Source organism: Anaerococcus senegalensis JC48 (assembly GCF_000321005.1).
GTDB lineage: Bacteria > Bacillota > Clostridia > Tissierellales > Peptoniphilaceae > Anaerococcus > Anaerococcus senegalensis.
In genome coordinates, this window is record NZ_HE578907.1 from 1,223,401 (window position 1) to 1,281,071 (window position 57,671).

General features: G+C 28.7%; 57 protein-coding genes and 1 riboswitch (2 of these 58 only partly in view). Of the genes, 14 read left to right on the forward strand and 43 right to left on the reverse strand.

Annotated features, from left to right (window positions below):
• The 11 genes from hemA to ASHG_RS05925 all read right to left on the reverse strand — a co-directional run.
• Window positions 1–271 carry the 5' portion of a glutamyl-tRNA reductase gene (gene hemA, locus ASHG_RS05875; protein WP_040398151.1) on the reverse strand. The gene continues 956 nt to the left of window position 1, outside the view, so 271 of the gene's 1,227 nt are visible here — the first part of the coding sequence; its start codon is at window positions 269–271; its stop codon lies beyond the left edge, outside the window.
• Window positions 272–392: 121 nt separating this feature from the next.
• Entirely contained in the window at window positions 393–1,244 is an 852-nt protein-coding gene (locus ASHG_RS05880) for an ROK family protein (RefSeq protein ID WP_040398152.1), read from the reverse strand.
• A 1-nt stretch (window position 1,245) separates the two neighbouring features.
• Window positions 1,246–2,664: a S41 family peptidase gene (locus ASHG_RS05885; RefSeq protein ID WP_040398154.1), complete on the reverse strand. Its 1,419-nt coding sequence runs from the start codon at window positions 2,662–2,664 to the stop codon at window positions 1,246–1,248.
• Window positions 2,648–2,995: a hypothetical protein gene (locus ASHG_RS05890; RefSeq protein ID WP_040398155.1), complete on the reverse strand. Its 348-nt coding sequence runs from the start codon at window positions 2,993–2,995 to the stop codon at window positions 2,648–2,650. The genes ASHG_RS05885 and ASHG_RS05890 overlap by 17 nt, the downstream gene beginning before the upstream one ends.
• A 27-nt stretch (window positions 2,996–3,022) precedes the next feature.
• A complete protein-coding gene (tsaD, locus tag ASHG_RS05895) occupies window positions 3,023–4,033 on the reverse strand; it encodes a tRNA (adenosine(37)-N6)-threonylcarbamoyltransferase complex transferase subunit TsaD (RefSeq protein WP_040398157.1) in 1,011 nt (336 codons plus the stop codon).
• The gene (rimI, locus tag ASHG_RS05900; protein ID WP_040398158.1) at window positions 4,030–4,467 is read right to left on the reverse strand and encodes a ribosomal protein S18-alanine N-acetyltransferase; all 438 of its coding nucleotides are present in this window, start codon (window positions 4,465–4,467) and stop codon (window positions 4,030–4,032) included. The genes tsaD and rimI overlap by 4 nt, the downstream gene beginning before the upstream one ends.
• Window positions 4,460–5,128, reverse strand: a complete 669-nt coding sequence (tsaB, locus tag ASHG_RS05905) for a tRNA (adenosine(37)-N6)-threonylcarbamoyltransferase complex dimerization subunit type 1 TsaB (protein ID WP_040398160.1) — start codon at window positions 5,126–5,128, stop codon at window positions 4,460–4,462. The genes rimI and tsaB overlap by 8 nt, the downstream gene beginning before the upstream one ends.
• A 14-nt stretch (window positions 5,129–5,142) precedes the next feature.
• Window positions 5,143–5,562 (reverse strand): tRNA (adenosine(37)-N6)-threonylcarbamoyltransferase complex ATPase subunit type 1 TsaE, encoded by a 420-nt coding sequence (tsaE, locus tag ASHG_RS05910; RefSeq protein ID WP_040398162.1) that lies wholly within the window; start codon window positions 5,560–5,562, stop codon window positions 5,143–5,145.
• A 241-nt stretch (window positions 5,563–5,803) separates the two neighbouring features.
• Entirely contained in the window at window positions 5,804–6,400 is a 597-nt protein-coding gene (locus ASHG_RS05915; protein ID WP_040398164.1) for an ECF transporter S component, read from the reverse strand.
• 64 nt (window positions 6,401–6,464) lie between these two features.
• Window positions 6,465–6,578, reverse strand: a riboswitch (FMN riboswitch).
• Window positions 6,579–6,631: 53 nt separating this feature from the next.
• Window positions 6,632–7,297 carry a winged helix-turn-helix domain-containing protein gene (locus tag ASHG_RS05920; protein WP_040398166.1) on the reverse strand — a complete coding sequence of 222 codons (666 nt, stop codon included), beginning with the start codon at window positions 7,295–7,297 and terminating at the stop codon, window positions 6,632–6,634.
• Between the two features lie 296 nt (window positions 7,298–7,593).
• Complete coding sequence (locus tag ASHG_RS05925) at window positions 7,594–9,579, reverse strand: restriction endonuclease subunit S domain-containing protein (protein ID WP_040398167.1); 1,986 nt, start codon at window positions 9,577–9,579, stop codon at window positions 7,594–7,596.
• Window positions 9,580–9,756: 177 nt separating this feature from the next.
• On the opposite strand from ASHG_RS05925, the gene ASHG_RS08755 reads away from it, so the two are divergent.
• A complete protein-coding gene (locus ASHG_RS08755) occupies window positions 9,757–10,878 on the forward strand; it encodes a DUF5633 domain-containing protein (RefSeq protein WP_051145889.1) in 1,122 nt (373 codons plus the stop codon).
• Between the two features lie 179 nt (window positions 10,879–11,057).
• Window positions 11,058–13,061: a hypothetical protein gene (locus tag ASHG_RS05935; protein WP_040398168.1), complete on the forward strand. Its 2,004-nt coding sequence runs from the start codon at window positions 11,058–11,060 to the stop codon at window positions 13,059–13,061.
• A gap of 32 nt (window positions 13,062–13,093) precedes the next feature.
• Here ASHG_RS05935 and ASHG_RS05940 read toward each other — a convergent pair whose 3' ends face one another.
• From ASHG_RS05940 to pepF, 3 genes are all read right to left on the reverse strand, one after another.
• On the reverse strand, window positions 13,094–13,771 hold the full coding sequence (locus tag ASHG_RS05940) for a CPBP family intramembrane glutamic endopeptidase (protein ID WP_040398169.1): 678 nt from the start codon (window positions 13,769–13,771) through the stop codon (window positions 13,094–13,096).
• A gap of 531 nt (window positions 13,772–14,302) precedes the next feature.
• Window positions 14,303–15,370, reverse strand: a complete 1,068-nt coding sequence (locus ASHG_RS05945) for a hypothetical protein (RefSeq protein ID WP_040398171.1) — start codon at window positions 15,368–15,370, stop codon at window positions 14,303–14,305.
• A gap of 110 nt (window positions 15,371–15,480) precedes the next feature.
• Complete coding sequence (gene pepF, locus ASHG_RS05950; RefSeq protein ID WP_040398173.1) at window positions 15,481–17,280, reverse strand: oligoendopeptidase F; 1,800 nt, start codon at window positions 17,278–17,280, stop codon at window positions 15,481–15,483.
• A 69-nt stretch (window positions 17,281–17,349) separates the two neighbouring features.
• On the opposite strand from pepF, the gene ASHG_RS05955 reads away from it, so the two are divergent.
• Window positions 17,350–18,588 carry an aminopeptidase gene (locus tag ASHG_RS05955; protein ID WP_040398175.1) on the forward strand — a complete coding sequence of 413 codons (1,239 nt, stop codon included), beginning with the start codon at window positions 17,350–17,352 and terminating at the stop codon, window positions 18,586–18,588.
• Between the two features lie 419 nt (window positions 18,589–19,007).
• On the opposite strand, the gene ASHG_RS05960 is transcribed toward ASHG_RS05955, so the two are convergent.
• Window positions 19,008–19,355, reverse strand: a complete 348-nt coding sequence (locus ASHG_RS05960) for a DUF3784 domain-containing protein (protein WP_040398177.1) — start codon at window positions 19,353–19,355, stop codon at window positions 19,008–19,010.
• Between the two features lie 1,141 nt (window positions 19,356–20,496).
• On the opposite strand from ASHG_RS05960, the gene ASHG_RS05970 reads away from it, so the two are divergent.
• Window positions 20,497–21,156, forward strand: a complete 660-nt coding sequence (locus ASHG_RS05970; protein ID WP_040398180.1) for a DUF6198 family protein — start codon at window positions 20,497–20,499, stop codon at window positions 21,154–21,156.
• A 274-nt stretch (window positions 21,157–21,430) separates the two neighbouring features.
• Here ASHG_RS05970 and ASHG_RS05975 read toward each other — a convergent pair whose 3' ends face one another.
• Entirely contained in the window at window positions 21,431–22,378 is a 948-nt protein-coding gene (locus ASHG_RS05975; RefSeq protein ID WP_040398181.1) for a 2-keto-3-deoxygluconate permease, read from the reverse strand.
• Between the two features lie 819 nt (window positions 22,379–23,197).
• Between ASHG_RS05975 and ASHG_RS05980 the strand changes: the two genes are divergently transcribed.
• Window positions 23,198–25,159 carry a sodium-translocating pyrophosphatase gene (locus ASHG_RS05980; protein WP_040398182.1) on the forward strand — a complete coding sequence of 654 codons (1,962 nt, stop codon included), beginning with the start codon at window positions 23,198–23,200 and terminating at the stop codon, window positions 25,157–25,159.
• A 1,327-nt stretch (window positions 25,160–26,486) separates the two neighbouring features.
• On the opposite strand, the gene ASHG_RS05985 is transcribed toward ASHG_RS05980, so the two are convergent.
• Window positions 26,487–26,777: a GIY-YIG nuclease family protein gene (locus tag ASHG_RS05985; RefSeq protein WP_040398183.1), complete on the reverse strand. Its 291-nt coding sequence runs from the start codon at window positions 26,775–26,777 to the stop codon at window positions 26,487–26,489.
• Between the two features lie 390 nt (window positions 26,778–27,167).
• Here ASHG_RS05985 and ASHG_RS05990 point away from each other — a divergent pair, with 390 nt between their 5' ends.
• The gene (locus ASHG_RS05990) at window positions 27,168–27,884 is read left to right on the forward strand and encodes a TraX family protein (RefSeq protein ID WP_040398184.1); all 717 of its coding nucleotides are present in this window, start codon (window positions 27,168–27,170) and stop codon (window positions 27,882–27,884) included.
• 796 nt (window positions 27,885–28,680) lie between these two features.
• Here ASHG_RS05990 and ASHG_RS05995 read toward each other — a convergent pair.
• The 8 genes from ASHG_RS05995 to ASHG_RS06020 form a co-directional block, all read right to left on the reverse strand.
• A complete protein-coding gene (locus tag ASHG_RS05995) occupies window positions 28,681–29,943 on the reverse strand; it encodes an MSCRAMM family protein (protein ID WP_040398186.1) in 1,263 nt (420 codons plus the stop codon).
• A gap of 25 nt (window positions 29,944–29,968) precedes the next feature.
• Complete coding sequence (locus ASHG_RS06000) at window positions 29,969–32,020, reverse strand: pilin N-terminal domain-containing protein (protein WP_040398188.1); 2,052 nt, start codon at window positions 32,018–32,020, stop codon at window positions 29,969–29,971.
• Window positions 32,021–32,315: 295 nt separating this feature from the next.
• Window positions 32,316–32,729, reverse strand: a complete 414-nt coding sequence (locus tag ASHG_RS09370; protein ID WP_244264258.1) for a prealbumin-like fold domain-containing protein — start codon at window positions 32,727–32,729, stop codon at window positions 32,316–32,318.
• Window positions 32,695–32,823, reverse strand: a complete 129-nt coding sequence (locus ASHG_RS09480; RefSeq protein WP_262359303.1) for a hypothetical protein — start codon at window positions 32,821–32,823, stop codon at window positions 32,695–32,697. Before ASHG_RS09480 ends, ASHG_RS09370 begins: the two co-directional genes overlap by 35 nt.
• A 359-nt stretch (window positions 32,824–33,182) precedes the next feature.
• A complete protein-coding gene (locus tag ASHG_RS09375) occupies window positions 33,183–33,476 on the reverse strand; it encodes a prealbumin-like fold domain-containing protein (protein WP_316244689.1) in 294 nt (97 codons plus the stop codon).
• A 48-nt stretch (window positions 33,477–33,524) separates the two neighbouring features.
• The gene (locus ASHG_RS06010) at window positions 33,525–34,361 is read right to left on the reverse strand and encodes a class C sortase (protein WP_040398190.1); all 837 of its coding nucleotides are present in this window, start codon (window positions 34,359–34,361) and stop codon (window positions 33,525–33,527) included.
• Window positions 34,330–35,211, reverse strand: a complete 882-nt coding sequence (locus tag ASHG_RS06015) for a class C sortase (protein WP_040398191.1) — start codon at window positions 35,209–35,211, stop codon at window positions 34,330–34,332. Before ASHG_RS06015 ends, ASHG_RS06010 begins: the two co-directional genes overlap by 32 nt.
• Window positions 35,195–36,109: a class C sortase gene (locus ASHG_RS06020; RefSeq protein WP_040398193.1), complete on the reverse strand. Its 915-nt coding sequence runs from the start codon at window positions 36,107–36,109 to the stop codon at window positions 35,195–35,197. Before ASHG_RS06020 ends, ASHG_RS06015 begins: the two co-directional genes overlap by 17 nt.
• A gap of 156 nt (window positions 36,110–36,265) precedes the next feature.
• Here ASHG_RS06020 and ASHG_RS06025 point away from each other — a divergent pair, with 156 nt between their 5' ends.
• Complete coding sequence (locus tag ASHG_RS06025) at window positions 36,266–36,448, forward strand: DUF1659 domain-containing protein (RefSeq protein ID WP_040398194.1); 183 nt, start codon at window positions 36,266–36,268, stop codon at window positions 36,446–36,448.
• A gap of 18 nt (window positions 36,449–36,466) precedes the next feature.
• Window positions 36,467–36,688: a DUF2922 domain-containing protein gene (locus ASHG_RS06030; RefSeq protein WP_040398196.1), complete on the forward strand. Its 222-nt coding sequence runs from the start codon at window positions 36,467–36,469 to the stop codon at window positions 36,686–36,688.
• Between the two features lie 450 nt (window positions 36,689–37,138).
• On the opposite strand, the gene ASHG_RS06035 is transcribed toward ASHG_RS06030, so the two are convergent.
• The 6 genes from ASHG_RS06035 to ASHG_RS06060 form a co-directional block, all read right to left on the reverse strand.
• On the reverse strand, window positions 37,139–37,522 hold the full coding sequence (locus ASHG_RS06035; RefSeq protein ID WP_040398197.1) for a hypothetical protein: 384 nt from the start codon (window positions 37,520–37,522) through the stop codon (window positions 37,139–37,141).
• Between the two features lie 207 nt (window positions 37,523–37,729).
• On the reverse strand, window positions 37,730–39,577 hold the full coding sequence (locus ASHG_RS06040) for a heavy metal translocating P-type ATPase (protein WP_040398198.1): 1,848 nt from the start codon (window positions 39,575–39,577) through the stop codon (window positions 37,730–37,732).
• Window positions 39,578–39,581: 4 nt separating this feature from the next.
• A complete protein-coding gene (locus ASHG_RS06045; RefSeq protein ID WP_040398200.1) occupies window positions 39,582–39,806 on the reverse strand; it encodes a cation transporter in 225 nt (74 codons plus the stop codon).
• 9 nt (window positions 39,807–39,815) lie between these two features.
• A complete protein-coding gene (locus ASHG_RS06050) occupies window positions 39,816–40,109 on the reverse strand; it encodes an ArsR/SmtB family transcription factor (RefSeq protein WP_040398202.1) in 294 nt (97 codons plus the stop codon).
• A 476-nt stretch (window positions 40,110–40,585) separates the two neighbouring features.
• Window positions 40,586–40,873 (reverse strand): hypothetical protein, encoded by a 288-nt coding sequence (locus ASHG_RS06055; protein ID WP_040398204.1) that lies wholly within the window; start codon window positions 40,871–40,873, stop codon window positions 40,586–40,588.
• 56 nt (window positions 40,874–40,929) lie between these two features.
• Window positions 40,930–41,304: a hypothetical protein gene (locus ASHG_RS06060; RefSeq protein ID WP_040398206.1), complete on the reverse strand. Its 375-nt coding sequence runs from the start codon at window positions 41,302–41,304 to the stop codon at window positions 40,930–40,932.
• A gap of 667 nt (window positions 41,305–41,971) precedes the next feature.
• Here ASHG_RS06060 and ASHG_RS06065 point away from each other — a divergent pair.
• Both ASHG_RS06065 and ASHG_RS06070 read left to right on the forward strand, forming a co-directional pair.
• The gene (locus ASHG_RS06065; protein ID WP_040398208.1) at window positions 41,972–42,493 is read left to right on the forward strand and encodes a sigma-70 family RNA polymerase sigma factor; all 522 of its coding nucleotides are present in this window, start codon (window positions 41,972–41,974) and stop codon (window positions 42,491–42,493) included.
• Between the two features lie 79 nt (window positions 42,494–42,572).
• The gene (locus ASHG_RS06070) at window positions 42,573–43,049 is read left to right on the forward strand and encodes a hypothetical protein (RefSeq protein ID WP_040398209.1); all 477 of its coding nucleotides are present in this window, start codon (window positions 42,573–42,575) and stop codon (window positions 43,047–43,049) included.
• Window positions 43,050–43,102: 53 nt separating this feature from the next.
• Here the strand turns inward: ASHG_RS06070 and nagB are convergent, their stop codons facing one another.
• The 4 genes from nagB to rbr all read right to left on the reverse strand — a co-directional run bounded on the left by nagB (window position 43,103) and on the right by rbr (window position 46,306).
• A complete protein-coding gene (nagB, locus tag ASHG_RS06075) occupies window positions 43,103–43,825 on the reverse strand; it encodes a glucosamine-6-phosphate deaminase (protein WP_040398210.1) in 723 nt (240 codons plus the stop codon).
• Window positions 43,826–43,899: 74 nt separating this feature from the next.
• Window positions 43,900–45,255 carry a PFL family protein gene (locus ASHG_RS06080; RefSeq protein WP_040398211.1) on the reverse strand — a complete coding sequence of 452 codons (1,356 nt, stop codon included), beginning with the start codon at window positions 45,253–45,255 and terminating at the stop codon, window positions 43,900–43,902.
• A 2-nt stretch (window positions 45,256–45,257) separates the two neighbouring features.
• Entirely contained in the window at window positions 45,258–45,527 is a 270-nt protein-coding gene (locus tag ASHG_RS06085; protein WP_040398213.1) for an ACT domain-containing protein, read from the reverse strand.
• A gap of 185 nt (window positions 45,528–45,712) precedes the next feature.
• Window positions 45,713–46,306, reverse strand: a complete 594-nt coding sequence (gene rbr / locus ASHG_RS06090) for a rubrerythrin (RefSeq protein WP_040398215.1) — start codon at window positions 46,304–46,306, stop codon at window positions 45,713–45,715.
• Window positions 46,307–46,601: 295 nt separating this feature from the next.
• Between rbr and ASHG_RS06095 the strand changes: the two genes are divergently transcribed.
• Window positions 46,602–47,876 (forward strand): glucose-6-phosphate isomerase, encoded by a 1,275-nt coding sequence (locus ASHG_RS06095; RefSeq protein WP_040398217.1) that lies wholly within the window; start codon window positions 46,602–46,604, stop codon window positions 47,874–47,876.
• Window positions 47,877–47,933: 57 nt separating this feature from the next.
• Here ASHG_RS06095 and ASHG_RS06100 read toward each other — a convergent pair whose 3' ends face one another.
• Window positions 47,934–48,584 (reverse strand): hypothetical protein, encoded by a 651-nt coding sequence (locus tag ASHG_RS06100; protein ID WP_040398218.1) that lies wholly within the window; start codon window positions 48,582–48,584, stop codon window positions 47,934–47,936.
• Window positions 48,585–48,645: 61 nt separating this feature from the next.
• On the opposite strand from ASHG_RS06100, the gene ASHG_RS06105 reads away from it, so the two are divergent.
• From ASHG_RS06105 to ASHG_RS06115, 3 genes are all read left to right on the forward strand, one after another.
• Complete coding sequence (locus tag ASHG_RS06105) at window positions 48,646–49,515, forward strand: hypothetical protein (protein ID WP_040398219.1); 870 nt, start codon at window positions 48,646–48,648, stop codon at window positions 49,513–49,515.
• Between the two features lie 402 nt (window positions 49,516–49,917).
• Window positions 49,918–50,724, forward strand: coding sequence for a substrate-binding domain-containing protein (locus ASHG_RS08910; protein ID WP_244264259.1), 807 nt, complete (start codon window positions 49,918–49,920; stop codon window positions 50,722–50,724).
• Between the two features lie 88 nt (window positions 50,725–50,812).
• Complete coding sequence (locus tag ASHG_RS06115; protein WP_040398221.1) at window positions 50,813–51,616, forward strand: alpha/beta hydrolase; 804 nt, start codon at window positions 50,813–50,815, stop codon at window positions 51,614–51,616.
• Between the two features lie 69 nt (window positions 51,617–51,685).
• On the opposite strand, the gene ASHG_RS09140 is transcribed toward ASHG_RS06115, so the two are convergent.
• The 7 genes from ASHG_RS09140 to thrS all read right to left on the reverse strand — a co-directional run.
• Entirely contained in the window at window positions 51,686–52,255 is a 570-nt protein-coding gene (locus ASHG_RS09140) for an IS3 family transposase (RefSeq protein ID WP_084689287.1), read from the reverse strand.
• The gene (locus ASHG_RS09380) at window positions 52,228–52,428 is read right to left on the reverse strand and encodes a hypothetical protein (protein ID WP_244264260.1); all 201 of its coding nucleotides are present in this window, start codon (window positions 52,426–52,428) and stop codon (window positions 52,228–52,230) included. The genes ASHG_RS09140 and ASHG_RS09380 overlap by 28 nt, the downstream gene beginning before the upstream one ends.
• Before the next feature lie 70 nt (window positions 52,429–52,498).
• Entirely contained in the window at window positions 52,499–52,657 is a 159-nt protein-coding gene (locus tag ASHG_RS09385) for a hypothetical protein (RefSeq protein WP_244264261.1), read from the reverse strand.
• Between the two features lie 88 nt (window positions 52,658–52,745).
• Complete coding sequence (locus ASHG_RS06125; RefSeq protein WP_040398222.1) at window positions 52,746–54,104, reverse strand: MATE family efflux transporter; 1,359 nt, start codon at window positions 54,102–54,104, stop codon at window positions 52,746–52,748.
• A 113-nt stretch (window positions 54,105–54,217) separates the two neighbouring features.
• A complete protein-coding gene (locus ASHG_RS06130; protein ID WP_040398223.1) occupies window positions 54,218–55,408 on the reverse strand; it encodes a peptidoglycan bridge formation glycyltransferase FemA/FemB family protein in 1,191 nt (396 codons plus the stop codon).
• Window positions 55,409–55,444: 36 nt separating this feature from the next.
• The gene (locus ASHG_RS06135; RefSeq protein ID WP_051145890.1) at window positions 55,445–56,665 is read right to left on the reverse strand and encodes a peptidoglycan bridge formation glycyltransferase FemA/FemB family protein; all 1,221 of its coding nucleotides are present in this window, start codon (window positions 56,663–56,665) and stop codon (window positions 55,445–55,447) included.
• 219 nt (window positions 56,666–56,884) lie between these two features.
• Window positions 56,885–57,671, reverse strand: partial view of a threonine--tRNA ligase gene (thrS, locus tag ASHG_RS06140; protein WP_040398224.1) — the end only. Its footprint extends 1,139 nt past the window's final position; only the last 787 of its 1,926 coding nucleotides appear in the window; its start codon lies off the right edge, out of view; its stop codon occupies window positions 56,885–56,887.

A 57,671-nucleotide genomic window follows, 5' to 3' on the forward strand; every position in this document is an offset into this window, starting at 1 on the left:
AATCTTTTTTTACAAAAATAAAAGATGATAGGTCATCAAGAGTAAAAAATTCTTCAAAAAACTTCACAAAAAATTTATCAGAAAATTTATCATCACTTGACAAGGCAAAAATTTCAGACCTATTACAAGTTGAAAGAATAACAACTTCCTCAAAACCATAACTTTCCAAAATTTCACTGGCTTCTATAATATCAGAATCTTTAAAATGAACTTTTTCTCGAACATCAATTCCTGCTCTATGATGATTTAGGCCAAATGAATAAAAAAACAAAATCTTCCCCCCCTTATTAATTACTACTAATATTATACTATTTAAAAAAACAAAATAAAAAAGCCCAGCTAAAGCTGGGATTTCTAAAAAATTATTGTTTTATAAAATTAGTAAACATTTCTTACAATGATTTTGCTAATAAATATCCGCCTATTAAGGCTGAATCATTTTCTAATTTTGGTTTTACTATATAATCTTTGCTATTTTTTATTGGAACATATTCGCCTTTTATTTTGTCAAATTCTTCTCTTATAATTTCTATAAAGCCATTTTTATTTATCAATCCTCCACCTATTATTACAATTTCTGGTCTTAATACCAAGGTGTATGTGTAGATTGCTTGAGCTATATAATTTGCTGCAATTTTAAAGGCTTTTTCATTTATATCAGCTTCTTTTGGATTTTTTCCGAGTCTTTTTTGAACACTTGGACCACAAGCAAGTCCTTCTAGGCAATCTTCGTGATAGGTGCAAATTGATTTGAAGTCATCATCTTTTATTCTTTTTATATTTATATGGCCCATTTCTGGATGGGAAAATCCATTTAATAATTTTCCGTTTTGGATATAAGCTCCACCAATTCCCGTTCCTATAGTTAAATATAAACTAGAATTTAATTTTTCTCCCGCTCCTTTGTTTGCTTCTCCAATTAATGACAAAGCAACATCTGTTACGATTTTTATTTTTTGGCAAACTTGTTTTTTTAAATTTCCTAACAAATCATAGTTTGCCCAAAGTTTTTTTGGTGTATTTTGAATATAGCCATATGTTTTTGAATTTTCATTTAAATCTATTGGTCCAAATGCACCGACTCCTAGGGCTTCTACTGGATTTTTTTTATAAAATTTTCCAATTTCTTCTAAATTTTCGCAAGGATTTTTGGTATCAATCCAACAATCATCTATTAGTTTCCCTTTTTCGTCAAAGCTTGCACATTTTATTTTTGTTCCACCAAACTCTATTGAGCCGTACATTCTATTCTCCTATTTTTTCAAGTTTTTTTATTGTATCTATCGATTCATTCAAACTTTCTGTGACTATATCAACATTTGTTTTTTCTTCTTCATTTATTGAGCCATCTGGAGCATATCCTAGGGTGTTTGTATAGGTAAATACTAAACCTGAATTTGGTAGTACATCATTTATTAATCCAAGAGTTATTCCATCTCCTCCTGTTTTGTGTCCTACTAGTTTTGCAATTTTTGCATTTTTACAAAAACTTGCAAATCCTTCAGCTGCAGAATATACTCCTTCGTCTACCAATAAATATAAATTGCCTTCAAATTTATTTTCTTTTTGTGGAGTAATTTCTATATCATCCTTGCTATAATATGAAAAATCTTTTAAATCTTCTATGTGATTTAAATCTAGTTTTGTTAAATCTACATTTTCTATATTCTCGTAATAAATATTTTCACTTTCCAAAAGCATTTTTGAACGCATTCCATCTCTAAAAAACATATGATTTGCAATCGAAACTTTTTTTTCTATTAATCTTGGAAGAAGATAATCTTGCCAATATTCAACATTTCCACCAGAATTTTGTCTAATATCTATTATTATAGTTTTTAAATCAGGATTGTCTTTTAAAAATTTATCTAATTTTTTCATATCATCAGATAATTCATATTCTGCAAGCATTTCGTTAATTCTTATAAGACCAAGTTCTGGTTCTATTATTTTTGTTTGTAAATTTTCACCATTATCTTCTGTAAGTGTTTCTATAGAAGTTTTTTTGTGTCCTGCTCTTTTTTTTGATTTTTTCTTTTCAATTTCACTAGATTGAACACCCTTTATATCATATCTATCTCTTACACTTTCCTTATTCATAGTCAAAAATTCATAATACATGGAAGGATCTTTCCAAAAATGTGAATAATATTCTAAAGTTTCTTTTACATATTCTTTTCCTGCAATTGTTGCATGATCATTGTGAAGATCTGCCATTATATTTTGCATTATTCTTTGAAATTCTTGGTCACTTTTGCAAAATTTAACTTCATTTAAATATCTTGAATAATTCGCTAGAAAATCGATACCATATTGTCTTTTCAAAATCCCAAAAAATGGATAATTATCTTTTATTTGATTAAAAAGGTAATTGAAATCCTCGATTCTTTCTTCTTGACTTAATTCTTTTTTATCTTTCTTATCTTTAAAAACTAAATCACAAGGCCCATCTAACTTTTTATACCAAGTTAGGTATTCATCTGTTGATTTAAATTCATCAATTTGGTCTGGATTAAATTTTATTATCTTTTTTTCTTTTGGTTTTTTCTCAGATAATATTATATCTTTTCTTTGATTAAGATAATCTATTCTTCTTTGAGCACAAGATGAAAACAAAATGATAAAGACCAAAACTATCAGACTTAATTTACTTTTTTTCTTCATCAAGTCCTCCACTAATTACCCAATCTCTTTTTTTAATTTCATATAAAAATGGAAGAATTCCTATGGGATTTATTAGTGAAAAAACTGCAATCATCAATAAATAAAATGATAATTTTCTTTTTTCATATCTCATTATAGATCCCATACTTTTGTTGTTTATTCTTATTAAGTAAATAGCTCTTAAAAATAAAAAGAATCCTCCAATAAGCTCCAAACTTTCTATATAATATATGCCAAAAGCAAAAACAAATATTGCAGACAAAAAGTAAAGAAAGTAGGCTATTTTGTTTTTTTTGTTGTAATTTTTAATTTTTATATTTTCTCTACTCATAAGTCTATTATATCAAATTATATTAAATTAAAGTCCTAAATTAGGATAAACTTTTAAATAATTATCAGATCTTTTTCCATCTTTGTAATTTAAATATCCTGCCATAGCAATCATTGCAGCATTATCTGTACACAAAATTATATCTGGATTATAAAATTTGACATCTCTTTTGTCACATTCTTCTTTTAATCTTTCTTTTAGTCTAGAATTTGCTGCAACTCCTCCAGAAACTGCCAAAGTTTTTAGACCAGATTCATCTATTAGTCTCATAGATTTTTCTACCAAGACATCCACAACTGCTTCTTGGAAGCTTGCTGCCAAATCAGCCTTGTTTATTTCTATATTTTTTTGATTTTGTTGGTTAATGTAATTTAAAACTGCAGTTTTTAGACCTGAAAATGAAAAATCATAAGAATCTTTTTCAAGCATAATTCTTGGAAAATCTATTGCATCCTTATTTCCTTCTTTTGCAAGTTTATCAATTTTTGGTCCGCCAGGATATCCAAGTCCTATGCTTCTTGCAATTTTATCGTAAGATTCTCCAGCTGCATCATCTCTTGTTGTTCCGATTATCTCATAATCTGTGTAGCCATTTACTTTTACAAGATAAGTATGGCCCCCACTTACAACCAAAGAAATAAATGGTGGTTCAAGGTCCTTATTTGACAAATAATTTGCACAAATATGCCCTTGCATATGATTTGTACCAATCATTGGAATATTTGCTGCCAAAGAAAGAGCCTTAGCTGCAGAAATTCCTACCAAAAGTGAACCAATAAGTCCTGGTCCTTTGGTTACAGATATTAAATCTATATCATCATATTTTAAATTACAATCATCTAAAGCTTTTTCTATTAGAGGATTTATAGCTTCAAGATGTTTTCTTGAAGCTATCTCTGGTACAACTCCTCCAAATATTTTATGTATATCAATTTGAGATGATATTAAATTTACTAAAACTTCTCTATCATTTTTTAAAATAGAAACTGAGCTATCATCGCAAGATGTTTCAATCCCCATAGTATAAAAATCTTTCATATCAATTCCTTTAACATTATAAAAGCATCTTCGTGAGTTAAACTATAATAATTTTTCCTAAGTCTAATCTTTTCAAAACCAAATTTTTCATACAAATTAATTGCTGGGATATTTTTAGTAGAAACTTCTAGCCAAATTTTTGAAATTTTTAAATTTCTAGAAGAATTTATCAAATGCTCAAGCATATAAGAGGCAATTTTTTGACCTCGATTTTTTTCATCTACTGCAATTGTATAAATTTCTACTTCATCCAAAATTTTAGAAATTATGTAAAAACCTACAGTTTCCCCACTTTTTTCATAAACAAAATGTCTTTTGTGTTTATTTTTTTCAATATCATTTATTAGGTCTTTTTTTGGTAAGGGCCTATAAAATGAATTACTTTCAATTCTATAAACTTTGTCTGTATCAGCTACAGTCATTGTTCTAATCATTTTTCTTTTCTCTGTCCCTTTCCGCTTGTGATTTTCTCAAATAATTTGGAACAAGCTTATAAAGATCAAAATCCTCATCCTTTTTTTCAAGTGCAAGTTTGCATAAATTTTTACCAATACAAGATCTGTAAGAAAAATCTAAAATCCTTGCCCTATCAAATTTATCCTCATATTTTTCACTAACTTCTGAAACTAAATCAAAATCTATATTTTTTTCGTTGCAAAGTTTTGAAAAATCATCGATATTATATAAGTCTTCTTTTACAATTTCATTCATATTCTCATCATACATTACCCCATAGACTCTTTTTCCTCTAGCATCAAGCATGGCTACTTTCGCTGAATTTGAAGAAGAATTTAGGGCAAGGGCCTTTAAAGTTGAAATCGGAATTAATTTTTTATTTCCAACTTGGGCAAAAGTCTTTGCAATGGTCATGCCAATTCTTAAACCCGTAAAAGATCCAGGGCCTTGGCTAATGGCAAAAATATCAATATCAGAAAGCTTTAGTCCCAAAAGTTTTAACAAAGTTTCAATCATTGGAACAAGCGATTCAGAATGAGTTTTTTCTTGATTTACATTAAAATCTCCAATGATTTTTTCATCTTCAACAACAGTTACAGTAGAAATCATTGTGGAAGTATCAATTCCTAAAACTCTCATTAAAATCTCCTAACCTAAAATTTAACACTAATATCTCTAGTGTTCTCGTCTATTTTTTCTATATTTACTTCAATCATATCATCTGGAAGATAATCTTTTGCCTTATCCGCCCATTCCAAAAATGTAATGGCGTCTTCAGGATAAAAATAATTTTCATAATCAATATCCAAAATTTCATCAGGATCTTCAAACCTATAAAGATCAAGATGATAAATTGAAAAATCCTCCTCATCTTTTTTGCCATCATAAATATTTACAATGGCAAAAGTTGGTGATGAAGTATTACAAATTCCAAAATATTTACAAATATAAGAAACAAAAGTAGTCTTACCGCTACCCATATCTCCAATAAGATTTATTACTTGTCCTTTTTTCAATTTTTTGGAAAAATCAAAAGCAAAATCTTCCATTTCTTTCAAAGAATTAATTCTCATAAAAACTCCTTGTCACTTATTATACTACAAAAGTTTAATTTTAAGGCATTTTGTAAAATATATTATAATCCAAAATAAAAATATTCCAATATATTTTCAAATAAAATTATCCAATCTAGATTAAAGTAAACAAAATAGAGAAAATGTAGTGATCTATTTATTTAAATTTATAAAATATTTTATTTTAATCTTTAGCTAAAATAAAAAAACAGACAATAAAGTCTGTTTTAATTTAAAATTATTATCTTCTATCGTGTAAAATTGAAGAAACGTGTTTATATAATAATTTTGTCACCAAAATTTCAATAAATCCTTTGATTAAATTAAATGGAACTATAGCAAAAATCATCATGGTAAAATATGATTTTACCAAGGCATTTGTTTTGTTTGCCATTGCTACAAAAGCGCCCATATCAACTCCCATTGCCTTTCCGTAAAGTGGGAAAATTACAAAGGCATTTGATAGGGTTGCTGCAAGCGTCATTATTAACATTCCACAAATCATAGCTATTGTTGCATTCTTTTTGGTTTTATTTTTTTTATAAATACTTGATGAAACAAATACAAAAAGTCCACCAACAACAAAATTTGAAATTTCTCCTACTCCATATGTGCTTGTTTTACTTAAATTCAAAATATTTTTAATAAGTTGAATCAAAACTCCATATATTGGTCCCATTGAAAATCCACCTATAAGAGCTGGTACATCAGCAAGGTCAACTTTCATAAATGGCGGAGCAACTGGAATTGGAAATTGTACAAACATTAAAATAAAACTCATTGCGGCAAGTATTCCAACTTTTACCATATTTCTTAATTTTCTTTGATCATGACTCATAAACTCCTCCTAAATTTTGGCATAAAAAAATGCCCATTCAGGGCTAAAAAATTTCTCATAAAAAGAATATCTTCTTTCATCCAGACTTTAACTGTCGGTATGGGAATTTCACCCATTCAGTAAAAACTCGCGGACTTTACCGCCGGTTAAGGAATCTAACCTCACCCTGAAGATATTAATATGATAGCACAAAATTATTTTTTTAACAAGAAAAATAAGCCTAAACTGACTTTATTTTTCAATATCACAAGATTCCATAATCCATGAATAACCTTGTCCTCTAATTGTTTTTATTGGTTCCAATTTTGCTTTTTTAAATTCTTTACGGATTTTTCTAACATGTTCTCTAACAGATCTATCAGTTGTTTCTATTCCTTGTTTTGACATTTCCTCTACTATAGTTTCTTTTGAAACTGCTTTATTCATATTTTTAATAAGGATTGTGCAAAGGCTAATTTCTGATTTTGTAAGATCTAATATATCGTTTCCTATCCTAAAAATCCCATTGTCAACTTCAATTGAACAAAAGCCAAATGAAATTATTTTGGAATTATTAATTTCTTCAACTTTTTTTAGGGTAAATTTAACAAATTCATCCCTTGAATAAGAATGAATTACAAAATCTTTGTCATCAATTTTAGCTTCGTAGGGACTTTTTTTGTACCTATCTGTAAGATAAATCACTGGAATATCAGTGGTTTGTTTTATGTACTGAATAAGTTCAATGCATCTGGTATGAGTCATATCCACCAAAATCAAATCAAATTCTGATAGATCATCTTCCAAAATTATTTCTTCAAAATTTTCATATTTTTTTACAACAACTTCATTTTCATCAAATTTAGAGTTTAGCAAGTTAGAAATTCCATTTTTATATTCCATAGATGCTATTTTCATAACTTCTCCTAACTTTTAAGTTTTATCACTTTAAATCTGTGATAAACTCATTCACTTTAATTATATAGAAAAATTAGCTCATTAGCAAGATTAATATTTAATTTTTTTTGTATTTTTATCCTATAAAAAGCTCTACAAATATTAGTTTTGATCAAATAATTTCTCATTAATTTTATTAAGATTATCTAATTTTCTATAATATTTTTTAAGATTATTTATATTATTCATGAAGCTTTCTTTTATAATTTCCATTTTATCACTATCGTAGATATTTATTTCCATATTTTTTAATAAACTTATTGATAAATTTTTTTATTTTTATAATTTTTAAAAATAAGATTTTGTGCCTTTTTTGATTGAAGATATGCCCATATATAAAAAGGTTCTATTTTATTTTTATCTATTTTTACTATAAACAAATTATCATTTGCTAAATATTTTTCATCATCTTCAATTAAAATTACTTTATATGGTGGTGATTTTGATATTATTAGGTCATTTTTTTGTGCAAAAATAAGCTTATTTTTAGAACAATCGAGTCTTATCATAGAATCATCTAAAAATCCTTTTGAAATATTTGAATTTGTAATATAAGGGATGCCATCATTTGAATATTTTAATCCCATATTTAAAAGCTCAGCCATAGAGTAGCCTCTTCTTATAAAAGTAATAAATTCTTCAAGCTTGTAAATTTTTTCTGTCTTTAATGATTTTAATTTTAAAAAATTAAAATCACCTGCTAAGTCTATAGATAACTTTTTTTCTACAAATAATTTAAAATCTTTATCATAAAATTTATATGTTATTTCATTAGATTTTTTTCCTAACCTTAAAAAAACTTCTTTATTGTTACAATTTATAATCTCATATATCTTATATTTTTTTGATAATTTTCTAAATGTTCCTTTATTTTTTTCATTTATAAATTCTTGATAAGAAACAAATAAAATTGATGTATTAAACTTGTTGTTTGACAAGATTTTTTCTACTATACTTATATTTTCTTTGCAAATTCTAGAAATAAATTTATCAAATTTTAAATTTTCAATGGTATCTAAACCTATATTTAATATTTTTCCTACTGCCGAAGATTTTAGTGATTTTTTAAATAGTTTTAAAAAAATAAATGAATCTATTCTTTTTCTATCTCCAGCTAAAAAAGATGCTTTCCTAACATTTTCTAACTTTAATAAATCAATTAATGAATCTAAATCATTATCAACATTTATTAGCACACTGCCTTTTGACGAAAAGATTTGTTCGTAAAAATATAAGTTTTTCTCATTTATACTACATTTATCTTTTGTTAATAAATTGGGTAAATTTTTTATAATCTCTCTTATAATCTCTTTTGAAAAAGATGATTTTATTTTATTTATTAAAGTTTTGTATTTTGTTTCTACATTTTTTATATAAGTAAAGCTTTCTTTAGAAAGGTTGTAGGATAAATCCAAACTTGAATATAAAATAGTCATCGCAAATGCTTTATTATCTATTTTAATTAAATTTTCAATTATTTTATAATTTTTTTCTAAATAATTTATAATAAATTTGGGATAAGATTTTTGGTCAATGTTTTTTAAAAATATACTGATCAAATTAAATTGAGCATTATTTAAAGGAGCACCATAGGATGTAGGTTTGTCTACAATTTCTCCCTTAAAAATATGAGGAAATTCTTTTTCATTTACAAGATTATTAAAGGCGTAAGAGAAAATATCGAAAACACTGGACATAAGTATAAATTTAGGTTTTTCAATTCCTAATAAATAAACTTCCCTATCCAATGCTTTTAATTGGATTTTTAAATACTTATCTAGGTCTTCTTTACTTAAAGATTTTAATATTTTTTTAGTTTCATAAACTGATTTTGTTACAAGACCATTTAAATAATCACTTTTTGTAGATGTTTTTAGAAAATCTGTAATATATGTTCCTTCAAGTTTTGTAGATGTAAAAGACCTATTTAATTTTGAAATTGCAGGATCAGAAAAGGCAAATATCCCTTTTTCTAAATTATGAAAAACCCACCAAGGCCTTAAATTTGTTTTATCAAAAATATCCTTATAAACATCTCCAGAAAAATTTTTATAAATATTATAAAAATCTTCATTATCAGTAATAAGGTTTAAGGCTATATAAATAAAATCTGATTTTAAATATTTTTCTCTAAATTTCTCATCTTCTAATGAATCTGGCACTGCATTTTTTATTAAAGAATTATCCCAAACCATAAATGATGATAAATGAGAAAATTCTTTTTTTAATAATTCATACTTCATAAAATCACCTATTAAACTATTTCTATAATATAATTATACATTATATTTTTTATTTTATTAGAGTAAATTGTTACTCTATTGTTTTTATAAAATTTTTGAGGAGTCAAATTACTCAGAAATTTATATTTGTAAATGATATATTCTTTGTAAGAATATGAACAATTTATGGAGGAAAAAATGAAAAATTCTAAAAAAATAATTTTTGCTAGTGCTTTGACACTTGCTCTATCAGTTGGAACAATTTTACCAGAAAATGTAAAAGCAGATGATACTAATCCTACTAGTAGTGAACAAAAGGTTGATGATACTGTAACATTGGACTTATATTTCAAATTAGGTAATAAAGATACTGAGTTAAAAATGGGAAACAATGTTGCTGATATTAATGGAATACCTTATTCAATTGATTATGATTCGATAGGGAATTATCCTGCTAAAAGAGGAACGACTCTAAATATAAAAGTTAAAAATTCTTCTGAAGCTGGTGCAAAATATTATGCTGAAGGAACTTTTGACGTTCCAAAAGAAGGTTACAAATATAAAGATGATATAACTATAATTTTAAAAGAAATTAATAGTGAAGTAAATCCAACAAAACCTGATGATAAAAAAGATGAATCTACTGATAAAAAAGAAAATGATGACAAAGATAATAATGTAAAGCCTGAAGATAATAAAGATAATAAGGATAAAAACACAGAAGTAGAAAATAAAGATAATAAAGAAAATATTTCTGATAACAAAGAAGAAAAAGATAAAAAAGAAAATATTTCTGATAATAAAGAAGAAGACAAGAAAAACGACGATAATAAAACAGAAAATAAAAATGATGACAGCAATATAGATACTGAACAAAAAGAAGATGACAAAAATAAAGATTCTTCCTCTCAAAAAGGTAGTGGAATGGGAGAAGGCTCTTTAAAAGAAGACTTAGAATTCAAAACTTATGATACAAAAGAAGAAGCTATTGAAAAAGCAAAAGAAGCTCTTAAAAATAATGACAAATATAATCATTACGAAATAAAAACTACTGAAGATGGAAAATATTATTATGAATTGAGCAAAAAAGATAAGGAAGATATTAAAACTGTTCCAGTTCAACAAAACAATCCTAAAAAAGTTCAAACTACAAACAGTGAGCCAAAAAGAATTGTAAAAACTTCTCAAAGCCCAGCTAATGTTTCTGGTAGAGTTGCTAAATCAAATAATGTCCAAACTGGAGTTTCTAGTCTTACAAGCATAGTTGCAATAGCTTCTACAAGTCTTGCTGCTTTAATTTTATCTAAGAAAAATAAATAATTTCTATAGATATTCCCTAGCATTTTTGCTTGGGAATATTTTTTATTAAATTTTATTAATTTATTTTAATAAATTATTTTCATAAAAAATACCAGAAAATTTTAACAAATTATGATATAATAATATGTGTAAATTATGTGAATAATTTTTAAAAAATATTTTTTTTAAAGGAGAAAATTATGACTAAGAAACAAGGAAAGCTTGCGCTTTATATTGGTCAAATTGGTATTCAAGGTATTTTAGTAATTCTTATTTTTTTATTACTAGCAAAAATCAAATCCTTTTCAGACCTTTACCAATCTGTTCTACTTGCAGGCGATGATATTGAAGGGGTAATTGATAGTCTTGGCTTTGGAGTTTTTAAATATATTAATAATTTCAAAGACCTGATTTCCTACATGGGATTTATAAAATTTTTATTTTTTATAAATTTGATTTTAATTTTTATAGCTATTATTATTTTTAAGGCTAATATTTTTGAATTTGTTTTCTCTGCTGTATCTAGTGGATTAATGCTTATTTCATATATTTTGATTCATCCTTTAATTAGCTTTTTTAATTTAGCTAAGTCTACTTTAAAGGGAATTAATTTTATGAATCCTGACTTTAGTGCAATGAGTGGAATTGAAGATAAATTAGAAAATCTAGGTTTACAAGCTGAAAATTTACTTATTACTTTTAGTCCTGGAAGGGTAAAATTTGCAGGTGTCCTTCTAGTTTTAGCTATAATTTCTTTTATAGCTTCTATATACTTTTTAGTAATGGCTGTTACTAAGAAAAAATATGAAAATGTGGATGATGTTGATCTTGAAGCTGTTAAGCAATCTTTCAAAGGATCTTACAACGAAGCTAAAAACACTATTGCTAATGTAAGTGAAGATTTGAGCAAAAAATTAAGAGAAGATAATAATTCTTCTAATAAAGATATTAATAATAATGAAAATAATCTCCACGAAAACAAAGAAATTTCTGAAGATTATGATGAGACTAGAATTTTAAATAGAGATGAAATTATAAATAAATCTTACGAAAAAAATGAAAATTCTAATAGTTCTTCAAGCAATAGTGGTGAAATAAAACATGGAGCTTATGATTTTTCTTCTGGTTTTAAGAAAAATGATTCTTACCAAGATATTGATAATGAAAATATTTCAAAACCTTTAAATGAAGAAAAAAGTTATGAAGACTCAAAGAAAACTTCTAATGATAATTTTAATAAAACCGAAAAATTAGGAGATTTTAATGATTCAAATAACTATAACAAGGAAAAAAAATCTTCAAATAATTTGAATAATAATGGCTCTAGTATGGCTCTTTCTAAAGACCAAAAGAAATATTTATTTATTGGTTTAGGGGTTTTGGCTGTATTTATTCTATTTTTTATAGGAAGATCAATCTATTTTGGTTTGAAACCTGATGCTGAATTTGATACTTCTGCTGTTGATATTAAATTTAGTGTAGAAGGATATAGTGGATATGCAAAAGCTTCTGCAAAAACTACAGATGCTCCAGTTTTAAGCCAATTTAAAGATAAATATTTACAAAAAGATATAGAAGAAGCTTATACTCAAAAAATCACTTTGGATAAAGAAAAAAATATCAAAAATGGTGATGTAATTACTGCAACTGTTGAATATATGGCTCAACCACCATACAAAGTTGCCTTTAGTGATGAAAAAATAGAAAAGAAATTTAAGGTTAAAGGATTAGATAAATTTATAAATTCTTACAAAGATTTAAGTCAAGATTACAAAGACAAATTTGAAGGAGATATACAAAAACAAATCTCTGACCAATATATTTCTGATGGAGGAAGTTTATTCTCATCTAAAACAAAAAATCTCGATATGGAACTTGTTGGAGTTTTTGAAAATAAGGTTCCAAAAGATGCCATTGCTAATGATGGAGTTGACAAAAATGGTAATAGTCACAGCTATCAACTTGCCTATATTTATAAGGTAAGTTATGACAAAGTCTCTAAAGATTATGACGATGATGATAATGAGATTGAAAAATTAGAACCACAAGAAACTGTTGTAGTTTATCAAGTAGATGATATTAGTGAAAATAATGGAGCTGTAAATTACAATATCCATTCCCTTTATTCAGACCTTGACGAGGCTGATGCTATAAACAAGATAAAATATGATGGATTTAATAAGGTAGATACAGAAAAAGAATAAAAAAGATCCCAAGTTTAAAGCTTGGGATTTTTTTATAGGGCAAAATATAAAATTACAGTTGAGATAAGATTCCATAAAATATGGACAAGGGCTGATAATTTTAAATTATTGGCAAAAAATCTTACCAATACTAAAACTAATCCAATTGAAAAATAAACCAAAAAGCTATAAATATCACCAGGCATATGAAGAAGTGAAAAAATAATATTTGCCAAAATAAGAGCTAAAATATCTTTAATATCTTGGTCACGTCTTCTAAAAATTTTTCTAAAAACTCCTGGTAGATATTCCCTAAAAGTATATTCTTCAACCAAAGGTCCTAATAAAACAATGTAAGAAATAAGAGCAGGAGAAAAATTCATTTTTAACATTGATTCAATTGTTTCTTGATTTTGTGGATTTGTTAAATTTGATCCAAAAATCAAATCAAGTAAAAAAGAAAGTCCATAAATTCCAACAAGAGAAATTAAAACTATTCTCAAATTATAAAAAAATCCTCCAGAAAATTTAAATTTCCTGTAAAAAATAAAGAAAAATATTAAGGCTACAAGAATATAGACTCCTGTCATAATATATAAAACTGCTTTGTCCACTCCCCTAATTAGAATACTATAACTTGCAGGGATAGGACCCAAAAACATTAATAAAAGTAAAAATATAAATTTAAAGAATCCATATTTCCCTGTAAATCTTTTAGATAAATACTTCATAAAACTCCTTTCGAATTTAACATTTTTATATTTTTACCCAAAAGAAAGAATTTTTTAAAATATATACATATTTCAAGCTTTACTTAATTCATGAGATCTCTCCATTCCCTACGGTCAGTCGAGATGGGTTTGTGCTGCTATTGTTTAACTGCTAAAGTTAAATTTTATTTTTAGAAGTTATAGATTCTTTTTTCTTATGATTGAACTTTATTTATATAGCACAAATATAGTACAAAATTATGCTCTCCTTAGTATTTGATTCTAAAATTTTTTAAATCATTCGAAGGATTTGAATATATCAAATAATTAAACCCATCTCGAGCCCAGTCGAGAGATCTCTTTATTATTTTTAGAAATCAATGTTTCTTTTCATTGAATTATCTGCGTTCCTATTTTTCTCTCTTCTTAATTTCTTATGAGATCTATCGACTCATTTCATACGATAAATCGGGATAAAAGCGAATCCGACGATTTTTTATCTGCTCAAGATGGGTTTATTTTTATCTTATTTAATTGCTGAAGTTTAAAATTTTACTTATTTTCAGACTTTTTTATATTTTTCCTTATATTATCAAATTCTTCTTCACTCACAAATTTTCTTAAATTTTTTGAACTTATCATTCCACTTTGATTTGGAAAATGATAGAAAAACTCATTTCTAATTGTTGTCATATATTCTCCAATGGCTTCCTGTGTTATCTTTTTATTGTTTAATTCATATAAAGAATAGATTAATCTTTTTTCCCAATTACTATAGCTTCTAAATATAAAAATAGGTTTATTGGAATTTTTATTATTTTTATATTTTCCTATTCGATACCATATGATATAACAAGCAAATAAAGAAATTTCTGATTTTAAAATATCATTACTTATTGTGCTAGCATTTTTAGATCTAAATGGACACAATTCCATATTTACGATTTTATCTGTATTTTCTAATGTACCTTCACCTGTATTGTCAATTAATTTGTCAAAATAATTATCAATATAGTATGTACCTAGTTCTGGATTTTTCAATTCTTTTGTTAAAGTAGATTCATCACTTATTATTAAATTTTTAAGTTTTTCTATATTAATTTTTCTTTTTTTATCATCATTTTTCCATTCTTTATAAGAATTGATAATTCTCCAAAATTCATCATCTATAGGGTCTTTTTTATCTTCTAATAGGGGTGGTTTTGTATAATAATCTTCTAAGCTGCATATTTTAGCACTTTCCTTTTTTGAAGATTCACTTTTATGAATCAAATTATTATCCAGTATGCCTATAACATTTGGATTAAATAAACATAGATATATAAAGCCATCTTTGTAATTTCCATGAACATGAGAAGGTAAGCCATAATGAATATTAGCAACCTTGTCCTTATCTTCTTCATTTATCTTTTCACCTATTCTATTTAGCTTGTCTACCCAAGAAAAATCAGAATCGTTTTTCTCTAAACTTTCAAAAAATTTATTAAAAACTTCTTCTAATTTTATTTTTTCATAAGGATTTTTCTTATCAAGATTATCGCTGTCATGATTTTCATTTTCTTCTGCAAAATCTATTAAAGATTTTTTTAATTTTTTAAATATAACTTCATTATTTTCCATAATATCCCTCCATTTTTTCTTACTCTATTCCTACCCCAAAAATCAACGAAAAAAGGAAGGATTGGCTCCTTCCTTTTGGTTTTTTGATACTTTTTTGTTTTTACTATTTTCTATTCATAAAGACCAAGCTTTTCGCAAAGCTCATCTATTTGGTCAACTATTTGACCTATAAATTCAATGGTTTCTTCTAAGGCTTTTGTGTTTGTCATATCTACTCCAGCTTTTTTTGCAAGATCCATTGGGCTTAGGGTTGATCCTAGGGTTAGAACTTCTCTCCAATTTTTGATGTCTTTTTCATCTCCATTTATTATTTTTTCAGAAACTTTTGTTCCTATTGTAAGTCCTGCTGAATAAGTGTATGGATAAAGTCCCATGTAATAATGTGGTTGGCGCATCCATGTTAAATCTGATCCTTCTACAAGTTTTACATCCTCTCCCCAGAATTCTTTTAATTTTTTATTAAAAATTTCTTTAAAATCTTCTGCTGTTAGGCTTTCTCCCTTGTCAATTCTCTCGTAAACTTCTCTTTGGAAGGCTGCTTCTAGAAAATGGGTTACAAAATTGTGGTAGTAGGTTTTTGAAATCATCGTATCCAAAACCCACAATTTTTCCCTATCGTCCTTGGCATTTTTTAGTAAATATCTTTCCATGGTTATTTCGTTTGCTGTTGATGGGCTTTCTACAAAATACATAGAAACATCTGTGTTTATTGCATCTTGATTTTTGTTTGTATTTTCAAAATGTCCAGCGTGGCCCAATTCGTGAGCAAGAGTCATTACTTGACTCATGTCCTTATTGTAGGTTGTCATTATATAGGAGTGGCAGCCGTAAGGTGTATCGCAAAATGCTCCGGTTCTTTTTCCTTCGTTTTGTGCATAGTCAATCCACCTATCGCTAAAGGCTTTTTTGAGCATTTCTACATAATCATCTCCTAAAACTTTAAGCCCATCTACTATATAATCTCTAGCTTCTTCGATTTCAATTTCTTTAGAAAAACCAGAATCAATTGAAAGTTTTAAATCTGCATAGGTCATCTCGTCAAGTTTGTAAACTTTTTTCAAAATATTTGCATATTTTCTCATATGTTTTGGAAGTTTTTCCATTATTGTATTGATATGATTATCGTAAATTTCTCTTGGAATATCTTGGTAAGACAAAAGCATATCGATTACTGAATCGAATCCTCTTAAATTTGCGAGAATTTTTTCATTATTTATGTGGGTATTATAAATTGCTCCGTTTCCTGATTCATAACGAGCAAGTGCCTTATGATAGTTTTTAAAAGCTTCTCTTCTAATTTTTGTATTTTTATCACCTTCGTAATATTCTTCAAAAGTATTGTGATTTAATGGAATATTTTTTCCATCTATTTTAATATCATCAACTTTTATATCTCCATAACGCAATGACGCATATTCACCGTAAGGAGCATCAAAAGTTGGCCCTAATTTTGAAATAACTTCTTCAGCCGCATCATCTAAAATATGATCTTTTTTGTCCAAGGCTTTTTTTAGAAAATAATCATAATCTTTGTGATTTTCTCTAACTTCATTTATAATTTTTTCATCTATTTTTGTCAAAAGTCCATCAAAAAAAGTTAAATTTGCATAGATATCGCTTGCCTTTGACCCAAAATTTGCATATCTTTTTTGTGGGTGTGGGTCATTGGCATCAACTTCTGTAGAAATTCCCGCAAAAGATCCAAGCCTGTGCATAGACCCATAAATTTCTGACAAATCTTTTAAGGCCTTATATAATTTATCAGAAGTATCTATTTGACTGTAAGTTGTTTTGAAATTTTCACTTGCCTTTATTGTTTTATCAAGTTCTTCATAAAATTTCTCATCACTTTCAAATAAATCCTCCAATCTCCATGTTTCTTTTATATTAACTTCGTTTCTTTTTACCATATTTTCCCTCCATTTCTACATTTTATTATACCATCACAATAGAGTATAATGAAAAAAACGGAGGGAAATATGACAGTAAACAAAAATAAATTAGAAAATTATGCAAAACTTGCAGTTGAATTTGGTGTAAATGTGCAAAAAAATGAAGATGTTTTGATAAATTCATCCTTGGAAAATCCAGCTCTTGCAAGACTAATTGCAAAATATGCCTATGAGAAGGGAGCAAGACTTGTAAGCATTAATTGGAAAGATGAAGAGCTTACAAAATTAAAATACACCTATGAGACCCAAGAAACTTTAAACGAAGTTCCTGATTATATTATAGAAAAGAATATCTACCAACTTGAAAAACACAGATCAAACAGAATTTCTATAATTGGTGACGATCCAGACTTATTAAAAGATTTGGACCAAAAAAAGATAGCAGAAGCTGTTAGAGAAAATTCTTTGAAATTAAAAGATTTTGTAAAATACACCATGAATGATATGGTTTCATGGCTTGTGATTGCCTACCCAACCAAAAAATGGGCAAAGAAAATTTTCCCAGACCTTACCGAAGAAAAAGCAGTAGATAAATTATGGGAGGTGATTTTTGATGTGAGCCGTGTTGATGAAGATTGGGAAAAAACAAAGAAAAACTGGAACGACCATATAAATTTATTAAATGAAAAGGCAGAATTTTTAAATTCTCACCAATTTGACGAAGTTCATTATAAGTCAAAAAATGGAACAGATTTGAGAGTAAAATTGCCAAAAAATCACATTTGGATGTCAGCTTCATCAAAAAACGAAAAAGGCGATTTGTTTTTGCCAAATATTCCAACAGAAGAAGTTTTCACTTCCCCACAATTTGACGGAGTTGATGGAAGGCTTGTTGCAGTAAAACCTCTTGTTTATAATGGGGTTATAATAAATAATTTTGAATTTACATTTGAAAAGGGAAAAGTTGTAGATTTTAAGGCAGAAGAAGGCTACGATACCCTAAAAGAAATGTTAGAATCAGACGAAAACGCAAAATATTTGGGAGAAATTGCCCTAGTTCCTTACGAATCTCCAATTTCAAAATCAAATATTTTATTTTTTAACACCCTATTCGATGAAAACGCATCCTGCCACTTTGCCCTTGGAAAAGCCTACCCAACAACTATAAAAGGTGGAACAGAAGTTGAAGACAAAGACCTTCACAAAATTGGTTTAAATGATTCTTTAATCCACGAAGATTTTATGGTAGGAGCTAAAGATTTAACAATAAAAGCCTACAAAGACGGGGAAGAATATGATGTATTTGTTGATGGAAATTGGGCGTAAAAATTTTTTAAGTGATCTAATTTATAGTGAAAAATTAAATAAATAAATTCTTTAGATATTATTTTAATATCTTATTAACCCATCTCGAGCCGAGTCGAGAGGTCTCATAGATTATGTAAGCTTAACATAAATTTCAATCATAGAAATCTCAATGTAAGAATAAATCAAAATCCAAAATTAATGAAGAGATCTCTCGACTCATTTCATACGATAAATCGGGATAAACAACCGACACCGACGGTTGTTTATCTGCTCGAGATGGGTTTGACTTCGTTTTGAATTTTATATTAAAATTTTATAAATAAGTAAAAAATAATAATCTATTTTAAAAATATAAGTTATAAAAATTCCTCCTGATTAGTTTTTATCTAGCAAAATCAGGAGATTTTATACACAAACTATTTCAAAGCTTCTAGGAATTATTTTCTTACAGAATAGTTAACAACTACAATTCCTAAAATCGTAATTATTCCAAATAACCCCCATGCTCCCATAAGAATATCATTATAAAGCTTAATATTCTTAACAAAAAAACTAGAAAAAAAGGCAATAACTAAAGGTATGCTCATTATAAAAGTCATTTTTTTGACTTTAGATAGATATCCTTTTCTTATTAGCTCTTCTTTCTTATCTTCTTCCATAGTATTAAATCCTGCTATAATATTTCCACTAGTCTTATCTATCATATATGAAGAAAATAAGCATAAAATAATTGGAATCAACAAAAATATTTTAACAGTAATATCTTTGGGATCTGCTAAATTCATATGTAAATACCACTCCTCCAAAAGTTAAAATTTTATCTCAATTAAAATAGAAAATATCATTATATAGTCATTATACCCATCAGGATATAGTCATTATACCCATCAGGTTTTAAGTCTTTAAATATTTTTCATATACTATCATTTTTTTGATATTATCAAATATTTTCTCATTAATATAAAAAACGGCTCATTGTCTATCATTACTTTAATATAATCTAATTTGGTTTTATCAAAATTAATATATTCATTAAACCTATATTTCAATCTAAAATATAAACTTTAGCCTTCAAATAAATAGTATATTCACCCATCTCGAGCCTAGTCGAGAGATCTCATTTTAAATGTAAACATAAAATTATATATAACTTAGAATTTAAAAAATTATATAATGAGAACATATTGAAAATAAAATAAGAAGATGTAAAATAATATTAAACATGGAGTCGAATATAGCCATGACTAATTAAAAAGACAGGAGCTGCCACTCCTGTCTTTTTATGTGCTAATTATCGTTTTTTATATATCTATCTAGCCACTTGCTAATATAATGAGCTATTATACTAGCTACAATAGATATAATCATAGAGTCGAATTTTTCCATAACTTCACCTCCCAACTGTTACCAGTTTGGGTACGATAACAAAGTTATTATATCATTTTAAAAAATCGTTAACTATTAAATTGAAATTTCACTGGTAAAAAATAAATTAAAATCCATAATTAATACAGAGATCTCTCGACTCATTTCATTCGCTCGAGATGGGTTTGGCTTCGTTTAATCTCAAATAACTTCTTCTCTCTATATAGTTTTGGTTTCTTCAAGTTTAAATTCTCAAAAAAACAATAAAACTTTACAATTTTTAAAAACGAGGTATCATAATATCCGAAGAACTGTTGTAAAACGGTGGTTACCGATTTTTGTCGGTAGTTTTTATCTGATGCATGGAAGTTGAGTGTGCCTATTAAGTGCCTGATGTGGGATTTACTTGGCCTTAAATTCTTCTATAAGCTCAGAGTTTTTACAAGAAAAAATAATCTAAACAAAAAAGCATCAACACCAGCCGAAGATTGCGCGATTAGTTATTACTAAGACAGCAGTCTTTTTTGTTTTGCTAATCGCCAGAGATTAGGAGTGAAATTTATGCTCAGAAAATTTCTGAGAAGTTTAGAAGTTACGAAAAAAGAATTTTTGATTATTTCCCTTGGTTGTGCAATTATGGCCTTTGGGGTAATAAATGTCCACGAACAAGCACAAATTACTGAAGGTGGAGTTTTGGGACTCGGTTTATTTTTGAAAAAAACTTTTGATATGAACCTTGCCTACACAACTCCAATTTTAGATGGCTTGTGTTATCTTTTAGGATTTTCAATGCTAGGAAGAATATTTTTAAAAAAATCAATTGTTGCAACAATAATGTTTGCAGTATTTTATTGGATTTTTGATTTTATTGGACCAGTAATACCAAGCCTATACGATATGCCTTTCCTTGCTGCCATTTTTGGTGGAATATTTATTGGATGTGGCTGTGGGATAGCAGTAACAGCCGGAGGATGTGCAGGAGGCGATGACGCCTTGGCAATGACAATTTCCAAAAAAACAAACTGGCCAATATCAAGAGCCTACTTGTTTACAGATTATTTGGTCCTCGGCTTATCATTAATTTATATTCCATTTGGACACTTAATTTATTCATTTTTAACAACAATTATCTCATCATTTTTGATAGGACAATTTGAATTAAAAATGGAAATGCCAGCATGGCAAGTATGCCAAGGAAATTTAAATCACGCTAAAAGTTAAATTAAAAAGGATATTTCAAAGTATAAAAGTATTTTGAAATATCCTTTTTTTATTATTTGCTAATGTTTTTTCTAAATTTTCACCTAAATCTTTAATCTTTTAAGTACTTACTTTATTTATAATTATATTTAATCCACAATATAACATACTAAATCTCTTCTCATTTACATTTTTTTATTTTCGTCTTTCTTTTATGGATAAATATCTACATAAACATATATTTATAGCCTATATAGGATATTTTCACCTAAATTTATGTATTGATTTAAAATTTTTATCTTTTAATTTTTTTTACACCAAATTTTTTATTCCACAAACCTACCGCAATAGGAACTAAAATTGATGTAAAAATTACAACTGTACCAAGTTGAGCTTGAGAGATTGCTCTTGTTGCTTGCCATGATTTATCTAGATCTGAAACCAAAGCTGGGACAATAATAGCATTTCCTGCTGCTGTATAAATTGAGATACCTGCCCAGCCTGGTCTTTTATTTATTAAAATATCTGCTGGAACTGTAAATAAAAATGCAGACAAAACTGTCAAAATACTTAAAATAATTCCTCCTAGTCCCCCTTCAATTATTGTAGAAAGATTAATACTTGCCCCAATAGAAAAACCCAAAAATACTAATATATACTTTTGACTTTGTCCAAGAAACTTGCAAAAGTCTTTGTCAATATTTCCAAGAAAAATTCCAACAAGAATTGGAAGGGCTAAATCTAGAATTGATGATGGAGTTATATCGGCAACTTTTAAAATTGAAAGAGTTAAAAAAGTAAAAATTGGTACAGAAATAATAGAAGTAATAGCTGCTGATGCCATATCATATTCATCTCCATAATCATTAATAAGACCTACAAAAATAGAATTATTTTGATTAGAAATTGCAGCTATAAAACAAAGACTAGTTATACCAAAAATCCCCTTATTTCCAAAAAGTTTTATAAAAATAAATCCCAAAGCAATGGAACTTAACCATTTAAAAATAAACAAAGTAAGGCCACGGCTAAGGGCTTTCTTTAATCTAGATAATGTAAGTTGACTACCTACAGCAACTAAAGTTATCGATATAATAGCATTAAGTCCATCAACAGATGCGATTGAAGATGAGGTTGGACCAAGGTTAAAAAACTTGGGGAAAAATGAATTGATAAAAGCTGCAAAAAGCATTGGAACAACAATTAAAGCAGCTGGTACTTTTCTAAAAATTTTACTAAACATAATAACTCCTTAATAATTATATAAATTTTACCAATTTACATAATTAATTATACACAAAAAACGATGAGGTTATAAATACACTACTCTAAAATATTTATTTAATTTCACGATTATTTTTTAATCCATAACCTTAAAACCGTAAATTTTCTTATTACATATAAATATATTAACTGTGTGAATTATTATTTTGTGCATTAAATATTTTTATATTCACTTAATCAATGAGATCTCTCGACTTAGCTCGAGATGGGTTAATTTAAGATTTCTTTAATTACTAAAGTATATTTTTTACTTTTATTTTTTATCATTTAATTTTTATTTGATATATCTCTAAAGATATTATTTCATTATTATTTATATTACTATTTTAAAAGATTAGAAAATTTTGATTTTAATAAATAAATTCAAAATAAAAAATAATTAGAACAATTAATATCTATAACCAATAAATAAGCTTTGATTTTGTATATTCATCCCTAAAATGAGTGGGGATTAATAACCGTTAATTTTCGTATTAATCCTAAAAACTGGTGCGAGATAAAAAACCAAAACGACAGCTATTTATTTGTTCGATACTGGTTTGTATTTGCTTTTTTTATTACTAAAGCACAAGCTTAATTATTTAAAATTTTACTATAATAATCTATTTTTTATCTATAAGTCTTATATTATTGATTTAAAAATTAATAATTTTATTTAAATATTTATTTTTTTATTAAAATTTCTATTAATATTTTGAAATTACTTGTAAAAACAATTGTTTATATCTATATTATGTTATATAATAGTAAGAGTAAAATTTAATAATAGGAGGAATTTATGTTATCTGATTTTTTACCTGTTATAGTAGCAGTTATCGCTATTTGTTTTATGGCATTACAAATTAAAACAAATATACTTCCAGTTAGCGAAGGTAACGATAGAATGAGAACTATATCAGGAAATATTAAAGAAGGAGCTATGGCATTTATATCTCGTGAGTATAAATACGTTATTATTTTTGTGATTGTTGTCGCAATTCTTATAGCAATTTTTATCAACGTAAGTACCATGATTTGTTATATACTTGGTTCCTTATTATCAATGGCAGCAGGATATGTAGGTATGAGAATTTCTACAGCCTCAAATGCTAGATGTACAAACGAAGCTATGGAAAGTGGACTTTCTTCAGCTCTTAAAGTTGCTTTTGCTGGTGGATCTGTAATGGGATTTGCAGTAACAGGATTTGGACTTTTGGGAGTTGGAATTGTTTATTTAATCTTTAGAGACCCAGCAATTCTTATGGGATATTCTTTTGGAGCAAGTTCAGTTGCACTTTTCGCAAGAGTTGGTGGAGGAATCTACACAAAAGCTGCAGACGTTGGAGCTGACCTTGTAGGTAAAGTTGAAAAAGGAATTCCAGAAGACGATCCAAGAAACCCAGCAGTTATAGCTGATAACGTAGGAGATAACGTTGGGGACGTTGCAGGAATGGGAGCTGACCTTTTCGAATCATATGCAGGAGCAATCCTTTCATCAATGGTTCTAGGTTTTTCAATATTTGGAGATGCAGGAATTAGATTCCCACTTGTATTAGCATCAATAGGAATTATTGCATCAGTTCTTTCAGCATTCTTATTCTTAAGAAAGAAACAAAAATCACCACAATCTGCCCTAATGATGACAATTTATTTATCAGGAGCAATTGTACTAATAGCATCATTTATACTTTCACCAATTTTCTTTGGAAATATGAAAGCTGCAATTTGTATAGTTGTAGGAATTATTGTTGGTATTGCAATAGGATTTTTATCAGAAGTATTTACATCTGAAAAATATAGTCAAGTAAAAAGAATAGCAGAAGAAAGTCAAACTGGAGCTGCAACAAACATAATCGCAGGATTATCAAGTGGTATGCTTTCAACAGTTGGACCAATCATACTTATAGCTGTAGGAATTTTAATTTCATTCCATACAATGCAAATGTACGGAATTGCCCTTGCAGCAGTAGGAATGCTTTCAATCACAGCAACAACAGTAACAGTTGATGCTTATGGACCAATTTCTGATAATGCTGGTGGAATCGCTGAAATGAGCGGACTTGATGAATCAGTTCGTGAAATCACAGATAACCTTGATTCAGTTGGAAATACAACAGCAGCAATTGGTAAAGGATTTGCGATTGGATCTGCAGCATTAACTGCACTTTCATTATTCGTAACTTATACAGACACATTAAACCTTGACAATCTTTCATTACTTGATTCAAAAGTAGTTGCAGGAATGTTTGTAGGTGGAATGTTACCATTCTTGTTCTCAGCTTTAACAATGAATTCAGTAGGAAAAGCTGCAACAGAAATGATCAATGAAGTAAGAAGACAATTTAAAGAAAAACCAGGTATTCTAGAAGGAACAGAAGATCCAGATTATGCATCTTGTGTAGATATTTCAACAAGAGCATCCCTAAAAGAAATGGTAATACCAGGAGCACTAGCTATAGTAGTACCATTATTTGTAGGAAAATTATTTGGAGCTGAAACACTTGGTGGACTTTTAGCAGGAGCTCTAGTTACAGGCGTATTAATGGCAATATTTATGTCAAATGCTGGTGGAGCTTGGGATAATGCTAAAAAATATATAGAATCTGGAGCAGAAGGTGGAAAAAATTCACCATCACACCATGCTGCAGTAGTAGGTGATACAGTAGGAGATCCATTCAAAGATACATCTGGACCATCACTTAATATCCTTGTAAAACTTATAACAGTAGTATCTGTTGTATGTGCAGGATTATTTATCTAATATAAAAATAAAAGCTGTTACAATAATTTTTGTAGCAGCTTATTTTTTTGATATTTTTTATTAGTTTTAATGAAGATTTTTAAATTTTCCTTGATTTTTTATTATATGCATACTTTAATTCTACAATATTTAATCCAAGAGATCTCTCGACTTCGCTCGAGATGGGTAGGTGCTCTTTTTGATTTATTACTAAAGTTCTTAATTTCTAATATTCTTATATTGACTTTTATATTAATTATTTACATTTATAATAAACCAAACGAAGTATAACCCATCTCGAGCTTGCCGAGAGATCTCTGGATTTTTTGTGATTATAATTCTGTTTTTACCTTGGATTATCTTCGCCTATTTTTTAAATATTTACTTTTTCTCTTGATTTACTTAATACCTGAGATCTCTCGACTTCGCTCGAGATGGGGTAATGGTAGTTTTTATTAATTGCTAAAGTTTTTGATTTTCCTTTATAGCTCATAGAATTTTTTTGATACTAGCTCTATCTTTAGGATTACTTATATAATGAAATCTCTTCACTCCCTCTACTCGGTCGAGATGGGTGATTATTATCTTTATTTTATTACTAAAGTTCTTATTTTCTTAATATTCTCATATTGCCTTTTATATTAATTATTAATTTACGTTTATAATAAACCAAACGAAGTATAACCCATTTCGAGCCTGCCGAGAGATCTCTGGATTGTATTGTGATAATAATTCCATTTTTACCTTAGCTTATCTATAGATATTTCTTTAAATATCTACTTTTCTCTTGATTTACTTAATACAAGAGATCTCTCCACTCCCTACACTTGGTCGAGATGGGTAATAGCTCTCTTTTTAATTTATTACTAAAGTTCTTATTTTCTTAATATTCTCATATTGACTTTTATAATTAATTATTTATTTACATTTATAATAAACCAAACGAAGTATAACCCATTTCGAGCCTGTCGAGAAATCTCTTTGTTAACTTTGCTTATATTTTTGATTGTACCTTGTGTTATCTGCGATCGTTTTTAAATACAACTTTTTTTCTCGCTTCACTTTTTCAATGAGATCTCTCGACTTCGCTCGAGATGGGTTATTGTTGGATTTTCTTAATTACTAAAGTAACTGTCTTATTATTTTATTGTTTCATTTAATTTATATTTCTTGTTTTTAAAGTATTCATTTTTTTAATTTAAATATTAATTTTTAATGAATAATATTTTCCAATATACTAAAACAAAGTTAGTACCATCTCGAGTGAGCAAAGCGAATCGAGAGATCTCTTTATTAAATTTATCTTATAATTTTACTATTCTTGTATTTTTTCTAAATTAAAAATAACTCACCTATACCAATCTAAGGATAAGTCTCTCCACTTTGGATTTATTGAATTTATTAATCTATTTTTCTTTTCCCTACTCCGTCTTTTTAGTTGTTTTTCCCTGGATAAGGCCTCGTATTTATCGTCTAAATATTCATAATATACCAATTTTGTACAATTATATTTGTCAGTAAAGCCTTCTACAACATGATTTCTGTGTTCATATAGTCTTTTTTCTAAATTGTAGGTATAGCCTATATAGATTGTGGAATTGCTATTATTTGCCAATATGTACACATAATAGTCTGACATTTTAATACTCCCTTTTGAAATTTTATTTAATTTAAAATTACCCATATAGATTAAAATTAAATCTCGATTTTTAATTTATTAAAATTCTTATATTTAATTATAAATCATTTTTCACACTTCATAGTTTCCAAGAAATCCTAGCGAAGTATAAACCCATCTCGAGCAGATAAATAACCGTCGATTTCGGTTGTTTATCCCGATTTATCGTATGCAATGAGTCGAGAGATCTCTGGATTATGTTGTGATGATAATTCCATTTTTACCTTGGATTATCTTTGGCTTTTTCTATTTAATAAATTATTTAATATATACTTACTAGAAAAAAATTACCGAATTATATATGAAAAAATGAAAATATAGTATAATAAATAAAAAAACTAAGGAGAAAAAATGGAAAAATTAAAACAAATACAAGAAAAATTTCAAATAAACGGAGCTATCTTAAAATATATAGCCTTTATTTCAATGTTTATAGATCATTTTAACAAAGCAATTATAACACCTTTATTAAATTATCAACAACCACTTGTCTTTATATCTTCATTATTTGATATAATTGGACGAATAGCTTTTCCAATTTTTGCCTTTATGATTGTTGAAGGCTTTTATAAAACTAAATCTAGGTGGAAATATCTAAGAAATCTTTTGATTTTCGCCATAATATCAGAAATTCCTTACGATATGTTTCAATCAAAAGTTTTTATAAATAATAGATCACAAAATATAATGTGGGCCCTTGCCCTTGGGCTTTTTACCCTTATTATTGTCGATAAATTAAAAGAAAAAATTAAAAATAAGTATATTTGGATTTTCGTATCAGTAATTATAGTTGCAATAAATGCAATTTTAGCAACCCTTTTATCTTTTGACTATGATTATTATTCCATAATAATAATTTTTATCCTATATATTTTCTACAACAAAAGATTTGTAGGAAGCTTATTATCTTATCTTGTGATAATAAAAGAAATTTATGCAATTTTAGGTTTTGCAATAATTAATTTATATAATGGAGAAAAAGGAAAGCAAAATAAATTGTTTAATTATTTATTTTACCCTGTACATTTATTTATACTTGGGATTTGTAGATTTATATTTGGGTTGTAGGGTTTTGAATTTCTAAAATATTAAAATTAAGATAATACGAATATTACGGTAAGAAAGAGATCTCTCCACTCACTTCACTTGGTCGAGATGGGTAATAGCTATTTTTATTTATTACTAAAGTCCTTATTTTCTTAATATTCTCATATTGACTTTTATAATTAAATAAATATCTAATTTTTTAGTAAATCGACCGAAGTAAATCCCATCTCGAGCGAATATAATGAGTCGAGAGATCTCTTTATTATTTTTATATATTAATTCACTTTTTCCTTAGGTTTTATTTATTGCTATATGCATACTTTAATTATATACTAATTTAATCCATGAGATCTCTCGACTCAGCTCGAGATGGGGTTATTCTTTGATTATTTTGATTGCTAAAGATTATATTCATTATTATTTTTATTATTAGTTTTATTTATTAAGAAATTTCTAATCTTTATTTGATAAATAATTTAAAATATAAGGAAGCATAACCCATCTCGAGCCGATAAATATGCCTTGATTTGGCATATTTATCTATAAAACTAGTGCAGATTTATAACCATTGATTTCGGTTATAAATCCTGAAAATTACTACGAGAGCACGGAAGAATTCACCTAGTAAATGGGTTTTCATAAACAGATAGAAATTTGAGTAGATAATGGGTTTTAGTGTCGAGAGATCTTTTTTTTTAATTTTTGCTTTTAATTTTATTTCTTATTTAATTTTATTAAAGTTATTTTATTATTTCTATAATTTTTCTCACAAAAAAACTACCTTGCTAAGCATGGTAGTTTTTGGTTTCTTATTTAATTATTCTCTAGCCTTTACAAATCTTACTCCAAGTCCTATCATCAACAATCCTGCTACCATAATTAATAAAATGGTATAATCTCCGGTTTTTGCCATTGCTTGTAGGTTTTTACCTAATCTTGAGCCTATTGATGTGCCACCGTTTGGATTTGTTGGTGGTGTGGTTGGTTTATAGTTTTTTACATAGATTGATCTTTTGTGAGCTGTTTCATTGATTCTGAAATCATTTGGGACTGTGTTTTCAATGTAGCCTTCTGGGGCTTTGGTTTCTATTAATCTGTAATCACCATAAGGAAGTTTTTTTGTTTTAAATTCGCCCTTATCATCACTTGTTAAGGTATAGATTTTACCATTTTCCATCAAATCTTCGTAACCCTTTTTAGTTTTGACTTGAATTTTAAAAACTGCTCCCTTTAGTGGATTCTTGTTGGTACCGTCGATTTTTTTGAATGAATAATAATTTTCTGGATTATCTTTTTCATTTGTCATTTCGATGCTACCAGTTTTGGACACTTCACTTTCTTTTCCAACTTGTGACTCGTATCCTTTTAAAGGTTTGCTTTCTTTGAATTTTACCTTTTCTTCTAGACCATAGATTTTAATTTGTCCGTTTTCGTCAGTAAATAATTCTTTTATAGTTCCATCTTTTTTATAAGTTAATTTTTCTATTCCTTGATTATCTTTTATTTTTTCAAAGGATAGAACTTGGCCCTTTTCATTTACAACTTTAAATCCTACATTTTTAAGAATTTCTCCAGATTCTTTATCCCTTTTGGTTAAGATCAATTCGTCTGGAGCTTTTTTAGGATAAATTGTGAGAGGATTTTCTGTATTTTCATCAATTATTGCAAGTATTGGAATATATAGTCTCATTGGATCATCTGACCTATATCTTAATAGATAGACTTCTTTTTCCAAGCCATCAATTTTAGCAAAATACATACCATTATTTTCTTCTGACTTATTTGATGATTTCATTTCTCCAAATTCATTTGAAATCTCTTCGTTTGTCTTATCTTTATAAAGATTAACAAAATCAAGTTGATTTTGAGGATTTTTCAAATCTTTTGCCTTTTGATCTGGGATTTTCCAATAATCTACATAATCTACAACAACTTCTTCTTTAGTTTCACTATCTTTATAATTTGTATTAATTATTAGGCTATTATTTCCGCTTTTAGCGAAAGCTAAAAGAGGAGTAACTAGCTGTAGAAAAATAGCAATTATTACTACAGATATTAAATTTTTATTGAACTTTTTCATAGTAACTCCTCTGTTAGTTAATATACTAAGCTTCTTCTTTGTTAGCTTTCATTTTGTAAGCTGCAAGTCCCATAATCATAAGACCAACTACTACAAAGATGATAGAACCAATTCCACCTGTTTGTGGGATTGATACATTTTTATTCTTTATTTGTAGTCCGTATCCGTTATCAGCATTGTCTTTGTTGTATTGAAGTTCAGCATCTGTACTTGCGTATGAACCATCTTTTACTTCAAAATCTTGTGGAGATTGAAGTTTAGCATAGTCTTTTGGAGCTGTTTTTTCTTCTAGTTTATATCCAGCTTTATATTCAAGACCTTTTATTTCGAATCTACCTTCAGCATCAGATGTTAATACAACAACGTTAGCGTCGTCTTTTTCGCCCCAAGTATATTCTGTTGCGTTTGCTACGAATGCATCATTGTAAGCTTTTTGTTTTTCGTTAATTGCAGTCTTTGCAGCTGTTCCTTTTTCGCCTTTTTGTTCTTCAGCTGAAAGTTCATTGTAAGCTTTTACTGCTTCATCAAGAGCTGCTTTTGCATCTGTAACTGCTTTTGCATCTTTTTTAGCTGCTACTAGATATTTTCCTTCTGCGTTTTTAACGTAGAATTCTGCTCCAGCAAGTCTTTCTAGTTTTGCACTTTTTTTATCTTCGTTATTTGTTTTAACGAATTTTCTTCCACCAAGTTGAACCTTTGGCTCTGTTGGGTTAAGTTTGTCTGGGTTATCTGTATCTTTGTGGTTTGTGATTTCTAATTCACCAGTTGTCTCGTTATATTTTTTATATTCAGCTTCATAACCTTTTACAGACTCAACGATTCTGTATGTTCCCTTTTCATCAAGGTTTTTGAATGTAACTTCAAAGTTTTCTTTTGATGTTTTTTCTACAGTTTCAACATCTTCCCATTTACCTTCAGCATTTTTCTTTTGAAGTGTAAAGTAAGCTGTTACACCTTTGTCTGCTTCTGTTACAGTTTGGTCACCTGTTACATCCCAAGATTTTTTCATTGTGATTTCTTTTTGACCAGGTGTAAATTCTTTAGGTTCGCTATCTTTGCCAGGTTTGTTTGCATAGTCAAGTACGATATCGTTTTCTTCTGGCTTATCAACTACTGCTTCGCCATTGATTTTTGCAGAGTATGTTAATTTGATTTCAACATCTTTTTCTTTAGCTGCGTTTTCTACTTTTGTAAGACCTGTGTCTTTTAATACTAATGTAAATCCTCTGTCTGTTTCTGTTACAAAGTAATCATCTGCAGTTAGTCCTGCACCTTCAACTTTAAGGTCTTTTTGGTATGTTAGACCTTTTGTCATGTTATCGTTCCATACTAATTTTTTGTATTTAGAATCTTTTTTGATTTTTGTTTTTACTTCGTATGGTACTGATTTACCAAGATCAGCTGTTGCTGTAGCTTTATCTTTATCGTAGTTGCTGTAATTTGCTCCAGCATCTTTGTTGCCGTTTTTATCTTCAACAGTTCCTAGACCATTGTTTGCAGCAAAGTTCTTGTCGATTTCTGGTTTTTCTTGAGTGTTCTTTGGATAAACGTGAGCTGCTTCTACAACACCATCATTGTTTGTGATTGGAAGTGTAAGAAGTGTTGGAACTGCTTTAGATGCAGCTAGAAGTTCTCCGTCATCACCTTTATAAGTTGATTTTTCTAAATCTTCAACTATTCTGTAAGTTCCTTTTTCTAATCCAGTTGTATCAAGTGTAAGACCAGCTCCACCTTCTGTTTTACCGTATTTTCCTACTACATCTGTCCATTGATCATCATTTGTTACATCGATGTCTGCGTCAGCTACGCCATCATTTAATTTTTGAAGTTTGAAATAAACTCCATCAATTTCTTTTGCATTTGTATCACCAAAGAAATCTTTGATGTTTCCAATTTCATTACCATCATATTTCTTGTCTTTGTCGTGAGCATCTAATGCTTCTTTTGTCAACAAGATTTTGTGGATGGTTACAGATTTTGTTTCTTCTCCAGCCGCATTAGCATTTGTAAAAGGTGCTGCAAGAATTCCAAACACCATTGCAAATACTGTTAAAAATGACAAAATTTTTTGTTTCATAATTTTCTCCTTTTTATTTTTTGTCAATTTGCCTTGATATGTTTTGATATTTTTTCATATCAATTATGTATAATCTATATTTCAAGATTTATACTAGAAACGTTCCTACATTTATAATAACCTTTCAAGCCTCAGAAATCTGGACGCTCAGAGTGTAGACTTTTTAATTTATTCTCACATTATTACTTTACCGTGTTAAATTGTAGCTTACAATAATTCCATAAATTTTTTTGTTTACAGTCTGAGCCTCCAGAAGTCTGGAGACCAAGGTTAATTACCTGATTTAATAGACTTCTTATAATACTAGTTTATCTCTTCTTTTTGAATAGGTCAATACTGCAATAAACATTAATATTAGTCCTAGAATTGTAAATCCAATCCAAACTCCAGGGCCTCCTGTATGAGGATATTCTGCCTTTTTGTTTGTAACTAATATTGGATTGTCTTCTGTATTATTTTCTATTTCTTTGTTTACTATCAATTCTATTTTAGTATTATTATCTTTTTGACCATCTATATAATATATCTTACCATGTTCTACCTTAAATTTGAATACTTCTTTTTGACTAAGTGCGTATCCTTGAGAAGATTTTTTCTCAAAAATTCTATATTCACCACCTGGAATATTTTCAAATTTAAATTGTCCATTGTTACCAGATTTTGCTATCCACTTTTTATCTTGTGGATTTGTTGGATCCAATATTTCCATTTTCATTGTAAGGCAAATCAACAATAATTTGATAGTATTTTTCTTCTTCTTGTGAATTTACTTCTATGTTTGATGGAGTGATATTTAAAGTCAAATTTGGATTATCTCCATTATTTATTTGAACTTTGTAAGATATATTATCTTTTTCTCCTATTACATTTCCTTCATCGCCTGCTACTAGTCTTATTTTTGCATTTAATTGACTTAGTTTTAGCCTTGAATCTTTTGCTTCTAGGATTATTTTTTTATTTACAATTTCACTTGGTTTTGCTTTGATGGTTATTTTTGTCTATATGTTTTGTTTTCTGTATCTATTCCAATAATTTTAGATTTTAGATTTTCTGTATCATTATCTCCAGCATAGGATTTAATGTTTACAGTTTTCATCTTATCATCTGTATCATCAAAAGAGTTTAGCCATTTGACTTTGCCGTCTTTTCTTACTTCGATTTTTCAAATTTTATTAGATAATTGATATCTATCTGGAGCTTTTTGCTCTGTTAGAGTGTATTTTCCTGCTAGAAGTTCATCATATAGGAATATTCCAGCTCCTTGTGGTTTTCCTATATTGGCTTTGCAACCACCACCATCTTTTTCTAGTAGGAATTCTGCTCCTGTAAGGGTTTGTCCATTTTCGTCAGTTTTTCTTATTTTAATTTCTGCTTTCTTGTAGTTTTCTAGAATTTGTTTGTTTTCTTTTACATTAACAATAATTCCTCGTTCATCTACTTCGAATGTAGAAATTATTGAATGATTTAGTAAGTTTTAAATCTTTTCACTTTAGGTGGGTCTTTTTTATTTTATTATTATTTTTACTAATTTTCTTATTATAAATACTATTAATAGTAAGTCAATTATCAAAAATCCTATATAGGCATAGTTTGCTATTTTTACTTTTTTGCTTATTTGAGTTTTTTCAATTTTAGCTTTTGGAATTTCTTTTTTATCTTCTACTCTTTTTGCATTTATTAAAAGTCTGTGGGTGAAGGTTGGATATGGTGTACAGGTTAGAAGGGTTAGTATATCTTTTCCTTCTATTACTTTTAATCTTTCCCAATCATAAGGGCTTATCACTTCTTTGGAGTAAACTTGATAGGTCAATGTTTTATCTCCTCTTTTTATATAAAACATATCGCCTTCTACTAATTCATCTGCGTAGAGTAAAAATATAGCTCCCCACCAGCCTCTATGTCCTGCTAGGACACTTCTGGTAGATTTTCCTCCTATTGGTATTGATGTACCCGAAACTTGACCTACTCCTTTTAGCATATGATCGTAGCTTGCATCTAAATAAATAGGTAAGTTTACATTTATTTTTGGTATTTGAATATATCCAAATATATCATCTTGATTTTCTAGGATATTTACTGATCCCAGATTTTTGCTTGTAAAAGGATCTACCATTGATATATCAGAATTTTTTACTATTTCATTATATTCTTGGGCCTTTTTTTCTACTTGATCAAATTTTTTATCTTCTTTTTGAGCCTTTATCACTTTTTCTATTTGGCTTTTATTTTCTATGTTTGAGTATATTCTTCTTGAAAATGGAAGGGCAAGGGTCATTAATCCTAATAATATTAGGATATAACCTATAATTTTACTTTTCTTTTTCACTGATTTTTTGTTCAATGGTAAAAACCTCCATTCTCATTTTTTTCGAATTTCTTTTTTCTCTTAAATACATCATTATTGTAAATAATAATATTGGTAATAATACTAAGAATAATTGGAAGAAGTTTGGTTTTAGTCTTGGTGTATTGGCTGAACCATCATCTATAGCTTGGGTGTAGGGAATCCTATATCCTCTTACTAAAAGTCGGTGGGAGTTTATCATATAGGGAGTACAGGTTAAAAGGGTAGCATAATCCTTTTTTTCTACTACCAAAATCGGTTCAAAGTTTGATGGTTCTACAACTTGGATTTTGTCGACTTTATATGCCAAAGTTTCTTTTATGTTGTGTATATAAAATATATCTCCTTCAACCATTTGGTTTAGATTTCTAAATAAAAGAGCATTAGGAAGACCTCTGTGGGCAGTTATAACTGTGTGTGTTGATTTTCCACCTATTGGAAGAGATGTCCCTTCCAAATGTCCTGCTCCTTTTTCCAAAACATCATCGCTTGTTCCAGCATAAATTGGAAGATCGACTGCAATTTTTGGAATTTCTACATGACCCAACATTTCGTGGACTTCTAGCATTTTTGCGTATTCTGCCTTGGCATCTTTTACTTTTTTATCATAAGGATCTACAAGTTTTGATGGGTCAAGAGTTTGGTTATATATTCTTGCTAGCTCCATCCTTCTTTCCAATTCTTTTTTGTCAATTTTTTCCTTTTCTTTATTAAAAACTACAATTTCATCATTTGATTTTATTTGGTAAAATTTTTGGCTTATAAAGGGATAAGAAAAAATCAAAAATCCTAGGACAAATATTAGTATAAAGGGAAGATTTTTTTTGATATTATTCTTTTTTATCATCATCTTCACCTAGTTTATCTAGTTTTTCTTTTATTTGTTCAATTTTACTTGATGTTTTTTTATTTTCTTTTCTTAATTTTCTAATTCTCCACAATAAGATTATTATTATAATTAAGGCTAAGAAAAATAAAATTCTAAATATCCAGTTCATTTTGTTTTCTTTGATCAATTCTTCATCTACACTTTCTACATATTCTACCCTGTGACCTCTTACCAAAAGTCTGTGAGAATTTATCATAAAAGGTGTACAGGTTAAAAGAGTCGCATAATCATGACCTGGTGCAATCATCAACTCATCAAAATTGCTTGGTTCAATTACTTTTATTTGATCGACTTGATAGGCTAGAGTTTTTTCTATATTGTGAATATAAAATTTATCTCCAACTTCAAGTTCGTTCAAATTTGTAAATAAAGTTTTTTCTGGAAGTCCCCTATGGGCTGTAAGAACAGTGTGAGTATTATTTCCACCAACAGGAAGAGAAGTTCCTTCCAAATGTCCCACACCTTTTTGCAAAATATCTTCACTAGTTCCTGCATAAATCGGTAAGTCTTGGTTTATTTTTGGAATTTCAACGTGGCCTATCATCTCTTCAACTTCAAGCATTCTTGCATATTCTTTCCTACCTTCTTCTCGTCTTTTTTTAGTAAAAGGATCGTTGGTAGGACCTCCTGATAGGGAATCATTATAAGCTTTTGCAAGTCCAATTCGCCTTTGAATTTCTTCTTTTTCAAGTTTACTTTTCCCTTCATTAAATACTTCAACTTGCTTATTAGAATCGATTTCATAGTAAAATCTAGAAATAATTGGATAAAGTAGGATTACAATTCCTATTAAAAAAATAAGTTTCCATAAAAGATTAGATTTTTTTGATTTTTTCTTCTTAATATTCTTTTTCATTTTATCACCGTATTTTTATAATTCTTTCTTACTAAATTTAATCTTACACCAAAAAAGCTTATTAATAAAGGATTTTTTAAAAAATACAGAAATTTCTTTAAAATTTTATGGACATTTATTAATAATTCTTTATCTATATATGAAAGGAGCGATAATATGAAACTAAGAATTAAATATGAAATTAACGATGGTGAAAAGACAAGAAAATATTCAAGAACATTTTCAAATCTTGATGAAAATCTTACAAACGAAGATTTATCAAACTTCGCTAAAGCTTATATCTCACTTAGTGAAGTTGAAAATCAATTGTTTGAAAAGATCACAGAAGAAAGAATCTAGAAATAGAAAGGAGATACTATGAATACAAAAACACTAAAATTATCTTTTAAAGATAATCAAGGAAAAAGCAAAATGGTAAGTATAAATCATCCAAAAGCTAACCTTGATGACCAAACTGTAAAAGCTCAAATGGAAGCTATGTTAAACTCAAAGCTTTTAGAAACAAAAGATGGTAAGGTTACAAGTATAAATAAAGCTTATATGGAAAATATTTCAAGAGAAGATTTTAATCTAGTCTAAAAAAAAAGGTTGCAAACAAATTAAGTTTTGCAACCTTTTTTTGTTTGAGATTTCATAGATACTACTTCGTTTTAATTTTTACTTTTTTACTTATTTTTACTATGAGATCTCTCCACACTAAAACACATTTCTTTGCAAATTTTTCCGTGATTTCATAATACTTTTAGGGATAAACATGCCAATCAAGGCATATTTATCAGGTCGAGATGGGTGATGATTGGCTGGTTTTAATTATTAAAGTTTTTATTTTTGGATTTTTACTTGGCGTATACCCTATTTAGTCACAAGTGTATTAAAATCGAGTAAAATAGGTTATAATTGTAATGAACGTAGGTAAAAAGCTAGACCTTTCGACTTCGCTATTGCTCCGCTCAAGGAAGTCCACTTCGTTTTACTTTTTCCTCTAATTTTCCAAATAAAAAACCCACAATTAATACTGTGGGTTCTAGATTATCTCATATGTTTCTTACATTCATCATTTCTATTAGAAAATTTCCTTGACATATGATGATGGTTTTTATTTCTTTTCTCTTTTCCTACTCTATGGCAAGTATCATAAGAGTTTTTATTGGTGGAGTGCTTGCATGTTTGCATATCCATGTAGTTTTCGTTCATAAAATCTTTGCAAGCTTGGTAGCCTTCACTTTTGTATGTTTCATCACAATAGTCTGCCATATGGTTTTCGCAGTCTCTGTGCATGTGATTGTGATAATAAGAATCTTCATTTATACATATATTTGATTCAGTTTCATTTTGCGTATTGTCCATGTTTTTAGCATATCCCGCACCGCCTACTAGGCTTGTTGCTAATAATATTGCAAATATTTTATTCATATATTTTTCCCTTTATTCATTTCTACTCCTGAACTATACCTCGATTTTATATTTTATCATAATTTTGTCTTCAGACAAAGTTGTCTGATCAGACCGAAGACAAACCCCAGCATAAACTGGCGTTTGTCTTTATTTTTTTATCGTTTTAAGCTATTTTTGCAATAAAAAAATCCCTAGTTAAGTTCATGACTTTCCTAGGGAATGTATTTATATTTTCTTTTTTAGTATCCTCATTGCCCATAGGACTGCTATTATTGTAACTCCAACATCTCCAAATATTGCTAGCCACATATTTGTATATCCTAGTAGTCCTGCTATTAGGATTCCTATTTTGACAGCCATTATGAAAATCACGTTTTGCCTTACTGTCCTATTGGTAAGGTCTGAGATTTTCATTAGCTTGCTCATCTCTCTAAATTCTCCGTTAACTACGAGTATATCGGATGATTCTATAGCAAGGTCAGATGCTGTTTCTCCCATTGATATACCAACATCTGCATTGGTAAGGACTGGGGCGTCGTTGATACCATCTCCTACAAAGACTGTAGGAAGTCCTTTATCTTGGTAGCTTTTCATAATTTCTAGCTTCTGGTCTGGCATTACTTCTGCAAAGTAGTTATCTAGGCCAAGTTCTTTGGCTGTTTCTTCTACTGCATTTTTTCCATCGCCTGATACTACAGCTATATTTTCAAAATGGTTGTGAAGATCTTCTATAGTTTCAAATGATTGGTCTTTGATTTCATCTTCGATTATTACTTTTGCAGCAAGCTTGTCATCTATAGATACATAGATTGCCCTGTCATTTTCTTCTCCATCATAGCCAATAAATCTAGCAGAACCTATCTTGATTAGGTCTCCATCCTTGCTAGTAGCTCTTACACCAAGGCCCTTTTCATTGGTCACTTCTTCAAACAAATCATGTTTTTCATCACGGTCTAGACTTTCTACGATCCCTTTTGCTATAGGATGGGTGCTCATTAGCTCGATATTATATATATAATCGAGGATTTTTTCCCTATCATCGTCAGTAAAATATTCTATATCTTTTACTTTGAAATTCCCTGTAGTGAGGGTTCCGGTTTTGTCTGATAATAGGACTTTGGCATTGTTTAGTCCTTCAAAATACTGGCTTCCTTTTATAAGGATTCCATTTTCACTAGCTAGGCCAAGGCCTGACATAAAGCTTAGTGGGACTGATAATACTAGGCCACATGGGCATGATATTACTAAAAATGTAGCTGCCAAGAATATAGAGTCATACCAATCTCCTCCAAAAAATAGGGGAGGGATGATCGCTACTATAAGCGCAATAGCTACAACAATTGGGGTATAGATTTTGGCAAATCTTGTTACCATCTTTTCACTTTCAGACTTACTTTCTGCGGAATCTTCTATAATCTCCATAATCTTTGCTGCAACAGAATCATCAAATTCTTTTTGGGCGCGTATTTTGATAATACCCTCAGTAAGAAGGGATGAAGATATAATCTCAGACCCTACTTCGGCTTCTACTGGCATGGATTCTCCAGTGACAGAGGATGTATCAAGGAGGCCATGACCTTCTATAACGACACCATCCACACCAATTTTCTCACCATCACGAACCAGGAGGATATCTCCTACTTCTACATCATCTAGGTCGATTTCTGTAGTAGAACCATCTGGGTTTACCTTATTGGCCACATCAGGCACTAAGTCTAGGAGTCCTTCTATGTTTTGGCGGGACTTATGGCTTGCTATATTTTCAAATAAATCACCAAAATTATAAAAAAGTATTACAGCTATAGCTTCTATCTGTTGTCCCAAGAGAAAGGCTGATATGGATGCTATAGTCAAAAGGAAGTTCTCATCCATGGCCTGGCCACGGATGATTCCCTTAAAACCTTTTATCAAAACATTCCATGCAGATAGCAAGTAGGCTAATAAAAACCCACCCACAATCCATATACTTTCACCTATATTATTCCTTAATACTGCTAATATAGCAGTAAAAATACCTATAGCTATAAGTTTACTCAGCTCCTTTTTGTGAGCATCTGTCATAGACTCAAACATTATCCTACCTCACTAAGACAGTCCCTGGCTCAAGCTTATCAGCAAGTCTATTAGCCTCATCAAAGATAGCATCTTCATTAGCACCATCAGCTAAGTCCATCTTTAGCTTCAAAGTTAGGAATGATAGGTTAGCATCATTCACTCCATCAATTTTCTTAACAGCCTCTTCAATCTTTGCTGCACAATTTGGGCATAGGTCATCACTTTCTACTTTATATTTAACTTTCATTATATTCTCCTATTCTTTAATATGTTCTAATCCTGTCTTAAAAATCGTCTTGACGTGGTCATCGGCAAGTTCGTAGTATATTGACTTGCCACTTCTCTTGGAACTGACCAAATTGTTATCCTTCAACCTCTTTAGCTGGTGGCTTATAGACGACTGGCTCATATCCAAGACTTCTGCAATTTCGCATACACAAGTAGGTCCACTAAAAAGCACATTCATAATCCTAAGCCTAGTCGAATCGCCAAAAACCTTAAATAGGTCAGCTAAATCAAATAAAATTTCCTCATCTTTGATAGTTATCATTATCACCTCCGTTTATATGATTATATGTTTATATGAACATTATAGCATATGTATTTCTAATGTCAAATTTATATGTGAATAATTTTAATATATGAATATTTGACTTCTGTCTTTGTTTTAAGCCTAATAATCCTATCAATAGTTCTAATTTTGAGTATAAAGAAGAGTATATGCCTACTCAATCCAAACGTCATGTGACAAAAATGGCTGGATACTAGGATACAAAACTTATCCAGGAAACCTGCACGATTCGACAACCTTCCCATCATTAGCTTTAGATATACCAATATGATAGAAAAAGCAAAAATGAGTATGAAAGCAGCACTAACCTTTGCGTGCGTAAATATGAAAAAAACTAGCAAAATTATTTACAGACCCTCTAATATTTAAAATATGGGGTTTATTTAGTGCCACTTTTTTACCTTTCCAAGCGGGATTTTTACTCTTTAACAAAAAAGATAGAATCCCCCGTTTAATTAATACCATTTTTTTCCATTGTATTCTGTGTGCTCTAAGTCTATCTTTTCCCAGCTACCAAACTTGGCAATATATTTATTTTTAAGCTCTTCGTACTCTTCTTTACTTACCTCTACGGTGTCATACTGACTGTAGTGGTAGAGAGACCTACTAGATTTTATAAATTCCCCCATATCTCTTCTACAAATCAACTCATAGAATTCTTTAGGCACTGACTTATCCTTAACTTTTTTCTTATCTTGTGCCAACCACTGCCAAGCTGTTTTCCATACTCCACGTTTACGCAAAACTGCTTTAATTTCTTCCTCAGTGAAAGAAATAGTATCCTCGTAAAAACAGCACTTTACAGTACTACTGTGTCTAAATCTTCCAAATAATTAGCATAGTCCTCTATACTATAAAACATTTCAAAAACGTACTCTTCACTTTTAGGCTTTCTAAAACTCATAGCCCAATCGCTTACAAATTTTATATCTCCGCTATGCCAGTCATTGTAAAAAACTATTTCTTTAGCTTTCTCATATAATTCTCCCACATATTTGTCTGTATATTCGTCCCAACTTTCATCTACATACTTATTAAAAAGAGCTTTATCATCATCTTCGGTCAAACCTTCTTTTTTTAGTCTTTCTCTAGATACACCGCAAATTTCATTCCACTTACCAAAGTATTTTCTGTCTAAAACTTGATATCTACAATACCAATGAAGATCTTTCACTATATCATCTAGACTATATTTCAGATTATTTTTTTTGAATGCATATTCTGTATTTTATATTGGTTTTTTATGAGATCTCTCGACTACTAAAATCAGTTTATATTATAAACTTTTCCGTGCTTATAAAAACTCATTTACTACGTAAATTCTACCGTGCTCTCGCACTAGTTTTCAAGGATTTATAACCGAAATCAACGGTTATAAATCTGCACTTATTTTTAGGGATAATTATGCCAAATCAAGGCATAATTATCAGCTCGAGATGGGTTATAGATTTGCTTTGTTTTTTACTAAAGTTTATATCTGTTTAATTGGCTTATTTTATATTCCATCTTTTGTTTACTAATTTTAAATTTTAATATATAGAAATTTATATCAATTCGAAGTTAGTAAGTACATTGATAAATTACCCATCTCGAGCTTGTTGAGAGATCTCTTTTTTTATATTTAGATTGTAATTTATTTTTTTCTTTGAAATATCTCCAATTATTTTTAATTTTTATTCTATTTTGTCTTAAATTCCTTTTATTTTATTTTTTACATTGGCAAAGTTCATTTAGCCTTATTTTTTCCTTTTTATTGGCTTTTATCCAATTAAACTTTTTTTACAAATTTTACTAGAATTATGGTGTCGACAAATACAAGCGATCGCAGTTAGGAAAATTTTATGAAAATATGTGTTGAAAATTTAAATGCGATTATAGAAAAATATGAGCCACTTTTAATTTCTATGAGTGCTAGGTTTCCTGTTTTTGATAGGAATGAGGCTTATATTATGGCAAGGGATATGGTTTTTGAAATTGTAAAAGATTTTGATCCTGATAAGGGAAAGTTTGGTGGATATTTAAAATATAGACTCTATTTTTATTTTTTAAACGAATGTAAAAAACAAAGAGTTGATTCTTTGAATAGTTTTGATAAAAATGGTGTGGAAATTATTGAAAAAATTGAAGATGATTTTTGTCTAGAGGATAATTTTATCAAAAACGTAGAAATTGAAGAGCTTTTTAAGTCCTTAAAGATTTTGAAAAAACAAGAGAGGGAAATTTTGTATCTTAAATATGATAAAAATCTTCCTCATAAGGAAATTGCAAGGCTTTTGAATCTTTCTGTTAAGTCTATCACAAATTATCATTATAATATTATTAGAAAACTTAGAAAATATTTTATTGATAATGATTTGTTTTAGACTTTTATTGACTTATTATTCTTTTTATTATACACTTAATGTCTAGAGAAGTCTTTCTTCTTTAAAGAAAGGAGGATTTATGGACAGAATTGTTGCAATCCTTCCAACTGAAATCAAAGGAATTGGTATTGGTTGTGAAGTTTATACTGAGAAAAAAGTTTTTGTTGATAAAAGAACTTGTTGTCTTTTTTTGAAACATATGGCTGAAAAAAAGTCTATTTCTATTAAACTAATGCATAAAAATATGAAGGAAATTTTGAAGATTTCTAGAAACTTACCTTATTGTATCGATAGCTTTAATGTCTTTTTTCCTTTTAAAATTAGGCAAACAGATAATGATGATTTAAGACGTGGCTTTGTTAATTGTTATTATGTTAAGGATATTCGTAATTGTGAAATCATTCTTAAAAACGAAATGACTATTTCTACTCTTAACAAAGACAGAGCTTTGAAAAATAATTTTAATAATTCTAGCAAAATTATGTACATGAAATTTGCAAGAGATTTGTCTAAGATGAGAAGGTCTATGGATTTTATCGATGATATTGCCTTGTAATTTTTAGAATTTAAAAGGACTATTTCAATTAATTTTGAAATAGTCCTTATTTTTTAATCTTCTAAGGCTTCTTTATCTACGAATAAGTAGCAATTTGGGTGAAGTAATAAAAATGATGCTGGAAAATCTGTTGAAATTTTATCTGTATTGATTAATTTTTTTACTACATCTTTTTTATTTTTACCACTTGCTATTACAATTAATGTCTTTGCATTAAAGGCATCTGACATTCCCATTGATATAGCATATTTTGGAACATCATCTTTTGATTCAAAAAATCTTGAATTTGCTTTTATTGTTTCTTCTGTAAGTTTTACTATTGATGTTCTTCTATTTAAAAATTCTCCAGGTTCATTAAAAGCAACATGACCATTTGGTCCAAGACCTAAAACTTGAATATCTCTTGTACCAAAATCATCTAATAATTCATTATATTCTTCTGTATATTTTTCATCATTGCTATCAGCTTTTGGTAGATGAGTATTTTCTTTTTTTATATTTACATGGTCAAATAAATTATCATTCATGAAATATTGGTAGGATTGTTCGTTTTGTGGATCAATTCCTACATATTCATCTAAATTTATTGTTTTTGCCCAATGAAAAGAAATTTCTCCTTCTTTTTGAGCTTTTACTAAATTTTTATATAAACCTATTGGTGATGAACCTGTTGCAAGTCCAAGTTTTGCTTGAGGTTTTTCTTGCAAAATGCTAATAAAAAGGTCGGCTGCTTTTTTTGATAATTCTTCATATGAATCTGATTTTATAACTTTCATTTTTTCTCCTTATTCTTTATTTTTAATTTTCTTTTCACATTTACCTTACTAGTATTATTTTATCTATAAAGATTTTAGTTTTTAAATGAATGTACAGGAGAAGGAATTCTACCTCCTCTATTTACAAATTTTTCTGCACTTGAGTCTCTTATTTTCATTATTGGTGCATAGCCCAAAAGTCCACCAAATTCTGCAAATTCTCCTTCTTTTTTTCCAATAACTGGAATAACTCTTACAGCTGTAGTTTTTTGATTTATTACACCTATTGCTGCCTCATCCAAAATCATAGCTGAAATTGTAGATGCTGGAGTATCTCCTGCAATTGCAATCATATCTAGCCCAACTGAGCAAACTGAAGTCATAGCTTCAAGTTTATCAAAAGTTAAATGGCCAGCCTCTGCAGCTTTTATCATGGCTTCGTCTTCGCTTACTGGAATAAAAGCTCCAGAAAGTCCACCAACAGATGATGATGCCATAAGTCCACCTTTTTTAACTGCATCATTTAACAAAGCAAGGGCAGCAGTTGTTCCATGACCTCCTACATGATCTATTCCAATTTCTTCCAAAATTCTACCAACGCTGTCTCCTATTGCAGGTGTTGGAGCAAGAGATAAATCTAGTATTCCAAATTCCTTTCCAAGTCTTTTTGCTACATCACGACCTATCAAATCTCCCATTCTTGTGATTTTAAAGGCAGTTTTTTTGATTGTTTCGTAAACTTCGTTGATTGGCTTTCCCTTATCTTTTTCAATTGCTGATTTTACAACTCCAGGGCCAGAAACTCCTACGTTTATAACTGTTTCTCCTTCGCCTACCCCAAGAAAAGATCCAGCCATAAAAGGATTATCTTCAACAGCATTTGCAAAGGCTACAAATTTTGCACAGCCCAAAGAATCTTGGTCTTTGGTTAATTCTGCCAATTCTTTAATTTTTTCACCCAAAAGTTTTACAGCATCAAGATTGATTCCTGATCTTGTTGAACCTACATTTACAGATGAACAAACAAAATCTGTAGTAGAAAGAGCATGAGGAATTGAATTTATCAAAATCTCATCAGATTTTGTCATAGACTTATGAACAAGGGCAGAAAAACCACCAATAAAATCAACCCCAACTTCCTTTGCAACCTTATCCAAAACTTCTGCGAAAGGTGTGTAATCATCAATATGAGAACTTGCTGCGACTAGAGAAATTGGTGTAACAGAAATCCTATTATTAATTATAGGAACACCATAAATTTCTTGGACATGTTTTGTAGTTTTGATGAAATTTTCAGTTTCTTTCATCATCTTGTCATAAATTTTTTGACAAGATTTTTTGTAATCACTATCTGCACAATCAAGAAGAGAAATTCCCATAGTTATTGTTCTAATATCAAGGTGTTCTTGATCGAGCATTTTTATAGTTTCAATAATTTGTTTGGTATCCATAATTAAATCCTTGCCATTTTATCAAAAAGATCTTCGTTTTGAAGTCTAAGCTCAAGACCAATTTCTTTACCCAAATTTGTCATTTCTTCCTTAATTTTTTCGAAAGATTCATTAGCATTTTCCATATCTACATTAATAATACCTACAAAATTTTTCTCCATAATAGTTTGGTTGAAATCCAAAATATTAATGTTGAATTTGTAAAGTAATTCGCTGACCTTATAAACTATTCCTGGTTTATCGTTTCCAATAATTGTCAAAATTGCTTTCATAATTACTCCTTTATTATCTTACACATATTTTAGCACATTAGATAAGAATTTTAAATTCATTTATTATTTTGAAAGTAATTTCAAATTTAAATTTATATAAAAAAAATCCTGCAATTAAGCAGGAATTTTTTGAAAGATTCTAATTTTTATTTTTTTTATTGTTCGTATCTATTTAAATTTACTTATTAATAGTTAAAGTTTGCAACTTCGAAGAAATCTTGTGGATGTTTACAAGCTGGGCAAATCTTTGGAGCTTTTTTACCTTCGTAAAGGTATCCACAGTTTAGGCATTTCCAAGTAATTTTTTCTTCTTTTTCAAATACTTTGCCATTTTCGATATTGTCATGTAATTTTTGATATCTATCTCTGTGACCAGCTTCTACATGAGCAATGTGTTCCCAACTTCTTGCGATTTCTTCAAATCCTTCTTCTCTTGCAACTTTTGCAAATGATGGATACATATCTTCAGCTTCTTCATTTTCTCCACCGATTGCACCTTCAAGGTTTGTTAATGTATCGTGGAAAACAACTGGGAATGCTGTATAATCTGGATTTAATTCAATTGCATCTAATTTGAATTCTTCTTTTAAATATTTGTAGAATTGTTTAGCGTGAACTTGTTCGTTTCTTGCTGTTTCTTCAAATATTTGTTGAATTTGAACGTATCCTTCTTTTTTAGCAATTTTTGCAGCAATTGTATATCTCATTGTTGCTTGAGATTCACCTGCAAAAGATGTAATTAAATTGCTAGCTGTTTTTGTACCTTTTAATTCTGGCATATGTAAATCCTTTCTATTAATAAAATTATGTAAGTGTTACGTCTTTACATTTATTAGTATATCTTATTTATTTTATTTGTCAAGAATGATTCTAAAGTTTTAATCATTCTAAATGATGATTTTTATTATCATTATCATTTGAGAAAACATTTTTAAATTTTCTTAAAAATTAAATCTATTATTAATTAAATATATAAAATATTTTTTTAAAATTTTTATTTAATTTATCGATTTATCAAAATAAATTTTTCATATTTTTTTATAATGGGTATAATTTAACAAAGGAGGATTTGTAATGAAAATTGATTTTAATAATGTTGACTTATCAAATCTCAATTCTTATAAAGAAAAAAGTCTTGAAGCTTTTTCTTCTTTGATGAACAAAGATGGGGAAGGTAACGACTTTTTAGGTTGGATTGATAGGGCTAATAACCTAGATATGGAAGAATATGAAAGAATTAAAAAAGCTAGCAAAAAAATCCAAGGAAATTCAGATTGTTTGGTAACTATCGGTATAGGTGGTTCTTATCTTGGTACTAAGGCAGTCGATTACGCTATGAAAGGATATTTTTCAAAATCTGATAAGACTGAATTAATTTATGCAGGTCATCAAATTTCTGGGGAATATTTATATGAACTTCTTGATTATCTAAAGGAGAAAGAATTTTCTATTAATGTAATTTCTAAATCAGGTACTACAACTGAGCCTGCTATTGCCTTTAGATTTGTTAAGGAACTTTTGGAAGAAAAATATGGAAAAGAAGAAGCTAAGGAAAGAATATTTGTTACAACTGATAGACAAAAGGGTGCTTTAAAAGATTTGGCTGATAAGGAAGGCTATGAAACTTTTGTAGTTCCTGATGATATTGGAGGAAGATTTTCTGTAATTTCTGCAGTTGGTCTTTTACCTTTATGTGCAGCTGGAATTGATATCGACAAATTCGTAGCTGGATTTAGAAAAGGAATTGAAAATTTCACTAAAGACTCTTTTGAAGAAAACAAGGCTATCCAATATGCAGCTATCAGAAATATGCTACACGAAGACGGAAAAGATATTGAAGTTTTGGTAAATTATGAACCAAAATTAAAATATGTTTCTGAATGGTGGAAACAATTATTTGCTGAAAGTGAAGGAAAAGATGGAAAGGGAATTTTCCCAGTTTCTGTAAATAATACTACAGATCTTCACTCTGTTGGACAAATGATCCAAGATGGTAAGAGAAATTTATTTGAAACTGTAATTAAAGTTCAAAAAGCTGATAAAGATTTAACTATAAAAGAAGATAGTGAAAATCTTGATGGTTTGAATTATCTTGCAGGACGCGATATGAGTTTTGTCAATGAAAAAGCAATGGAGGGAACAATAATTGCCCACGTTAAAGGTCAAGTTCCAAATATTTTATTGACAATCGACGATGTATCTAGCGAAAATTTGGGTGAATTATTCTATTTCTTTGAAATAGTTGTTGGTGTTAGTGGATATATGTTAGGAGTAAATCCATTTAACCAACCAGGAGTTGAAGAATATAAAACTCAAATGTTTAAATTACTTGGCAAACCAGGATATTAAAATTAAATAAAATAAAATAATGTGTTTTACAAAAAATGAGGCTGTATTTTTACAGCCTCATCTTTCATCTTCAGAATATTTCAAAGCTCCACCCAAAATTCCATCGACAAAATCTCGAGATTCATAAATCTTGTAATAAGAAAATTTCTTATCCATAAGAAGTTTTGCCCTTTTTGTTTTTTTATCTTGTTTTTCATCAGCTAATTCTTTTACAAAAGTCTTGTGAAGCTTATCTTTTTTCAAACTATCAAAGACATCTATATAGCAAACATTACTAACTTCAACATCAACTTCAAGTCCATCCTTTGTCTTTTTCTTATCCTTTACTTCTACTTTTAAATTTTTAAAATTCGCCTTCAAAAATTCTTCTTGTTCCTTTTTATTTAAAGAATAAGATTTTTTAAGTACATCTTCAACCTTCACTAGCTTATCAAAATACTTATTTTCTCTTTCATAATCTAATTCTTTTATAGCATCAACAGCCTTATTTATAGATCTTTGAGGAGTATTAATAAGTTTTTGATAAATAAATATAGGAGATAAAAGAATGAGAACAAAAACTATAAGGCTAATAATTCTTCTTTGCCTATATTTTTTTCTTCTTAATTCTATTCTTTTATTTCTAGAAGTCCTAACAGACTTCTGTGATCTTTTTTTATTTGTTTGACTTTTTTCGGCAAAAGCCTCACTTCTTTTTTTTCTTGGCATAATTTCCCCTGAATAATTTTCTTTTAGACTGATATTATTATATAATCAAAGTGGTGATACTATGAAAAAACAAAAATTAATAATAGCAGACCTTATAGCAATTATTTTTACACTAATTACAATATATTTACCCTTATTTACAAATAAAATAACGTTTTTGCCAATATATCTTACATATATATTTGCATACTTTGCAGTAATATTTTCAAATCAAAAGGATAAAAAAGTCTTGAATTTTTTTATACCACTCATTACACTTAGTCTTATAATTATTTTATTAAATAAAGTAGATATTTACAACATAAACATAATAAAAAAGAATTTAATAAATATAATAAGTCAAAATTATAAGCTAATTGTATACATTTTTGCCTTATATTTTGTAGAAAGAATTTCTACAAAAATATTTGGATCATATTTTACCATGGGTGTGGGAATAATATCCTTATCAATATTTTTAGTAATATTCAATACAAAATATCTAGACACAATTGAAAAATATAAAGATTATTTTTTCTATATATTTGTATATTTCTCCTTTGCAAGAATTTATCCCGCCAAGAAAATAAACAAGTATTTATATATAATAATAATCCTCTTATTTTTCGTAGAAATACTGGTAATAGATAAGTATAAAATCTTTATAGGTTTTCACATTTCTCTATTGCTAATAATTTATTTAATTTTAAAATCAAATGTCTATGAGATAAATTTTGAAAAATATTTTTTAAGCGGATTAATCTACCTATTTCCTCTTGTAAAAATTCTCCTAGATAATTTCCTAAAACTGAGCACTCCATTGCTTCTTATAGCAACAGGACTAATAGTTTTCTTCCTATCTATAATTTTTTACCAAATAAAACTAGGATTTTTTGATTATATGTTTTTGGGTATTCATAAGAAAAAAAATAAAGGTGGTGTTGCAGAATAGTTAAATCTATTCTGCTCATCATCTTTTTTATTGTATATCTATATCAAGCTATTAGATTCTATAAAGTTTTTTAAGATGATAATAAATTTTTCCACATTTTCCTTAAAAATAGGCTCAATTAATAGAGCTTACGAAATTAATATTTTTTTCTTAAGCGGCTTTGTATTTTATGATTTCTAAGTTCTTATTTTCTATTTTTGATGCTAATTTGTTTAAGTTTATTGCCATTGACAATAGGAATATTTTACTTATTATATTTTTTTCCTCTATGATGGAATCTAGGGTTATTAATAAGTCAAAAATGTTAGTGATAAGGCGAGAAATATTATTGAAAAAATAATTGAAGAATCAGGCTATAAGCCTAATAGGATAGCAAGGAGTCTTGCCAAAAATACTACCCAGATGATTGGTATAATGGTCCCTGACATTAGAGGGTATTTTGAAAGCCAATCAGCCTATGAGCTTGAAAAAAAGCTTAATGAGTTTGATTATACTACACTTCTTTGTGTTACAACTGGCACCTATGAAAAAAAGGTCTCCTACCTTGATGTCCTGGTTGAAAGCAAGGTTGATGCAATTATTTGTGTGGGTTCTACCTATGAAGAAAAAAGATTTTACGAAAATCTAAAAAATATGTCGGTTCTTATTCCCATGGCGCTTTTAAATGTTAAAACAACTTACGAAAACGAAAAAATTGTAAACGTCTATATAGATGAAATTGAGGCTATAGATCAGACTGTCAAGCTTTTTAAGGATAATTCTTACAAGAAACCCCTCTATGTGTCTTTGGATACTGATTACATGTCTAGGTACTATATTGCCAAGAAATCAGGTTTTGTTGAGGCTCTTTATAAGTATTATAACGATGCGAATTTTGTTGAATTTAAAGTAAAAGACCCAGAGGAAGACCTCTTGAAATTAATCGATTTTCTAAGGAAAAACCCAGAATTTGACTCAATCCAATTTGAGTTAGATAAGCTTTTTGTAAATGCCTATAAACTTATGGCAAATGAAGGAATAAAAATCCCTGAAGACCTTGGCATTATAGGTTTTGACAATATCCATGCAACAGACTTTACCAACCAAGCCATAACTTCCATAGATCAGAGAATTTCCGACCAGGTTGATTTTGCTATAGATAACCTTCTAAAGATTTTAAATGATGAAAAGGCAGAAACAAATATTGTTTTAGAAGCAAAATTAATTTAAAAGGAAAGCGCTTTTAGGGGTATTAATATATAAGAAGCTTTTGTTTAGGAAAGCAAATATTCGATATGGAAAAATTGGAGGAATAATCATGACAAATTTTATTGAATCTTTTGATGGCACAGCTTTATTTTACAACAAGGAAGAAGCAAAAAATGCCAAGGCTGCAGTTGTTATTGTCCATGGATTGGCAGAATATTCTGGTAGGTACGATTATGTGGCTGAGAAATTTCACAATGCAGGTTTTTCGACCTATAGGTTTGACCACAGGGGCCACGGCAAGTCTGAAGGCGAGAGGGGATATTACAAGGACTACGAAGACATGCTAGAAGATGTAAATGTAGTTGTAGATAAGGCTATAGAAGAAAATCCTGATAAGCCAGTATTCTTGCTAGGCCATTCTATGGGTGGTTTTGCAGTAAGCCTTTACGGGGCAAAGTATAGGGATAAAAACCTTGTTGGAGTCATAACTTCTGGGGGTCTTACCCACGATAATAATAAGTTGACTGAAATGGTAGGTCCTGACCTTGACCCACACACAGAACTTCCAAACGAGCTTGGCGACGGAGTTTGCTCTGTAAAAGAAGTTGTAGAAGCCTATGTTGCTGACCCATTAAACCTTAAAAAATACCAAGTCGGTCTTTTATATGCACTAAAAGACGGAATAGCTTGGTTTAAGGAAAATGAAAAAGACTTTTCTTACCCAGTTTTAATCCTCCACGGCAGGGACGACGCTCTAGTTAACTTTAAAGATTCTTTTGACTTTTTTGAAAACAATTCATCTAAAGATTGCCAAATTAAAATCTATAAGGGTCTTTGCCATGAAATCATGAATGAATATGCCAAAGACGAAGTAATTGGCGATATCATTGCTTGGATAGATAATAGGCTATAAGCAAAAAATTAACATTAAAAACGCTAGGGGAAATTGATATGTACCCATAAAACTGGACACAATATTTAATTAATTAGTTGTAGTGGATGCTAACCTATATCTTGTAGGTGGCATCCATTTTGTTTTCTCCTGAATTCTTTCGTTATTGTAATAATAGATATATTTTTCTATTGCTTCCGAAAATTCTTCAAAAGAGCTATAGCTCTTTTCATAACCATAATAAACTTCATTCTTTAATCTTCCAAAAAAAGTTTCCATAATTGAGTTATCATAACAATTACCTTTTCCTGACATTGATTGGATAATACCATGTTTGTTGAGCTCATTTATATAATGTTTATGTTGGTATTGCCAACCTTGATCTGAATGTAATATTAACTTATTTAGTTTTGGAAATTTGTTAAATGCTTTCATTAGCATATTAGATATTTGCTTTAAATTAGGACTTAAGGATAAGTCATATGAGATTATCTCATTTGTATACATATCAAGTATTGGTGAAATGTAGCATTTACCCCATGGAAAGTTACATTGAGATACATCAGTGCTCCATTTTTGAAAAGGTCTATTTGCCTTAAAGTTTCTGTCTATTAGATTATCAGCTATTTTTCCTACTTTTCCTTTGAGTTTTTTGACAATCGCTGCTTTTTCGCCTTGAGTTGCGCAGCGTAATTGTTTTCTCTCAAGGCGATTTCTTTTTTTATTATTTCGTTTTCAGCCTTTATATATTCATTTTCTGCTCTAAGTCTTATGAATTCTTCTCTTTCAGATTCATTAAGTTTTTTTGCTTTATGGATATTTGTTTTTTTCATGGTTACATTCTTAGCTTTACGACCTTTCTTTTTGTTTACAAGACAATTATATCCATAAATTTTGTAATTGTTAACCCATGAATAAAGTTGTCCACTTGATATTATTTCCATGTTTTAAAATTTCTGGACCATGAAGTTGTTCTAATTTAAACCATTTTCTGATTGTATCATGAAATATTTTTTCTTTAACTCCTTCAGGTGTATCTGCCCATTTTCCTTCTCTGTACAACTGTACGCATTCTTTTTTAAATTTATAACTATATTTTATAAAAATACCCTCCTTACCGGTTTGTCGAGTAAAGAGGGTACATATCAGTTTACATTACCTTTTCAATTTTTTCTTTGTAATCTTTTCTCAAGAAATATACACAATAAATTCCAGCTAAAAATTCTGCTATTATGAATGAATACCAAATTTTATCAATATCTCCAGTTTTTTGTCCTATAAAATACATTAAAGGAAGTAAAATTATAAATTGTCTTAAAAACGGCTCAAATAAAGCAATTCCTGCACTTGATAGGGATTGGAAAATTGAGGCGCAAACTATAGAAAATCCTACTGGTAAATAAGAAATTGAAATTATCCTAATCATTGGAATACCAATTTCTTTCATTTTTGGTGTAGCAGAGAACAAGTCTAATATTTGTTCTGGGAATGTAATAAAAATTATCATACCAAAAATAATCATCAAAGTTGACCATGTTATGGATAATTTGATAGATTTTTTTATTCTTTCTTTTTTTCTAGCCCCATAATTATATGAAATTATTGGAACCATGGCATTAGATATACCAAGAATTGGCATAAATTCAAAGCTTTGTAGCTTAAACATTACTCCATAAGATGCAATGGCAGATTGACCAAAGCCTCTAAGAATTGTATTTATAAAAAATACTGCAAATGATGTAATAGCATTCATAAGGGCTGCTGGAAGTCCTATTGAAAATATTTCTTTAAATATCAAATGAGACATGGAAAAATTCTTAAATGAAAATTTTATTTCTTTATTTTTGATTAAATTAAGACTAAGTCCTACTAAAGCTCCTGTAACTTGTCCTATTACGGTTGCAACTGCTGCTCCTTTTACCTCAAGTCTTGGAAATCCAAAAAGTCCAAAGATAAAAATTGGATCTAAAATTATATTAATAATTGCTCCAACGCCTTGGGTAATCATGGTATAAAAGGTAAGTCCTGTTGATTGGAGAAGTTTTTCAAAAAGAATTTGGAAAAATACCCCAAAAGAAAATAAACAAACTACATGAAGATAGTCATTGCCGTAGGCTAAAATCTTAGAATCGTTAGTTTGCATTTTTATAAAGTATTCTACAAAAAATATAGCAATAATAACAAATATTAAAGATAAAATACCAGCCAAAATAAGACCATGAACTGCCACACTATTTGCCTTTTTTTGATTTTTCATACCCAAATATCTTGATAGAAGGGCCGATACACCAACTGAAATTCCCACACCAAAAGCTATGATTACATTTTGAATTGGAAAAGAAATAGCTACAGCTGTGAGTGCTTTTTCTGATAATCTAGCAACAAAAATAGAATCTACAATATTATAAATAGCTTGAACAAGCATAGAAATAATAATAGGAAGACTCATTTCAAACAACAATTTTCCTTCAGGCATAGACCCAAGTTTTTCTGATTTTACTTCTGCCATCTAAACTCCTTTCTTAATTTAAAACAGAAAAATAACGGCATTAGCCGCTATTTTAAATTTATTATTTACTTAATTATTTTAATTCTTTTTTTAAAAAAATCAAATTTTTTTTATTACTTATTGAATTTTCTTTTTATTTTTTTTACAAATTGGATAAATTTATATTTACTTGGGTTTGGATAATATGAAAATCCACCAGCTTTTCTTATTATATATCCATTGAAATTTTGTTTAAACCTCAAAACTCCATCGCTTCCATCAAAGACTCCATCAATACCATAGAAATTATAAATAGGGATATTTCTTTGGCAAATTCTTTTCATAGCTTCATATTGAAGTTTGAAAGCTCCTGGAAGTTTTTGATATTTTGTTAATGATCCACCTAAAAAATAAATAGCTTGATCTTTTAAATAAATTAAAATCATATTTGCAAGAGGAATTACATCTTTATCTGACTCAGCCCTAAATTCTTTTAGCATATCAACTTCTTTTTGCAAAGATTTTATTCTTTGTTTATTATTTTTTCCATTAGGATCCATGCCAGCTATTAATTTTTCAAGTTTTTCTATTGACTCTTTTAAATTAATTTCAGATACTAAAAATTCTGCATCATCTTTAAATTCATCATAAAAAGTTTGATAATAAGCTAATGATTTGTCACCAAATCCTTGTCTTTTTGAAGTTTCTAAAGTTAAGACCTTAAAATCTTCAATTTCATCTCTTTTTAATGGTCTTACCTTAATGTCAAGATCTTTGGCCTTTTTTATCTTTCTTCTTGCATTTGAGTTAAATGATTTTAATAATTCTTTTTCCTTATCTGGCAAAAATTCAGATAAATCTTTTACAAATTGATAATCAGCTGAACCATCATTTACAAAAATGGACTTATCTTTGGAATTATAACCAACTTTTTCCATTCTTTCAAAAAATGATGCATCTTTTTTTTCAATAAGATTTCCTTCTTGGTCATAAATCATATAGTCTTTGTCAAGTTTTATAACCAATTTTAAACAATCAAGCTCTTTAACATAATCTTTCAATTTATCATAGAAAACAAATTCATATTTTTCTTCAATTGCACTTGCTCCAACCATAAAATCTATTCTTTTACCACCATAGATTTTTCTTAAAAAAGCAAGTCCTACAGCCAAAACTTCTCCCTCATCAACAAGGCCCAAAAGCTTGGTTTCTCTATTATTACTTATCAAAACCTCATTCATCTTGCTAGTTTGCAAGAAAGAATATGATTTAACTTTTTCTAAAAATTCATCATAATCTTTTCTAGATATCTCTTTAACTATCATATAAACCTTTCTTAAATTTAAACTCTATTAAATAATTTATTTTTTTATAAACCTATCCAAAACTTTATGACCAATTGATCTTATTTTCATCAAGAACTTATATTTTGTAGGATTTGGATAATATAGGAACGCATCAGACTTCATTATAATATATCCATTGAAATTTTGCTTAAATCTCAAAATTCCCTTACTAGAATTAATGTCGTGGTTTTCTCCTTCAAAAAATACACCAAAGAAATTATAAATAGGTAAATTTCTTTTCATTGTCCTAAGCATTGCCTCATGTTGAAGGATAAAGGCACCTGGAAGTTTATGGTATTTTTCTATAGATCCTCCATAAAAATATATGGCCTCATCTTCTTGATAAATTAAAATCATATTTGCAAGATTGACTACATTAGAATCAGAATCTTTTTTATACCCTTCAAGTAAGTCTACATCTTTTTCTAAAGATCTTATTCTTTGTGTATTCTTTCTTGAATTAGGATCTAAAGATCCTATTAAATCCTTCAATTTTTTTATTGACCTATCAAAATCAATTTCTGCTGTTAAATATTCAGCCTCATCTTTAAACTCATCAAAAAACTTTGTATAATATCTTAAACTTTTGTCAGCAAAGCCTTGATTTCTTGCTGTATCTTCTGTTAATTTTTTAAAATCTTCTAATTCTTCTCTTTTTATAGGTCTTACCCTAATATCAAGTTCCTTGGCCTTTTTTATTTTTCTTCTGGCATTATTATTGAAAGATTTTAAAAGTTTTTTCTCATCATCTGGGAGAAATTCTCTCATATCCTTAACAAATTGATAATTACTTAAACCGTAATTATTTACAACAGATCCATCATTTTCAATATAGCCAACTTCTTTCATTTTTTCTACAAAAGTATGATCTGCATAAGAAGTTATATTTCCTTCTTGGTCCATGGTGGAATAAAGTTTATCTGGTTTTACCAATAATTTTATAGCACCCATTTTTTTTGCATAATTTTTTAATTTATCATAAAATATATATTCATACTTTTCTTCGAGTGCATATGCTCCAACAAAAAGATCTATTCTTTTGCTAATAAATAGTTTTTTAATAAGAGTCATACCAACTGCTAGTATTTTTCCATTATCAACCAAAGCTAAAAGTTTTGGATCAGTATAGTCTATACTTTTTACATTAGCCATTTTGCTGGTTGAATAAAAAGAATGATTTCTAATTTTTTTTAAAAATTCATCATATTCATTTTTTGAAATTTCTTTAAGTTCCATAATTACCTTTCCTTATTTTCAAATACAATCATGTCATATATATTAAAATTCTTTTTAGAATCTATTTTTTAATTTTAAAATAAATAAAATAATTATTTACTCAAATAAATAAGGGCATAAGCCCCTATTTATTATGATTTTATTATTTTTAATATTTAATTAATTATACTTTCATTTATAATACTAACAAGTTTAAATCTTATTATTTGCTATTTTTAATTAAAATATTGACTCAAGTGATTTAGAATCTCTTTCTTGGTTTAATTTTTCAATAAATTCTTCGAAAGATACGTCTTTTGTTTCTTCTCCGTCCCTATTTCTTACTATTAATTTGCCAGATTTTTCTTCGTTTTCTCCTACTACTAGCATGTAGTTTGTTCTCATAAGTTGAGCTTGTCTGATCTTATATCCTACTCCCTCGCTTCTGTGATCAACATCTACTCTGTAGCCTTCTTTTTTAATTTTTTCAGCTAAATCATCTGCAAAATCTGCAAATTTATCTGATACTGGAATGATTTCAACTTGTTTTGGATTTATCCATAATGGGAATCTTCCTGCAAATTGTTCTGTAACTGAACCAATAAATCTTTCAACTGAACCTAGAAGGGCTCTGTGAAGCATTACTGGTCTTTTCTTTTCACCGTTTTCATCTATATATGTTAAATCAAAGTTTTGTGGTAATTGGAAATCTAGTTGGATTGTTCCACATTGCCATGTTCTTTTTGCTGCATCTTCTAGGTGGAAGTCTATTTTTGGTCCGTAGAATGCTCCGTCTTTTGGATTTATTTGATAATCAATTCCTCTTTCTTTTAGGGCATCTTCTAGGGCTTTTTCTGCAAAATTCCATTCTTCAATTTTTCCCATAAAATCATCTGGTCTTGTTGATAATTCTATTTTATATTTAAAACCAAATGTTGAATATAAAAGATCTGCAAGGTCGATCATTTTAAATACTTCATCTTTTACTTGGCTTGGTAGACAATAAACGTGAGCATCATCTTGAGTA

Excerpts from the sequence above, each read along its gene's own strand:
- ASHG_RS06050 (WP_040398202.1), bottom strand. The coding sequence starts at position 40,109 with ATGATAACTATCAAAGATGAGGAAATTTTATTTGATTTAGCTGACCTA.
- ASHG_RS05880 (WP_040398152.1), bottom strand. The coding sequence starts at position 1,244 with ATGTACGGCTCAATAGAGTTTGGTGGAACAAAAATAAAATGTGCAAGC.
- rimI (WP_040398158.1), bottom strand. The coding sequence starts at position 4,467 with ATGATTAGAACAATGACTGTAGCTGATACAGACAAAGTTTATAGAATT.
- tsaD (WP_040398157.1), bottom strand. The coding sequence starts at position 4,033 with ATGAAAGATTTTTATACTATGGGGATTGAAACATCTTGCGATGATAGC.
- ASHG_RS05995 (WP_040398186.1), bottom strand. The coding sequence starts at position 29,943 with ATGAAAAAGTTCAATAAAAATTTAATATCTGTAGTAATAATTGCTATT.
- ASHG_RS05915 (WP_040398164.1), bottom strand. The coding sequence starts at position 6,400 with ATGAGTCATGATCAAAGAAAATTAAGAAATATGGTAAAAGTTGGAATA.
- ASHG_RS05990 (WP_040398184.1), top strand. The coding sequence starts at position 27,168 with ATGGAAAAATTAAAACAAATACAAGAAAAATTTCAAATAAACGGAGCT.
- pepF (WP_040398173.1), bottom strand. The coding sequence starts at position 17,280 with ATGGTAAAAAGAAACGAAGTTAATATAAAAGAAACATGGAGATTGGAG.
- ASHG_RS05980 (WP_040398182.1), top strand. The coding sequence starts at position 23,198 with ATGTTATCTGATTTTTTACCTGTTATAGTAGCAGTTATCGCTATTTGT.
- ASHG_RS05920 (WP_040398166.1), bottom strand. The coding sequence starts at position 7,297 with ATGAAAATAGCATCTATGGAATATAAAAATGGAATTTCTAACTTGCTA.
- ASHG_RS06095 (WP_040398217.1), top strand. The coding sequence starts at position 46,602 with ATGAAAATTGATTTTAATAATGTTGACTTATCAAATCTCAATTCTTAT.
- ASHG_RS09380 (WP_244264260.1), bottom strand. The coding sequence starts at position 52,428 with ATGAAAAAAACAAATATCCATAAAGCAAAAAAACTTAATGAATCTGAA.
- ASHG_RS06115 (WP_040398221.1), top strand. The coding sequence starts at position 50,813 with ATGACAAATTTTATTGAATCTTTTGATGGCACAGCTTTATTTTACAAC.
- ASHG_RS06030 (WP_040398196.1), top strand. The coding sequence starts at position 36,467 with ATGAATACAAAAACACTAAAATTATCTTTTAAAGATAATCAAGGAAAA.
- ASHG_RS06045 (WP_040398200.1), bottom strand. The coding sequence starts at position 39,806 with ATGAAAGTTAAATATAAAGTAGAAAGTGATGACCTATGCCCAAATTGT.
- ASHG_RS06125 (WP_040398222.1), bottom strand. The coding sequence starts at position 54,104 with ATGGCAGAAGTAAAATCAGAAAAACTTGGGTCTATGCCTGAAGGAAAA.
- ASHG_RS06100 (WP_040398218.1), bottom strand. The coding sequence starts at position 48,584 with ATGCCAAGAAAAAAAAGAAGTGAGGCTTTTGCCGAAAAAAGTCAAACA.
- ASHG_RS06035 (WP_040398197.1), bottom strand. The coding sequence starts at position 37,522 with ATGAATAAAATATTTGCAATATTATTAGCAACAAGCCTAGTAGGCGGT.
- ASHG_RS05940 (WP_040398169.1), bottom strand. The coding sequence starts at position 13,771 with ATGAAGTATTTATCTAAAAGATTTACAGGGAAATATGGATTCTTTAAA.
- tsaE (WP_040398162.1), bottom strand. The coding sequence starts at position 5,562 with ATGAGAATTAATTCTTTGAAAGAAATGGAAGATTTTGCTTTTGATTTT.
- ASHG_RS05960 (WP_040398177.1), bottom strand. The coding sequence starts at position 19,355 with ATGAATTTAGCAGATCCCAAAGATATTACTGTTAAAATATTTTTGTTG.
- ASHG_RS06085 (WP_040398213.1), bottom strand. The coding sequence starts at position 45,527 with ATGAAAGCAATTTTGACAATTATTGGAAACGATAAACCAGGAATAGTT.
- rbr (WP_040398215.1), bottom strand. The coding sequence starts at position 46,306 with ATGCCAGAATTAAAAGGTACAAAAACAGCTAGCAATTTAATTACATCT.
- ASHG_RS06135 (WP_051145890.1), bottom strand. The coding sequence starts at position 56,665 with ATGGAACTTAAAGAAATTTCAAAAAATGAATATGATGAATTTTTAAAA.
- tsaB (WP_040398160.1), bottom strand. The coding sequence starts at position 5,128 with ATGAGAGTTTTAGGAATTGATACTTCCACAATGATTTCTACTGTAACT.
- ASHG_RS06130 (WP_040398223.1), bottom strand. The coding sequence starts at position 55,408 with ATGATAGTTAAAGAGATATCTAGAAAAGATTATGATGAATTTTTAGAA.
- ASHG_RS05975 (WP_040398181.1), bottom strand. The coding sequence starts at position 22,378 with ATGTTTAGTAAAATTTTTAGAAAAGTACCAGCTGCTTTAATTGTTGTT.
- ASHG_RS06070 (WP_040398209.1), top strand. The coding sequence starts at position 42,573 with ATGGACAGAATTGTTGCAATCCTTCCAACTGAAATCAAAGGAATTGGT.
- ASHG_RS05985 (WP_040398183.1), bottom strand. The coding sequence starts at position 26,777 with ATGTCAGACTATTATGTGTACATATTGGCAAATAATAGCAATTCCACA.
- ASHG_RS06015 (WP_040398191.1), bottom strand. The coding sequence starts at position 35,211 with ATGATAAAAAAGAATAATATCAAAAAAAATCTTCCCTTTATACTAATA.
- ASHG_RS05935 (WP_040398168.1), top strand. The coding sequence starts at position 11,058 with ATGACTAAGAAACAAGGAAAGCTTGCGCTTTATATTGGTCAAATTGGT.
- ASHG_RS05955 (WP_040398175.1), top strand. The coding sequence starts at position 17,350 with ATGACAGTAAACAAAAATAAATTAGAAAATTATGCAAAACTTGCAGTT.
- ASHG_RS05945 (WP_040398171.1), bottom strand. The coding sequence starts at position 15,370 with ATGGAAAATAATGAAGTTATATTTAAAAAATTAAAAAAATCTTTAATA.
- ASHG_RS05890 (WP_040398155.1), bottom strand. The coding sequence starts at position 2,995 with ATGAGTAGAGAAAATATAAAAATTAAAAATTACAACAAAAAAAACAAA.
- ASHG_RS06020 (WP_040398193.1), bottom strand. The coding sequence starts at position 36,109 with ATGAAAAAGAATATTAAGAAGAAAAAATCAAAAAAATCTAATCTTTTA.
- ASHG_RS05885 (WP_040398154.1), bottom strand. The coding sequence starts at position 2,664 with ATGAAGAAAAAAAGTAAATTAAGTCTGATAGTTTTGGTCTTTATCATT.
- ASHG_RS06000 (WP_040398188.1), bottom strand. The coding sequence starts at position 32,020 with ATGAAACAAAAAATTTTGTCATTTTTAACAGTATTTGCAATGGTGTTT.
- ASHG_RS06105 (WP_040398219.1), top strand. The coding sequence starts at position 48,646 with ATGAAAAAACAAAAATTAATAATAGCAGACCTTATAGCAATTATTTTT.
- ASHG_RS08910 (WP_244264259.1), top strand. The coding sequence starts at position 49,918 with ATGATTGGTATAATGGTCCCTGACATTAGAGGGTATTTTGAAAGCCAA.
- ASHG_RS06040 (WP_040398198.1), bottom strand. The coding sequence starts at position 39,577 with ATGTTTGAGTCTATGACAGATGCTCACAAAAAGGAGCTGAGTAAACTT.
- ASHG_RS05970 (WP_040398180.1), top strand. The coding sequence starts at position 20,497 with ATGCTCAGAAAATTTCTGAGAAGTTTAGAAGTTACGAAAAAAGAATTT.
- ASHG_RS06025 (WP_040398194.1), top strand. The coding sequence starts at position 36,266 with ATGAAACTAAGAATTAAATATGAAATTAACGATGGTGAAAAGACAAGA.
- ASHG_RS08755 (WP_051145889.1), top strand. The coding sequence starts at position 9,757 with ATGAAAAATTCTAAAAAAATAATTTTTGCTAGTGCTTTGACACTTGCT.
- nagB (WP_040398210.1), bottom strand. The coding sequence starts at position 43,825 with ATGAAAGTTATAAAATCAGATTCATATGAAGAATTATCAAAAAAAGCA.
- ASHG_RS06065 (WP_040398208.1), top strand. The coding sequence starts at position 41,972 with ATGAAAATATGTGTTGAAAATTTAAATGCGATTATAGAAAAATATGAG.
- ASHG_RS05925 (WP_040398167.1), bottom strand. The coding sequence starts at position 9,579 with ATGAAGTATGAATTATTAAAAAAAGAATTTTCTCATTTATCATCATTT.
- ASHG_RS09370 (WP_244264258.1), bottom strand. The coding sequence starts at position 32,729 with ATGGAAATATTGGATCCAACAAATCCACAAGATAAAAAGTGGATAGCA.
- ASHG_RS06080 (WP_040398211.1), bottom strand. The coding sequence starts at position 45,255 with ATGGATACCAAACAAATTATTGAAACTATAAAAATGCTCGATCAAGAA.